This window comes from Streptomyces sp. NPDC043738 (assembly GCF_056436545.1).
Genome location: NZ_JBWKCJ010000001.1, coordinates 57,062 through 113,675, shown reverse-complemented (window position 1 = coordinate 113,675; position 56,614 = coordinate 57,062). Strand labels below are relative to the sequence as shown.

51 protein-coding genes and 1 pseudogene (2 of these 52 cut by a window edge) are annotated in these 56,614 nt (G+C 72.8%); 24 read left to right on the top strand and 28 right to left on the bottom strand.

What is annotated here, in order from left to right; genetic code table 11:
• From AC0680_RS00510 to AC0680_RS00485, 6 genes are all read right to left on the bottom strand, one after another.
• Positions 1-926: the 5' portion of an AlkA N-terminal domain-containing protein gene (locus AC0680_RS00510; protein ID WP_478623550.1), read on the bottom strand. It extends 547 nt beyond the left edge of the window; 926 of the gene's 1,473 nt are visible here — the first part of the coding sequence; its start codon is at positions 924-926; its stop codon lies off the left edge, out of view.
• A 79-nt stretch (positions 927-1,005) separates the two neighbouring features.
• On the bottom strand, positions 1,006-2,022 hold the full coding sequence (gene pip, locus AC0680_RS00505) for a prolyl aminopeptidase (RefSeq protein WP_478623548.1): 1,017 nt from the start codon (positions 2,020-2,022) through the stop codon (positions 1,006-1,008).
• 138 nt (positions 2,023-2,160) lie between these two features.
• Positions 2,161-2,700 (bottom strand): O-acetyl-ADP-ribose deacetylase, encoded by a 540-nt coding sequence (locus AC0680_RS00500; protein WP_478623546.1) that lies wholly within the window; start codon positions 2,698-2,700, stop codon positions 2,161-2,163.
• 87 nt (positions 2,701-2,787) lie between these two features.
• Positions 2,788-4,200, bottom strand: coding sequence for a phytoene desaturase family protein (locus tag AC0680_RS00495; protein WP_478623544.1), 1,413 nt, complete (start codon positions 4,198-4,200; stop codon positions 2,788-2,790).
• Between the two features lie 49 nt (positions 4,201-4,249).
• Positions 4,250-5,161, bottom strand: coding sequence for an inositol monophosphatase family protein (locus AC0680_RS00490; protein WP_478623542.1), 912 nt, complete (start codon positions 5,159-5,161; stop codon positions 4,250-4,252).
• Between the two features lie 138 nt (positions 5,162-5,299).
• Positions 5,300-7,153, bottom strand: coding sequence for a gamma-glutamyltransferase family protein (locus AC0680_RS00485; protein WP_478623540.1), 1,854 nt, complete (start codon positions 7,151-7,153; stop codon positions 5,300-5,302).
• A gap of 179 nt (positions 7,154-7,332) precedes the next feature.
• Between AC0680_RS00485 and AC0680_RS00480 the strand changes: the two genes are divergently transcribed.
• Positions 7,333-8,106 carry an SIR2 family NAD-dependent protein deacylase gene (locus AC0680_RS00480; protein WP_478623538.1) on the top strand — a complete coding sequence of 258 codons (774 nt, stop codon included), beginning with the start codon at positions 7,333-7,335 and terminating at the stop codon, positions 8,104-8,106.
• A 136-nt stretch (positions 8,107-8,242) separates the two neighbouring features.
• Here the strand turns inward: AC0680_RS00480 and lpdA are convergent, their stop codons facing one another.
• From lpdA to AC0680_RS00435, 9 genes are all read right to left on the bottom strand, one after another.
• On the bottom strand, positions 8,243-9,646 hold the full coding sequence (lpdA, locus tag AC0680_RS00475) for a dihydrolipoyl dehydrogenase (RefSeq protein WP_478623536.1): 1,404 nt from the start codon (positions 9,644-9,646) through the stop codon (positions 8,243-8,245).
• A 58-nt stretch (positions 9,647-9,704) separates the two neighbouring features.
• Positions 9,705-10,937, bottom strand: coding sequence for an MFS transporter (locus tag AC0680_RS00470; RefSeq protein ID WP_478623534.1), 1,233 nt, complete (start codon positions 10,935-10,937; stop codon positions 9,705-9,707).
• A gap of 42 nt (positions 10,938-10,979) precedes the next feature.
• On the bottom strand, positions 10,980-12,260 hold the full coding sequence (locus tag AC0680_RS00465) for an MFS transporter (protein WP_478623532.1): 1,281 nt from the start codon (positions 12,258-12,260) through the stop codon (positions 10,980-10,982).
• A 4-nt stretch (positions 12,261-12,264) separates the two neighbouring features.
• Positions 12,265-13,104 carry a hypothetical protein gene (locus AC0680_RS00460; protein ID WP_478623530.1) on the bottom strand — a complete coding sequence of 280 codons (840 nt, stop codon included), beginning with the start codon at positions 13,102-13,104 and terminating at the stop codon, positions 12,265-12,267.
• Positions 13,104-13,355 (bottom strand): acyl carrier protein, encoded by a 252-nt coding sequence (locus AC0680_RS00455; protein ID WP_384436271.1) that lies wholly within the window; start codon positions 13,353-13,355, stop codon positions 13,104-13,106. Before AC0680_RS00455 ends, AC0680_RS00460 begins: the two co-directional genes overlap by 1 nt.
• Before the next feature lie 77 nt (positions 13,356-13,432).
• Positions 13,433-14,704 (bottom strand): type III PLP-dependent enzyme, encoded by a 1,272-nt coding sequence (locus tag AC0680_RS00450; RefSeq protein WP_478623527.1) that lies wholly within the window; start codon positions 14,702-14,704, stop codon positions 13,433-13,435.
• A gap of 3 nt (positions 14,705-14,707) precedes the next feature.
• Positions 14,708-15,661 carry a 3-oxoacyl-ACP synthase III family protein gene (locus AC0680_RS00445; protein ID WP_478623525.1) on the bottom strand — a complete coding sequence of 318 codons (954 nt, stop codon included), beginning with the start codon at positions 15,659-15,661 and terminating at the stop codon, positions 14,708-14,710.
• Between the two features lie 14 nt (positions 15,662-15,675).
• On the bottom strand, positions 15,676-16,689 hold the full coding sequence (locus tag AC0680_RS00440) for an NAD-dependent epimerase/dehydratase family protein (protein ID WP_478623523.1): 1,014 nt from the start codon (positions 16,687-16,689) through the stop codon (positions 15,676-15,678).
• A gap of 31 nt (positions 16,690-16,720) precedes the next feature.
• Positions 16,721-17,923 (bottom strand): macrolide family glycosyltransferase, encoded by a 1,203-nt coding sequence (locus tag AC0680_RS00435; protein ID WP_478623521.1) that lies wholly within the window; start codon positions 17,921-17,923, stop codon positions 16,721-16,723.
• A gap of 619 nt (positions 17,924-18,542) precedes the next feature.
• Here AC0680_RS00435 and AC0680_RS00430 point away from each other — a divergent pair.
• From AC0680_RS00430 to AC0680_RS00405, 6 genes are all read left to right on the top strand, one after another.
• Positions 18,543-19,418 (top strand): alpha/beta fold hydrolase, encoded by an 876-nt coding sequence (locus AC0680_RS00430; protein WP_478623519.1) that lies wholly within the window; start codon positions 18,543-18,545, stop codon positions 19,416-19,418.
• Positions 19,415-20,662 (top strand): NAD(P)/FAD-dependent oxidoreductase, encoded by a 1,248-nt coding sequence (locus AC0680_RS00425; protein WP_478623517.1) that lies wholly within the window; start codon positions 19,415-19,417, stop codon positions 20,660-20,662. The genes AC0680_RS00430 and AC0680_RS00425 overlap by 4 nt, the downstream gene beginning before the upstream one ends.
• Positions 20,663-20,696: 34 nt before the next feature.
• On the top strand, positions 20,697-20,969 hold the full coding sequence (locus AC0680_RS00420; protein ID WP_478623515.1) for an acyl carrier protein: 273 nt from the start codon (positions 20,697-20,699) through the stop codon (positions 20,967-20,969).
• The gene (locus tag AC0680_RS00415; protein ID WP_478623513.1) at positions 20,966-22,198 is read left to right on the top strand and encodes a beta-ketoacyl-[acyl-carrier-protein] synthase family protein; all 1,233 of its coding nucleotides are present in this window, start codon (positions 20,966-20,968) and stop codon (positions 22,196-22,198) included. The genes AC0680_RS00420 and AC0680_RS00415 overlap by 4 nt, the downstream gene beginning before the upstream one ends.
• Complete coding sequence (locus AC0680_RS00410; RefSeq protein ID WP_478623511.1) at positions 22,195-23,373, top strand: beta-ketoacyl synthase N-terminal-like domain-containing protein; 1,179 nt, start codon at positions 22,195-22,197, stop codon at positions 23,371-23,373. Before AC0680_RS00415 ends, AC0680_RS00410 begins: the two co-directional genes overlap by 4 nt.
• Before the next feature lie 83 nt (positions 23,374-23,456).
• A complete protein-coding gene (locus tag AC0680_RS00405) occupies positions 23,457-24,056 on the top strand; it encodes an RNA polymerase sigma factor (protein ID WP_478623509.1) in 600 nt (199 codons plus the stop codon).
• Positions 24,057-24,360: 304 nt separating this feature from the next.
• On the opposite strand, the gene fabG is transcribed toward AC0680_RS00405, so the two are convergent.
• From fabG to AC0680_RS00390, 3 genes are read right to left on the bottom strand one after another with little or no spacing between them, the layout of a single operon-like run.
• The gene (fabG, locus tag AC0680_RS00400; protein WP_478623507.1) at positions 24,361-25,101 is read right to left on the bottom strand and encodes a 3-oxoacyl-[acyl-carrier-protein] reductase; all 741 of its coding nucleotides are present in this window, start codon (positions 25,099-25,101) and stop codon (positions 24,361-24,363) included.
• A 47-nt stretch (positions 25,102-25,148) separates the two neighbouring features.
• The gene (locus AC0680_RS00395; protein ID WP_478623505.1) at positions 25,149-25,631 is read right to left on the bottom strand and encodes a hypothetical protein; all 483 of its coding nucleotides are present in this window, start codon (positions 25,629-25,631) and stop codon (positions 25,149-25,151) included.
• Positions 25,628-26,065 (bottom strand): nuclear transport factor 2 family protein, encoded by a 438-nt coding sequence (locus AC0680_RS00390; RefSeq protein ID WP_478623503.1) that lies wholly within the window; start codon positions 26,063-26,065, stop codon positions 25,628-25,630. Before AC0680_RS00390 ends, AC0680_RS00395 begins: the two co-directional genes overlap by 4 nt.
• A 276-nt stretch (positions 26,066-26,341) precedes the next feature.
• Here AC0680_RS00390 and AC0680_RS00385 point away from each other — a divergent pair, with 276 nt between their 5' ends.
• The 13 genes from AC0680_RS00385 (at position 26,342) to AC0680_RS00325 (ending at position 39,780) form a co-directional block, all read left to right on the top strand.
• Positions 26,342-27,409, top strand: a complete 1,068-nt coding sequence (locus AC0680_RS00385; RefSeq protein WP_478623501.1) for a ketoacyl-ACP synthase III family protein — start codon at positions 26,342-26,344, stop codon at positions 27,407-27,409.
• On the top strand, positions 27,403-28,254 hold the full coding sequence (locus AC0680_RS00380) for a holo-ACP synthase (protein ID WP_478623499.1): 852 nt from the start codon (positions 27,403-27,405) through the stop codon (positions 28,252-28,254). Before AC0680_RS00385 ends, AC0680_RS00380 begins: the two co-directional genes overlap by 7 nt.
• The gene (locus AC0680_RS00375; RefSeq protein ID WP_478623497.1) at positions 28,251-29,747 is read left to right on the top strand and encodes a class I adenylate-forming enzyme family protein; all 1,497 of its coding nucleotides are present in this window, start codon (positions 28,251-28,253) and stop codon (positions 29,745-29,747) included. Before AC0680_RS00380 ends, AC0680_RS00375 begins: the two co-directional genes overlap by 4 nt.
• Before the next feature lie 6 nt (positions 29,748-29,753).
• Positions 29,754-30,383: a hypothetical protein gene (locus AC0680_RS00370; protein WP_478623495.1), complete on the top strand. Its 630-nt coding sequence runs from the start codon at positions 29,754-29,756 to the stop codon at positions 30,381-30,383.
• Positions 30,380-32,077: a GH3 family acyl-acid amido synthetase gene (locus AC0680_RS00365; RefSeq protein WP_478623494.1), complete on the top strand. Its 1,698-nt coding sequence runs from the start codon at positions 30,380-30,382 to the stop codon at positions 32,075-32,077. The genes AC0680_RS00370 and AC0680_RS00365 overlap by 4 nt, the downstream gene beginning before the upstream one ends.
• Positions 32,074-32,931 (top strand): class I SAM-dependent methyltransferase, encoded by an 858-nt coding sequence (locus AC0680_RS00360; RefSeq protein ID WP_478623492.1) that lies wholly within the window; start codon positions 32,074-32,076, stop codon positions 32,929-32,931. Before AC0680_RS00365 ends, AC0680_RS00360 begins: the two co-directional genes overlap by 4 nt.
• Positions 32,928-34,385: an FAD-dependent oxidoreductase gene (locus AC0680_RS00355; protein ID WP_478623490.1), complete on the top strand. Its 1,458-nt coding sequence runs from the start codon at positions 32,928-32,930 to the stop codon at positions 34,383-34,385. Before AC0680_RS00360 ends, AC0680_RS00355 begins: the two co-directional genes overlap by 4 nt.
• Positions 34,382-35,509: a hypothetical protein gene (locus AC0680_RS00350; protein ID WP_478623488.1), complete on the top strand. Its 1,128-nt coding sequence runs from the start codon at positions 34,382-34,384 to the stop codon at positions 35,507-35,509. The genes AC0680_RS00355 and AC0680_RS00350 overlap by 4 nt, the downstream gene beginning before the upstream one ends.
• Before the next feature lie 318 nt (positions 35,510-35,827).
• Positions 35,828-36,586, top strand: coding sequence for a DUF6182 family protein (locus AC0680_RS00345; RefSeq protein ID WP_478623486.1), 759 nt, complete (start codon positions 35,828-35,830; stop codon positions 36,584-36,586).
• Complete coding sequence (locus tag AC0680_RS00340) at positions 36,570-37,208, top strand: LysR substrate-binding domain-containing protein (RefSeq protein ID WP_478623485.1); 639 nt, start codon at positions 36,570-36,572, stop codon at positions 37,206-37,208. The genes AC0680_RS00345 and AC0680_RS00340 overlap by 17 nt, the downstream gene beginning before the upstream one ends.
• Positions 37,205-37,996: an alpha/beta fold hydrolase gene (locus AC0680_RS00335; RefSeq protein ID WP_478623483.1), complete on the top strand. Its 792-nt coding sequence runs from the start codon at positions 37,205-37,207 to the stop codon at positions 37,994-37,996. Before AC0680_RS00340 ends, AC0680_RS00335 begins: the two co-directional genes overlap by 4 nt.
• The gene (locus tag AC0680_RS00330) at positions 37,990-38,853 is read left to right on the top strand and encodes a class I SAM-dependent methyltransferase (RefSeq protein WP_478623481.1); all 864 of its coding nucleotides are present in this window, start codon (positions 37,990-37,992) and stop codon (positions 38,851-38,853) included. Before AC0680_RS00335 ends, AC0680_RS00330 begins: the two co-directional genes overlap by 7 nt.
• A 180-nt stretch (positions 38,854-39,033) precedes the next feature.
• A complete protein-coding gene (locus AC0680_RS00325) occupies positions 39,034-39,780 on the top strand; it encodes a hypothetical protein (protein WP_478623479.1) in 747 nt (248 codons plus the stop codon).
• A gap of 547 nt (positions 39,781-40,327) precedes the next feature.
• On the opposite strand, the pseudogene AC0680_RS00320 reads toward AC0680_RS00325, so the two are convergent.
• The 6 genes and pseudogenes from AC0680_RS00320 to hydA form a co-directional block, all read right to left on the bottom strand.
• Positions 40,328-41,504: pseudogene (locus AC0680_RS00320) on the bottom strand (cytochrome P450 family protein).
• A gap of 208 nt (positions 41,505-41,712) precedes the next feature.
• Positions 41,713-42,789 (bottom strand): pentapeptide repeat-containing protein, encoded by a 1,077-nt coding sequence (locus AC0680_RS00315; protein ID WP_478623478.1) that lies wholly within the window; start codon positions 42,787-42,789, stop codon positions 41,713-41,715.
• 441 nt (positions 42,790-43,230) lie between these two features.
• Positions 43,231-43,920: a DUF429 domain-containing protein gene (locus AC0680_RS00310; protein ID WP_478623476.1), complete on the bottom strand. Its 690-nt coding sequence runs from the start codon at positions 43,918-43,920 to the stop codon at positions 43,231-43,233.
• Positions 43,921-43,943: 23 nt separating this feature from the next.
• Positions 43,944-44,669 carry a protein-L-isoaspartate O-methyltransferase family protein gene (locus tag AC0680_RS00305; RefSeq protein ID WP_478623474.1) on the bottom strand — a complete coding sequence of 242 codons (726 nt, stop codon included), beginning with the start codon at positions 44,667-44,669 and terminating at the stop codon, positions 43,944-43,946.
• 82 nt (positions 44,670-44,751) lie between these two features.
• Positions 44,752-45,753: a TIGR03842 family LLM class F420-dependent oxidoreductase gene (locus tag AC0680_RS00300; RefSeq protein WP_478623472.1), complete on the bottom strand. Its 1,002-nt coding sequence runs from the start codon at positions 45,751-45,753 to the stop codon at positions 44,752-44,754.
• An 11-nt stretch (positions 45,754-45,764) separates the two neighbouring features.
• Entirely contained in the window at positions 45,765-47,174 is a 1,410-nt protein-coding gene (gene hydA, locus AC0680_RS00295) for a dihydropyrimidinase (protein WP_478623470.1), read from the bottom strand.
• A 299-nt stretch (positions 47,175-47,473) separates the two neighbouring features.
• On the opposite strand from hydA, the gene AC0680_RS00290 reads away from it, so the two are divergent.
• Complete coding sequence (locus AC0680_RS00290; RefSeq protein ID WP_478623468.1) at positions 47,474-48,358, top strand: ABC transporter substrate-binding protein; 885 nt, start codon at positions 47,474-47,476, stop codon at positions 48,356-48,358.
• 230 nt (positions 48,359-48,588) lie between these two features.
• Here AC0680_RS00290 and AC0680_RS00285 read toward each other — a convergent pair whose 3' ends face one another.
• Together AC0680_RS00285 and AC0680_RS00280 are read right to left on the bottom strand one after the other, a co-directional pair.
• Positions 48,589-49,911, bottom strand: coding sequence for an aspartate aminotransferase family protein (locus AC0680_RS00285; RefSeq protein WP_478623466.1), 1,323 nt, complete (start codon positions 49,909-49,911; stop codon positions 48,589-48,591).
• The gene (locus AC0680_RS00280; protein ID WP_384436185.1) at positions 49,908-50,750 is read right to left on the bottom strand and encodes a nitrilase-related carbon-nitrogen hydrolase; all 843 of its coding nucleotides are present in this window, start codon (positions 50,748-50,750) and stop codon (positions 49,908-49,910) included. The genes AC0680_RS00285 and AC0680_RS00280 overlap by 4 nt, the downstream gene beginning before the upstream one ends.
• Positions 50,751-50,934: 184 nt before the next feature.
• Here AC0680_RS00280 and AC0680_RS00275 point away from each other — a divergent pair, with 184 nt between their 5' ends.
• From AC0680_RS00275 to AC0680_RS00265, 3 genes are all read left to right on the top strand, one after another.
• Positions 50,935-51,366: a MarR family winged helix-turn-helix transcriptional regulator gene (locus AC0680_RS00275; protein WP_478623464.1), complete on the top strand. Its 432-nt coding sequence runs from the start codon at positions 50,935-50,937 to the stop codon at positions 51,364-51,366.
• Positions 51,363-52,862, top strand: coding sequence for an MFS transporter (locus AC0680_RS00270; protein WP_478623462.1), 1,500 nt, complete (start codon positions 51,363-51,365; stop codon positions 52,860-52,862). The genes AC0680_RS00275 and AC0680_RS00270 overlap by 4 nt, the downstream gene beginning before the upstream one ends.
• A 114-nt stretch (positions 52,863-52,976) precedes the next feature.
• Positions 52,977-53,531 carry an isochorismatase family protein gene (locus AC0680_RS00265; RefSeq protein ID WP_478623460.1) on the top strand — a complete coding sequence of 185 codons (555 nt, stop codon included), beginning with the start codon at positions 52,977-52,979 and terminating at the stop codon, positions 53,529-53,531.
• Between the two features lie 15 nt (positions 53,532-53,546).
• Here AC0680_RS00265 and AC0680_RS00260 read toward each other — a convergent pair whose 3' ends face one another.
• Positions 53,547-55,028, bottom strand: coding sequence for an amidase (locus AC0680_RS00260; RefSeq protein WP_478623458.1), 1,482 nt, complete (start codon positions 55,026-55,028; stop codon positions 53,547-53,549).
• Between the two features lie 173 nt (positions 55,029-55,201).
• Positions 55,202-56,614: the 3' portion of a gamma-glutamyltransferase gene (ggt, locus tag AC0680_RS00255; RefSeq protein ID WP_478623456.1), read on the bottom strand. 420 nt of this gene lie beyond the right edge of the window; only the last 1,413 of its 1,833 coding nucleotides appear in the window; its start codon lies beyond the right edge, outside the window; it ends in the stop codon at positions 55,202-55,204.

Sequence of the window (56,614 nt, the reverse complement as noted above, 5' to 3'; positions counted from 1 at the left end):
ACCCGCCGGCCGGGCGCCTTGGCCACCAGCGGCGCCAGCTGCGGGTCCTCCCGCAGCAGCCCGTCGACGGCTTCCGGGTCCGCGTCGAGGTCGAGCAGCCGGCGGCAGCGGGCGATGGCGCCGGCCAGATCGCGCAGGTCGGTCAGGGCTAGCCGGCAGTCGATGTGGTCCGGCCGGGGTGCGAGCGCGACGATGCCGTGCCCGTAGGGGAGACGCAGGGTGCGGCGATAGGCGCCGTTGCGCCACTCCTCGACGCCGGGGACGGCGGTGGCCGCGAGATGCCCGAAGAGGTTGTCGGGGTTCAGCGGCTGCCGGAAGGGCAGTCGCAGCGCGAGCGTGCCGGGGACCGCCGCGCGCGGGCCGGGCCGGGCACGCTGGCGCAGTTCGGTCGGGGAGAGCGCGAAGACCTCCCGCACCGTCTCGTTGAAGGTGCGGATGCTGGCGAAGCCGGCGGCGAAGGCGACCTCGGCCATCGGCAGCGCGGTGGTCTCCACCAGGAGCCGGGCGGTCTGTGCGCGCTGGGCGCGGGCCAGGGCGAGCGGCCCGGCGCCCAGCTCGGCCAGCAGCTGCCGCTCGATCTGCCGGGTGCTGTAACCGAGCCGGGCCGCGAGGCCGGGCACGCCCTCGCGGTCGACGATGCCGTCGGCGATCAGCCGCATGGCGCGGGCGGTGAGATCGGCCCGCTCGTCCCACTGCGGTGACCCGGGGCTGGCGTCCGGGCGGCAGCGTTTGCAGGCCCGGAACCCGGCCTGCTGGGCGGCGGCGGCACTCGGGTAGAAGCGCATGTTCTCGGGCTTGGGCGGCACCACGGGGCAGCTGGGACGGCAGTAGATACGGGTGGTGAGCACCGCCGTGTAGAACCAGCCGTCGAAGCGGGCGTCCTTGGACTGCACGGCGCGCAGACAGCGCTCGGTGTCGGTGTGCATGCCCCCAGGATTGCCCAGGGGGCGGGCCACGGCTGGCGGAAATCCGACATCAAGGTCGGGTGACCAGGACCGGCCCGGGTCACCCGGCCTCAGGTGTTCCGTTCGCCGCGAAGCGGTCCAGCGCCCCGATCACCTCGTGCCGCATCGTCCCGCTCCCCTTGTGCCCCGCGTCGTGGACCACGATCAGCCGGGCGGTGGGCCAGGCGCGGGCCAGTTCCCAGGCGGTGTGCAGGGGCGTGCCCAGGTCCTGGCGGCCGTGGACGAGCACGCCGGGGATGCCCGCCAGCCGCCCGGCGTCGCGCAGCAGGGCGCCCTCCTCCAGCCAGGCTCCGTGCGAGAAGTAGTGCGAGCAGATCCGCACCAGGCCGAGCCGCGCCTTCGACGGCCGGTCGCGGTAGGGGTTGGCCGGGCCGGACGGCTCCAGGGAGAGCACCGCGTCCTCCCACGCGCACCAGTCGGCGGTGGCCCGCTCCCGGACCGCCGGGTCGGGGTCCGCCATCAGGCGCGCGTACGCACCGACGACGTCACCGTCCCGGTCCGTCCCGGGCGCACCGGCGAGAAAGCGTTCCCACTGCTCGGGGAAGAACCGGCCGACACCCCGGTAGAGCCAGTCGATCTCCGAGCGCCGGGTCGTGGTGACGCTGGGGATGACGATCTCCGACACCCGCTCGGGGTGGCGTTGCGCGTACGCCAGGATCAGCGTCGAGCCCCAGGAGCCGCCGAACAGCAGCCAGCGGTCGATGCGCAGGTGGTGGCGCAGCCGCTCCATGTCGGCGAGCAGATGGTCCGTCGTGTTGTGCCGCAGGTCCGTGGCCGGATCGCTCGCGTGCGGGGTGCTGCGCCCGCAGCCGCGCTGGTCGAAGAGGACGATCCGGTAGCGGTCCGGATCGAAGTACCGGCGCGCCCCGGTGGTGCACCCCGACCCCGGCCCGCCGTGGACGACCAGGGCGGGCTTGCCCTCCGGGTTGCCGCAGACCTCCCAGTACACGAGGTTGCCGTCGCCGGCGTCGAGCATGCCGGTGTCGTAGGGCTCCAGTGGCGGATACAGCTCACGGAGCGTCTCTTCAGAGGGCGTTGACACCTGCGCGTCGACCATGCCGACAGGGTGTCATGCCGTCGGTACGGGCCGGTGGCGGACCACGGCGGCGGGAGGCCGTGGCGGCAGGCGACCATGGCGCCGGGAGAGCTGTACCGCCTGACGCGGCTCCGTCCCCTTGCCGGAGGTGAGTGGCCGTCAGGACTCGGCCAGGGCCGCCTCGTAGGCCTCGCGGGCGCGGTCGTCGAAGACGACGAAGCGGATCTCGTCGAAGGCGTCCGGGGACGCGGCGACCGCGGCGCGGACGGTGGCGACGGCGGTCCGGGCGGCGTCGGCGACCGGCCAGCGGTAGACGCCGGTGGAGACGGCGGGGAAGGCGACGGTACGGGCGCCGAGCTCCGCGGCCACCTGGAGCGACTGGGTGTAGCAGGAGGCGAGCAGGTCGGTGCGGTCCTCGCTGTCGGAGTGCACCGGGCCGACGGTGTGGACCACCCAGCGCGCCGGCAGCCGCCCGGCGGTGGTCGCGACGGCCTGGCCGGTGGGCAGGCCGCGCCCGTACCGCGCGGCACGCAGCGCACGGCACTCGGCCAGGATCTCCGGGCCGCCGCGCCGGTGGATCGCGCCGTCCACTCCCCCGCCGCCGAGGAGCGAGGAGTTGGCGGCGTTGACCACGGCGTCGACGGCCTGTTCGGTGATGTCGCCCTGGATGAGGGTGAGGGAGGTGCTCTTGGCGCTCATGGGATCCGAGCGTAGGGCTTCGGCCGTCGCTGTCCGTGGACTGACGACGGGCCGCGCACAACCGGCGCCCCCACGCGCCGCCGCGCCCTAACGACGGGCCGCGCGCAACCGGCGCCATACGGTCTTGGCCGCGTAATGGCCCGACATCCCATGGACACCCGGGCCGGGTGGGGTGGCCTGGGAGCAGAGGAAGACGGCGGGGTGGGCGGTTTCGTAGGGCACCCGGGTGAGCTTCGGGCGGATCAGCAGACGCAGACCGGCCGCGGAGCCGGTGGCGGTGTCGCCGCCGACGTAGTTGGCGTTGCGGGCGGCGAGTTGCGGCGGTCCGGCGACCGCTCGGGCCAGCACGAGGTCGCGGAAGCCGGGGGCGAAGCGCTCGATCTGCCGCTCGACGACCTCGGTCGCGTCGCCCTCCCAGCCGTTGGGGACGTGCCCGTAGGCCCAGAAGACATGCTTGCCCTCGGGAGCGCGGGTGGGGTCGATCAGGCTGGGCTGAGCGGTGATCAGGAAGGGTACGGACGGGTCCTGGCCACGGCTTGCGGCGTCCAGCGCGGCGGAGATCTCGCCGCTGGTGGGGCCGATGTGGACGGTGCCGGCACGGCGGGCGGCCTTGGCCGTCCACGGCACCGGGCCGGACAGCGCGTAGTCGATTTTGAAGACGCTGGGCCCGTAGGTGACGTCGCGGTAGGCGTTGCCCAGGCCGGCGATGCGGGCCAGCGCGGTCGGGGAGGTGTCGAAGACATACGCACGGGCCGGCGGGAGGTCGTCCAGGCGCTTGACCTCGAAGTCGGTGTGCACCGCTCCTCCGTGGGCGCGCAGCAGCCCGGCGAGCGCGTCGGAGATGGCCTGCGAGCCGCCGCGCGCCACCGGCCAGCCCTTGGCGTGCGCGGCGAGCGCGAACATCAGGGCGATGCCGGAGGTGCCGACGCCGCCGAGCGGGGCGATGGCGTGCGCCGCGAGGCCGGCCATCAGCCCGCGGGCCTTCTCGTCCTGGAAGCGGCGGTTGAGGAGGGTGACCGGCTGCGCCGCGACCAGGCCGAAGCGGGCGTAGGTCAGCGGCTCGGAGGGCAGGCCGAGCCACTGGGTGCGCAGGAAGTCATGGGCCATGGCCTCCCACTTGCCGATGAACGGCGCGACGAGCCTGCGGTAGGTGCCGGCGTCGCGCGGGCCGAAGGACATCGCGGTCTCGCCGACGGAGTGGGCGAGCACGGCGGCCGTACCGTCCGGGAACGGATGCGCCATCGGGAGGTCCGGGTGCAGCCATTCGAGGCCGTAGCGCTCCAGCGGCATCCTGGCGAAGGCGGGTGAGCCCACGCCGGTCGGATGGACGGCGGAGCAGGGGTCGTGGCGGAAACCGGGGAGGGTCAGCTCCTCGGTACGGGCGCCGCCGCCGATGGTGTCGCGGGCCTCGAAGACCTCAACGGACATGCCACGGCGGGCCAGTTCGACGGCCGCCGTCAGGCCGTTGGGTCCCGCCCCGATCACCACGGCATCGAGCATCCTCGGCACCTGCGCCACTCCCCTCGTGTCCGACCCTCGTCGGTGAGGATCAGTTGGCGGCCGCCAGCAGTCCGAGGATACGCCGCGCGGTTTCGGCGTCACGTGCCGCCGTGAAGGGCAGCGCATTGCCGCCCTCGATGCGGAACGGCTGCCCGGCGACCGTGCCGCTGGCACCACCCGCCTCATGGACCAGCAGCAGCCCGGCCGCGTGGTCCCAGGCGTTCTCCCAGCTGAAGGCCGTGGCGTCGAGCTCGCCGCGGGCTATGTGCAGATACTCCAGGCCCGCCGAACCGCAGGGCCGCGGGGCGATGCCCCCGGTCTCCAGCACGGCCAGCACCCGCTTCTGGTCGTCGTCGGTGAAGTCGAAGTGGGAGATGGCGACATCGATGACCGCGTCCGGGGACGGGCTGCCGGCACGCAGCAGTACGCCGTTGAGCCGGGCACCGGCGCCGCGGAGGGCGACCGCCATCAGACCGAGAGCGGGGGCGTACGTCCAGGAGGCCAGCACCTCGCCCCGGTGGGCGAGCGCGACGAGCGTGGCGAAGCCGGGGTCGCCGTGCACGAACTGGCGGGTGCCGTCGACCGGGTCGACTATCCAGACGGGGTCGTCACCGCGCAGCGCCTCGAGCACGGCCGGGTCGGCGTGCACCGCCTCCTCCCCGACCACCCGGGAGCCGGGCAGCAGGGTCGTCAGGGCGACGGTGAGGTGCTCCTCGGCGAGCCGGTCGGCGACCGTGACGAGGTCGTGCGGCCCGTTCTTCTCGACGATGTCCTCGGCGGCGAGCTGGCGGAAGCGCGGCATTATCTCGTCGGCCGCGGCACGGCGGACGGCGGCCTCGACGGCGGCCAGGTCCAGCCCGGTCAGGTCCAGCCCGGTCAGGTCCGGCGAGAAGGGCATCGCGGTGGCATCGGTGACGTTCGTGGTGTCTCCCGACTCTTGGGTACGAAGTGCTTCGATCATGTGTCCATGGAAACATGAGCCACTGACACGGCAGCTGGATCGCAGGTGAACTCCCGGTGTTGCGGAGGGCACGGCGAGGGTGCGCGGGCGGCGGCCGAGCAGCCGGTGGCGCGACCGCGGTGCCCGCGCCGCACCGCCTCAGCGACCGACCGCGTACCCCTGCATCCCCCGGGGATTGGCCGCCGCGAACAGCACCCCGCTCTCCGGGTCGCGGGCCACCGCGCACAGCCGGCCCTCGGACCAGGCGTCACCCACCGTGACCAGATGCCCACGCCGCCGCAGCCCGGCGATGACCTCGTCACCGATCCGGGACTCCACCGTCACGCTCCCCGGCCGCATCCCGCGCGGGAAGAACGAGCCGGGGAAGGAGTCCTGGTGCCAGTTCGGTGCGTCGATGGCGCCCTGGAGGTCGAGCCCGCCGCGGACCCGGCCGCGCAGCGCCACGGCCAGGAAGAAGTGCACCTGCCACTGGTCCTGCTGATCACCGCCCGGCGTGCCGAAGGCCATCACCGGGACCCCGTCGCGCAGCGCGAGGGACGGCGAGAGGGTGGTGCGGGGGCGCCGGCCCGGGGTGAGGGAGTTGGGCAGGCCCTCCTCCAGCCAGGCCATCTGCAGCCGGGTGCCGAGCGGGAAGCCGAGGGCCGGGACCACGGGGCTGGACTGCAGCCAGCCGCCGGAGGGGGTGGCGGAGACCAGGTTGCCCCAGCGGTCGACGATGTCGATATGGCAGGTGTCGCCCCGGGTGGCACCGCTGCGGTCGATCTCGGGCGCGGTCTGTGCGGGGGCGCCCGCCGGGCGGCTCGCGCGGGCGACGGTGGGCTCGCCCGCGCCGCTCGCGGCGCCGGCCCGCGCGTCGCCCCCGTCCGCGCCGGACGCGACCGCCGCCGCATGCCCGCCCAGCCGCGGAGCGCGCCCGTCGGGGCTGCCGGGGCGCAGCGCGAACGAGGCGTGCTCGCCGATCAGCGTCCGCCGCGCGGCGTTGTACCCGTCGCCGAGCAGGGCGTCGAGCGGCACCTGCGCGGCGTCCCCGTACCAGGCCTCCCGGTCCGCCATCGCCAGCTTGCCGCCCTCGATGAGCAGATGCACGTATGCGGGGCTGCCGTACGGGGGCAACTCCTCTGGCAGCAGGGCGAGTTGCTGCAGGAATACCGGCCCCTGCGACCAGCCGCCCGCCTTGGCGACGGTCCATCCGTTCCAGTCGTAGGTGGCGGGCGCCTCGTAGGTGGCGGAGTAGGCCGCCAGGTCGTCTCCGGTGAGCGTGCCGGCGTGCCGTTCACCGGAGGTGTCCATGGCCGGGCGGGCCGCGAACGCGGCGAGCGCCTCGCCGATGAAGCCCTCGCGCCAGATGCGGCGGGCGGCGTCGATCTGCGCCTCCCGGCCGGCCGCGGCGGCCTCGGCCTCCGTGGTCAGCCGGCGCCAGGTGGCCGCCAGCGGCCGGTTCCTGAGCAGCCCGCCCGGGGCGACGGAGGTGCCGCCCGGGAGGTAGAGCTCGGCGGAGGACGTCCATTCCGTCTCGAAGAGCTCCCGCACCGTCTCGACGGTCTCGCCGATCCGCTCGACGGCGGGGTGGCCGTGCTCGGCGTATCCGATGGCGTACCGGAGCACCTCGGCGAGGGTCTTGGTGCCGTGATCGCGCAGCAGCAGCATCCAGGCGTCGAAGGCCCCGGGGACCGCGGCGGCGAGCGGCCCCGTGCCGGGCACCAGGTCGAGTCCGAGCGAGGTGTAGTGCGCCACGCTCGCCCCGGCCGGCGCCGGTCCCTGGCCGCACAGCACCTGTACCGGGCCGTCCGCGGGGGCCAGGATGATCGGCACCTCTCCGGCGGGCCCGTTCAGATGCGGCTCCACCACGTGCAGGACGAACCCGGCCGCCACGGCCGCGTCATAGGCGTTGCCGCCGTCCTCCAGCACGGCCATCGCGGACTGGGACGCCAGCCAGTGCGTGGTGGCGGCCATCCCGAAGGTGCCTTGCAGGGTGGGGCGGGTGGTGAACACGGGCGGCTCCTGTTCCGAGTGGGGTGGCACCTGGGGCCCCGGTGGCGCGCGGGGTGGCCCGACGGTCCGCGGAGGGCTACACCTCCCCTGATCCCCACCTGCCCATTCCCCCGTGCGCGGCCGCCCACCGGGCAGATATTGACGGGACGGCGGGGCGGCGGGCTGCGTACGCTCGCTGCATGACCGGCACCGATGCGTCGCACGACCACCCCGTCCCGGCGTCCCGACGCCCCCTCGTCGCGATCCTGAGCGGCGCCGGGATCTCCACGGACTCCGGGATTCCGGACTACCGCGGGCCGAACGGGCTGTGGCGGCGCGACCCGGAGGCCGAGAAGCTGGTCACCTACGACGCGTACATGAACGACCCGGAGATCCGGCGGCGGTCGTGGCGGATGCGGCAGGAGAGCCCGGCTTTCCGGGCGAGGCCGAACGCCGCGCATGAGGCGGTGGTCCGCCTGGAGCGGTCCGGGACGCCGGTGCGGGTGATCACACAGAACGTCGACGGGCTGCATCAGCTCGCGGGAATGCCCGAGCGCAAGGTGCTCGAACTGCACGGCACCGTGCGGGCGGTCGTCTGCACCCGCTGCCACGCCCGGTCGTCGATGACCCGGGCACTGGAGCGGGTGGCCGCCGGCGAGCCCGATCCGCCGTGCCTGGTGTGCGGCGGGATCCTGAAGTCGGCGACGGTGATGTTCGGCGAGCGGCTCGATCCGCAGGTGCTCGGTACGGCGCTGGGCGTGGCCAAGGCCGCCGAACTCTTCCTCGCGGTCGGCACCACGCTCCAGGTGCAGCCGGCCGCCTCGCTCGCCGGGGTGGCCGCCGAGCACGGCGCGCGGCTGATCATCGTCAACGCCGAACCGACGCCGTACGACGAGCTGGCCGCCGAGGTGATCCGCGAGCCGATCGGCAGCGCGCTGCCCCGGCTGCTGGCGGGGCTGGCGGAGCCCGCCTGAGGCAGGCCCGCGGCGCGGCGGAGGCCGGGGGCGGGCGGCGCTCCCGCCCGCCCCCGGCGCCCGCCGTGTGCCGTCGCCGGCCGTCCGGTTCTCCTGCGGCCCTGATCCACCGGGCCGACGCCGGGGCGGAGGCGCCCTAGAAGTTGATCATGTGTCCGGCCAGGCCGTGCACCGCTTCCTTGACCGCTTCGGACAGCGTGGGGTGGGCGTGGACGTTGCGGGCGACCTCGTGCACGGTGAGGTCCCACTGCTGAGCCAGGGTCAACTCCGGTAGCAGCTCGGTGACGTCGGGACCCACCATGTGCGCGCCGAGGAGTTCGCCGTGCTCGGCGTCGCTGAGGATCTTCACGAAGCCCGTGGTGTCGCCCAGACCATGGGCCTTCCCGTTGGCGGCGAAGGGGAACTTCGCGACCCGCACGTCGAAGCCCTTCTCCCGGGCCTGCGCCTCCGTCCAGCCGAAGCTGGCGATCTGCGGCTGGCAGTAGGTGGCGCGGGGAATCATGGGGAAGTCCAGTTCCATGGTCTCGGCACCGGCGATGGTCTCCGCGGCCACCACCCCCATCGCCTCCGCCGCGTGCGCGAGCATGAGCTTGGCGGTGACATCGCCGATGGCGTAGATGCCCGGTACGGAGGTGCGGCACCGTTCGTCCACCGCGACGGCACCGCCGTCGGTGAGCCGGACCCCGGTGTTCTCCAGGCCGTAGCCCGTGACGTTCGGCTGGAAGCCGATGGCCACCAGCACCTTGCCGGCCTCCAGGGTCTGCTGTGCGCCGTCCTTCGTACGGACGTGCACCTGGACGCGGGGCCCGGAGTCGTCGATGGATTCGACGCGGGTGGCGGCCATGACCCCGATGCCGAGCTTGCGGTACTGGCGGGCCAGTTCCGCCGAGACCTCCTCGTCCTCCAGGGGGGCGATGCGGTCGAGGAACTCCACGAGGGTGACCCGCACGCCGTAGTTGTGCAGGACGTAGGCGAACTCGACGCCGATCGCACCGGCGCCGACGATCACGATGCTCTCCGGCAGCGTCCCGTCGAGGATCTGCTCCTGGTAGGAGACCACCCGGTCGGTGCGGCCGGTGCCGGGCAGCATACGAGGGGTGGCGCCGGTGGCGATGATGCAGTGGTCGAAGCCGACGGTGCTGGTGGTCCCGTCGGCATGGGCCACCCGGAGGCTGGTGGCGTCCACGAAGGTGCCGCGGCCGTCGTATTCGGTGATCTTGTTCTTCTTCATGAGGTAGTGCACGCCCTTGACGCGGCCGTCGGCCACCCGGCGGCTGCGCCGGAAGGCCTCGCCGTAGTCGAAGCGCACCTCGCCGTCGGCCTTGATCCCGAACGTGCCGGCCTCGTGGGTGAAGATGTGGGCCAACTCGGCGTTGCGCAGCAGGGCCTTGGTGGGGATGCACCCGACGTTGAGGCAGACGCCTCCCCAGTACTTCTCCTCGACGACGGCGACGCGCAGTCCCAGCTGGGCCGCCCGGACGGCCGCGACATAGCCCCCGGGACCGGCGCCCAGCACGACGACGTCATAGTGGTCAACCATCGACAACTCCTTGTTTCCCACCCGGGCCGGGGCGCCGGAGTGCTGACCTGAGGACCTCTCAGGCATTCTGGCTCCTCGCCGCCCTGTCCCCATAGATCGACCACGACAGGATCAGGACGGATACTGCTCCCACCGCGCCGGCGGCCGCGAGCACCGCGACCGGCCCGAGACCGGCCAGGACCAGTCCGCCCAGCCCGCCGCTGAGCGAGATGCCCAGGAACAGGCAGCTGCTGTTGAGCGCCACCACCTCGTTGCCGGCGTCGCCCGCGAGCGACAGCAGTCGGGTCTGCAGGGGCGGGTTGAGCGCGCCGCCGAAGATGCCCCAGCCGGCCAGCAGCAGGGCCACCGCGACGACGGAGACGCCGCCCGGCCAGGCCCAGCCGAGGACCGCGAGCAGCAGGGTCGAGGAGACCTGGAGGGACAGGGCGAGCACGATGGTGCGGCCGGCTCCCCAGGAGTCGGCGGCGCGCCCGCCGATCAGGGCGCCGCAGGCGCTGGCGATGCCCATGAGGGAGACCAGGAAGGCCAGTTGGCCGGGGCCGGAGTGACCGAGGTCGTCGGTGATGACCGCGATGTAGCTGAAGGTCATGAAGTTACCGGTGGCGCCGACGACGGTGCCCACCAGGCCCAGCAGCACCGGGCGGTGTCCCAGCGGGGCCAGTCGGCGGCGCAGCGGGATGGCCGGAACGCCGGGCAGCGCGGGCAGGAAGGCCGCCACTCCGGCGATCACCACCAGCGCCAGGGCGCCCACGAAGATCATTGTGGCGCGCCAGCCGAAGGCGCCGGCGATCGCCGTGCCGACCGGGACGCCGACGACCAGGGCCACGGACTGCCCGAAGGTGACGGAACCCAGATAGCGGCCCACGGCCCCCTTGGGCGCCAGTGCGGCGGCGGTGGAGAACGCCGCGGGCATGATCGACGCGCCGGCCAGGGCGGTGAGGATCCGGAAGACCACCAGCACGCCGTAGGTGGGGGCGAGGGCGGCTCCCACGTTCGCCGCCGCGAAGACCACCAGCGCCGTGATCAGCACCCGCCGCCGTGGGTAGCGCGCGGTCCGCAGGGCCACGAAGGGCGCCGATAAGGCGTAGGTGAGCGAGAAGACGGTGATCAGCTGCCCCGCCACGGCCTCCGAGACGGAAAGGCCCCGGGCGATGTCCTTCAGCACACCGGCGATGACGAAGTTGTCGGTACCGGCGGTGAAGGACGCCACGCACAGGCACACCAGCCACAGGGGAAAGCGCCTCGCGTCGGTGGGTGCCCCTTGCGCCGTGGTGGGGGGAGAGGTTGTCACGTGTACTCCTTGGGATCAGGTGCGACCCGCGCGGCGGACCCTTCACCGGACCGCCCGCACGGGCTGAAGTGCTGCCGCTCCCGCCACCGCGCACAGGGCGGCGAGCAGGAACAGCAGGGCATAGTTCTCGCCGCCGCCGACGGCCAGGACGGCGGGCGCGAGCGTGGGGGCCAGGGACTGCGGCAGCGCGGTGGCGATGTTGAAGACGCCGAGGTCCCGGCCGGCCGTGGCGCGGCTCGGCAGGACGTCGGTGACCAGCGCGAGGTCGACGGAGAGGTAGGTTCCGAAGCCGATGCCGGTGATGGCCATGCCCAGGAGGAACAGCGCGAAGGAGTCGGCCAGTGAGATCACCAGCAGACCGAGCCCGTAGAGCACCGCCGCCCCCGCCACGAAGGGCTTGCGCCGCTTGTGCCGGTCGGAGAGCCAGCCGCTGAGCTGGCTGCTGACCACGGTGACGGCGGTCTGGGTGAGCAGGGCCCAGAACACCAGCCGCGGCACCTGCGCGGCGGGGTATCCCAGATGGTCGGAGAGGTAGAACGTCTTGTAGGCGCTGAGCACGGACGTCCCCATGAACATCAGGCAGCGGCTCAGCCAGGCCCACCCGAAGTCGGGGTGGCGCCGGGGGTTCACCCAGTAGCTCCGCGCCAGCTCCCGCACGCCGAAGGGCGGGCGCTCGGTGAGGCGGCGGTCGCGCAGTACGGCGACCAGGGCGAGCACCGTCAGCGCGCCCACCCCGGCCGGCACCATGAACATCAGCACCACCGACGAGGAGACCGCCTGCGCCAGGAAGCTGCCGACCACCAGGGCGACCGACAGGCACAGTCCCAGGACACCGGAGACCGCGCCCCGCCGGCGTTCGGGTATCTGGTCGGGCAGTACGGCGATCAGCGCCGCGAGCACCGCGTTGAACCCGAGCTGGGTCAGGCACCAGCCGGCCACCAGGGTGGCGACGTCCCGGGTCGTCGCGCAGACGAGCAGGCCCGCCAGCCCGGCGGCGAGCCCGCCCACCAGCCAGGGCCGGCGCATCCCGAACCGCGAGGTGGTCCGGTCGCTCAGCCTGCCGAACAGCGGATTGCCCAGGATCGCCAGCACGGACCCGGTCCCCAGGGCCAGCGAGAGCACCGCCTGTTTGTCGTGCGGCGCGATCTGCTGGGCCTTGACCGCGAGAGTGACGGTCACGGGCGTCACCAGCGCGATGTACACGCCGCAGTAGGCCGCGGCGAAGAGTCCGACGAGCAGGGGACCGGCCGTGCGCTCCGGGAGGCGGGCGTCCGGGGCGGACGGGGTCTGCGGCGGTGCGCTCGCGGCTTCCCCAGCGGTCACTCCCTCAACCCCCCGATGCATCGGGATCACCGTATAGGACGGCCATGCACCCCTGATCCGTGGTGAGTTCGAGATCACACAGCGCGATGCGGCGGTAACGGGCCTGCCAGTCAAGCCAGTTGTCGGCGAGCGCCACCCAGACGCCGGTGGCGTGGGTGCCGGGCGCCGCCTCGTGGCGGTGCCGCCCGCGCAGGGCCGGACCGAGGCGCCCGGCCGCCGAGCGGCCCAGCACCACCAGCGTCCCCTGGGGGTCCTGGTCGACCAGGTCGTTGAGCCGGGCCGTCAGCTCCTCGCGGGTCAGCTCCAGGCGGACGTCCTCGGCGTCCCGCAGTCCCAGGCGCCCTTCGCCGCCGAAGGCCAGCAGGGCGCCGGAGTCCACGAGGGGGCGCTCGCCGTGCACGGCGGGGTCGCGCACCGGAAGCGTGGTCTGCTCCAGTACCAGCAGGACGGGCCGCCGGGTGCGCCCGCTGCGCCAGAAGCCGGACAGGATGCGCAGCGCGGTGAAGGGTGCGGCCGGCCCCTGCTCGGAGACCGCGAACCCGTGGGAGTCGTCGCCGAAGAGCAGTCCGGCGTAGGAGGCGGTGACCCCGTAGGGCTGGGAGTCGGGCAGCGCGTGCGCGACGACGACGAGGTCCGCCGAGCGCCCGCGCAGCGACGGGTGGCCGGCCAGCAGGTCGGTCAGGTGCCGGTGGGTGTTCTGCGGTCCGGCGGCGAACTGGTCCAGGTCGGCGGTCTGGTCGAACGCGGCGTACAGATCGCGGTAGAACGCCTGGCTGTGCGGGTTCTCCTCGTGCTGCCGGGCCGGCGGGTCGAGGACGGCCGCGGCTCCTTCCAGGCCGGGCATCACGTGGTCTGCACCCTTTCCAGGTAGTCGATGAAGGTCGCCACGGAGACGAAGTCGTCCATGTCGATCTCCTCGGGGTCGACGGTGAAGCCGACCTCCTCCTCAAGGGCCATCAGCAACTCCAGGATCGACGTGGAGTCCAGATGGAGGTCGTCGAAGAACCTCGTCTCCTCCGACACTCCGGGCACGTCACGCTCCAGGACGCCGCTGAGGGCGGACTGAATGGTGCCGACCATCTGCTGGCGGTCCATCACATCTCCTGCGTTCTCGGTGGTGGGCGGGGTTTCTCGGCCGGCCGGGCGGCTCGGGCCGGCCCGGCGGGCCGGGGTCACACGGGGATCAGCCGTTGCCGGCTCAGCAGGTCCTCCACCGTGTCGCGGACCCGCACCAGATGGGCGCGGCCGGCACGGACCATGACCTCGGCGGGGAATCCGTGGCTGAGGAACAGCCCGGGGGAGGCGGTGGGGCCGTAGGCCCCGGACCGCTCGACCCCGATCAGGTCGCCGGGTTCGAGCGGGGGAAGGAGGACGTTCTTGCCGAGCACGTCGTTCGGTGTGCACAGCGGACCGGTGACCGTGTAGGGCTGCTCGCCGCTCCCGGCGGGCCGGGTCAGGGCGCGCAGGGGGAAGTTGCGTCTGACGAAGCTGCCCACGCCGACGGCGGCCATGTGGTGGTGGGTGCCGCCGTCGGTGACGGCGAAGCGGGTGCCCATCGACTCCTTGACGTCCAGGACCCGGCTGACGTAAGTGCCGCACCGCGCGGTGAGGTAGCGGCCGAGTTCGCAGATCACCCGGGAGCCGGGGTGTGCCTGGAGGAAGCCGTCGATGACGTCGTCGGTGCCGGCTGCGAGGGCCGGCAGGTCCAGGTCCGTCTCGTTGTCGAAGTAGGCCACCCCGAACCCGCCGCCGATGTCGACGATCTCGCAGGGCAGGTCCAGTTCGGCGGCGAGCTCCGCCGCCAGCCGCAGGATCTCCCGGGTGTTGTGGACGATGTCCTCGTGCCGCAGGAAGCGGGTCCCCATATAGGCGTGGAAGCCGCGTATCCGCAGGTGCCGCAGGTCCCGCAGCAGGTTCCGCTGCCCTCGCAGCCCGGCGGCGTCCATGCCGAACTGGCGGGGCTTGCCGCCCATCGACAGCCCCGAACCCTTGGTGGTGAAGTCCGGGTTGAGGCGCAGCAGCACCGGCACGTCGGTGCGGCCCGCGTCCCGTGCCGCCCGTTCCAGCCGCTCCAGTTCCGCCGGCGACTCGCAGACGACGGCACGCAGATCGGTGCGTACACAGGCCTCGATCTCGCGCGGGGACTTGCCGGGCCCCAGGAAGATCACGTCCCGCGGCGCGATGCCGGCCCACAGCGCGGTCCTGAGTTCCGCCAGCGAGGAGACCTCGGCGCCGGAGCCCAGCGCGCCGAGCACGGCGCACACGCTGACGTTCGGGTTGGCCTTGAGGGAGAAGAACAGGTCCACGCCGGGGTGGAGCAGCCGGCGGACCTGGAGATAGTCGCGTTCGAGGACGTCGGCGTCGTAGAGGAAGAAGGGGGTGCCGAACTCCTCGGCCAGGTCCGTGACGGCGATGCCCTGCACCGTCGCTGGTGTGTCCGGCATCCGTCAGCTCCCCCGGTGGGTGAAGACCATGGCGGCGAAGGTGGTGCCGACACCGACGGAGGCCATCAGGTAGTGCCCGCCGGGCACCAGGCGCCCCTCGGCCTTGAGGGTGGTGTAGTTCAGCAGTACGTCGGAGGCGAAGCAGTGGCTGAACCGGGGGATGTTGTCGAGGTAGGTCCGCTCCCGGGGGAAGCCCATCGCCTTGATGGTCTGGCGCCACGACATCATGTTGACGTTGTGCGGGATCAGCAGGTCGATGTCGTCGAGCGTCAGGCCCGCGTCGGCGACGGCCTTGCGCATCACGTCCGCGAACCGGTCGGGGTAGATCTGCCCCAGCTCGGCGGCCTTCTCCTTGCCGAGGCGGACACCGTTGGCGTACGCGCCCAGAGTGCGCGTCACATACGAGCGCACGGGGTCGCCGGGGCCGTCGACGGCCACCAGGCAGGCCGCCGCGGCCTCCCCCATCAGCGCGGTGTCCGGGACGAGTTGGACACCGGGCGTGAAGGACTTCTCGCCGGTGACCACCAGGGCCCTGGCGTCCGGGTCGCCGTCCGACCGGAGCAGCTCTCCGGCGATGTCGATGGCGGCCATGCCGCTCGCGCAGTTCTGCTGGGTGACGGCGAAGGCGACGGCGTGGTCCAGCCCGAGCTCCTTGCGCAGGACCCGCGCGGGGCAGATGCCGTGCGGGGCGATCTGCTGGGTGGCGTGGCCGAAGAGCAGGTACTTCACCCGTTCCTTCGACGGCAGGGCGTCGAGGACCCGGCGGGCCGCGGGCAGCACCAGTTGGAAGAGGCCTGCCGCGGGGTCCTGGCGCAGCTCCTTGAGTCCCTGCATGGTGGTGAACAGGCGCACCTTCGACGGGTTGAGCCCGAGGGGTTCCGCCAGGTCCTGCACCGTCACCGTGCGCTCCGGTGTGTGCGCGGCGATGTCTTCCAGTGTGACGAGGGAGTTCGTCATGTGTGGTGTCCTCGTCAGTTGGCCCAGAACGGGAAGGCGTGGTCGAGGAGGAAGTCCGGGCCGCCGCGGTCGGCGCGCACCTGGGCCTCGAAGGGCGCCCACCACGCGCGGTTGTCGCGGTACCAGTCCGTCGTCAGGCCCACCCCGTCCCACAGGTCCGTGGTGGGCTTCCACCCGGTGGCCTCGGTCAGGTGGGCGGAGGTGGCCACCAGGGAGCTGCCGCGGCCGTCGTCCTGGGGCACGTCCCGGGTCACGAACGAGCCGCGGCCCGCCGTGCCGATCACCGCCTCCGCCGCCTCCTCCAGCGGGGTGTGGCGGCCGGCGGCGAGGTTGAAGGTCTCGCCCCAGGGCCCGTCCTCGGCGAGGTCGAGCAGCACGCCCACGGCGTCCTGGACGGCGAGGAAGTCCCGCAGGCGGCCGGTGACGGCCTCCGACTCGATGCCGAGCAGCGCCTGGGCGGTGATGCGGGGGATGATGCGGTCCGGTGCCTGCCACGGTCCGTAGAGGTTGGTCAGCCGCACGGTCGTCGACACGGTGTCGTAGACGTGCTGGTAGGACTCGGTGAGGCTCTCGCAGGCGATCTTCGATGCGGCGTAGGGGGACAGCGGCCGCAGTGCGCTGGACTCGGTCAGCAGGTCGCCGTCGTTGCCTCCGTACACCTCGATGGAGGAGGCGAAGAGCAGCGGGATCCGGCGCAGCCGGGCCGCTTCCAGGACGGCGGACATGATGCCGATGTTGTTGGTGAAGGTCCGCTCCGGGTGGTGGAGCGAGAAGTCCACCTGCGGCAGGGCCGCGAGGCTGATCATGACGTCGCAGTCGGGTATCCGGGCGCCCGGCTGCGACAGGTCCAGGAAGTGGCAGTCGGCGCGGTCCAGGAGGCCGGAGGCGTCCAGGCGCCCCAGGCGGTCGCTGACGTCGACGAGAGTGAGGCGGTGTCCGCGCTGTTCGGCGGCGAGTGCGAGGTTCGTGCCGACGAATCCCGCGGCACCGATGATCGCGATGTTGAGTGTCACGTCTTCCCCGTTCATCAGGAGAGTGGCCAGGTGTGGCCGGGCGAGGTCAGGTCTGCGGGTGCTGCGGCCCCCGGCGCAGGCGCCGCTCGACGAGGTCGGCCGCGGCCGGCGCGCCGCCGGAGGCGCGGATCTCCTCGCGCAGCCGGTGCAGCCGGGTGGTGAGCCCGGGGCGGGCGAGCAGCTCCTCCAGTGCCGTACGGACGGTGCCCCCGGTCAGCTCGTCCTCGTGCAGGCGCCTGGCGACGCCGAGTTCGACGAGCCGGTCGGAGATGAAGAACTGGTCGGCGCCCTGCGGGAGGGTGAGCATCGGCACCCCGTGGCTGAGCGCTTCGACGGTGCCGCCCATCCCGGCGTGGGTGATGAAGGCGTCGGTGTGGGCGAGGACGTCGAGCTGGGGCAGCCACTCGTGGACTTCCACGTTGTCCGGGATCGGGCCGAGCGCCTCGGCGGCGACGAACTTGCCGGTCTGGAGCACGACATGCCAGTCGGAGCCGGCGAACGCGGCCACCAGCCGCCTGTAGATGTCCGGCCGGTTGGTGAACGTCGAGCCGAGGGAGACGAGCACGGTGCGCCGGGCGGCGGGCGGGGTCCAGGCCGCGGTGTCGCCGCGCGGCCCGAAGCACGGTCCGACGAAGGAGAAGCGGGAGGCGTCGACCTTGTCGGCGTGCGGTTGCAGGGTCCGGGTGATCGAGGCGATGCCCTGCTCGGGAACGAGCCCGAAGTCCGCCACCGTCAGGTCGACGCCGTTGCCGGCCAGCCACCGGGAGAAGCGGTCCCGCAGGCGGTGGGCGGCCGGGTCGTCGAGCAGGCCGCGGTACACCGCCGCGATGCCGTTGTCCTTGCCCTGGTAGGGGACGGCGAACGGCCAGAAGTTGAGGGTGGGGATGCCCCAGCGCAGGCCGAGGACGCGCGCGCCGTAGGCGAAGACGTCGTAGACGATCGCGTCCGGGCGGTCGGCGTCGAAGGCCCCGGCGAGCTGGGGCAGCGCGGACTCGGCCTCGTCCAGCATGGCCGAGACGATCGCGGTGAAACCGGTCAGCGACTTCGTCGCGTCGTCGTCGGCGCGCCAGGCCGAGCGGTAGGGGACCGGGCGGGCTCCCGTCGCCTCGACCAGGGGGGCGAACCGCTCCGGCACCGCGTAGCTCACCCGGTGGCCCCGGGAGACGAGTTCACGGGCGACGGGCAGCGTCGGGAGCACATGGCCGTGCAATCCGATATTCGTGAAGGCGATGTGCGACTTCGAAGTCAATTGCGGGCTCCTCGCGAACTCGTCGTTACTGCGCGGTAGGTCGTAGTGAATCGTGGAGAACAGTGGATGCCACGGCCTCCCTTTGCCGCCCAGAGCGCTTCGCGGAAAAATCGGTGAGGGAAGAGCCTGCGTCCCTACAGTGCATTCACAAGCACCTTTGGATACACCCGGAGAGCCGATTCTTTCCGGCAGTCGGGGCGCCGGGGCCAGCGGTGGCAGGCCGCCCGGCGCTGCCTGCGGTGACTCTCGATCCGCCGGAAAACCCGCTGGGCCGCCGGATGGCAGCAACCTGAACTATGGGTTTCGTCACATTGACAGTGCAGCGCCGCCTTGTGAAGCTGCATTCGCCTCGGGGGATTCATTCTGCGAACTCACGGACGCGTTTTTCAGCTATCCACATGCGCTCGCCTCCCCCGCGGCGCGGGGCCCCGGTTATTCGGGTCGACCGCATACGGGGAAGGGTTTTGTGGGGGATTATGTATTCCAGAAGCAGAATGCTTTGCCAAATTCCTTCGGAAAGCGCGCGGCAGGCTGTGCGTAGTCCATTACGCCGTGCCTCGACGGCCACCTCGAAGAGAACCGGCGGTGCGTCCCCCCGGGCCGCGCTCCGCTCGTCGTGATGCACCGCGCGGTGACCGCCGACCGCTGGCGGCGGGAGCACACCGTCCACGCCGACGGTACGGAACTGGCGGTGTGGGGGCGGCGGGAGGACCCGGAAACCGGGGTGGCGCCGGCGCCCCATGTGGTGCTCGTCCACGGCTTCGAGGAGAGCTGGGACAGCTGGAAACCGCTGCTGGAGCACCTTCCGCGGACGGTACGGGCATCCGCGCTCTCGCTGCCCTGGCGGGCCGGCTCCGCGCACACCTGGCCCCGCCACGGGGACGCCGCCACCTGGCTGTCGCGCGCGTTCGACGCCCTGGACCGGCCCCCGGACCTCGTCGTCGCGCACTCCTTCGGCGCCTGCGCCCTGCTCCAGCTGCTCGCCCGCGACCCCGCCCACCCCTACGGCGACGTCCCGGCCGCCTTGGTGGCACCCGTATGGCGGGTCGGTGATCCGTCGCTGACCCCCGAGTTCTTCGCCGAGGCCAGGACCCGGTTCCGGCACACCATCACCGAGGGCCTGCGGGTCCAACTCCACACCCGGGGCCGCACGGTGAACGGCGAGCTGCTGGGCATCATGGCCGGCAAGGTGCTCGAGCGCGTCGAGCCGGAGGGTTTCCTGCAGTTCTATCTGGAGCTGGCCCGGCTGCCCGACCTGCCGGTCGAGAGGATCACGGCGCCCCTGCTCGTGGTCAGCGGCCTGGGTGACACCGCCGCGCCGGGCGGCGACCTCGAAGTGCTGCGCGGCCGGGCCCGCGACGTCACCGTCCACCGGGCCCCGGACCTCGGCCACTTCTGCCAGACCGAGCAGCCGGCCCAGGTGGCCGAACAGCTCGCCGACTTCCTTCCGATGCTCCGACTTCCCCACTCAGCCGAGGAGATGAGGACAGCGTGACCTCCCCACAGGTAAGGGAATACGACGTAGCCATCAGCGGTGCCAGCATCGCGGGGTGCACCGCCGCGGTCCTCCTGGCCCGGGCCGGCGCACGGGTGGCCCTGCTCGAACGGCGCTCCTCACCCGAGGCGCACAAGGTCCTGTGCACGCACTACCTCCAGCCGTGCGCCTACCAGGTGCTCGACGACCTGGGCGTCTCCCCCCTGCTGCGCGAGGCCGGCGCCATCGCCAACCAGGCGCGCTGGTACACCCGTTGGGGCTGGATCGAGCCGCGTCCCGGCCGGGACGGAGTCCCCCTGGCGCACGGCTACAACGTGCGGCGCAGCACCCTCGACCCGCTGCTGCGCTCCTACGCCGCCGACCGGCCCGGGGTCGATCTCCTCTCGGGGCACACCGTCACCGCGCTGCTGCGCGACGGATCGCGCGCCGCGGGTGTGCGTACCAGCTCCGCCGAGGGCGAGCAGGAGATCCGGGCGCGCCTCGTGGTGGGGGCGGACGGGAAGGACTCCACCGTCGCCAAGCTCGCCGGGGTGCGCGAACGGGTGCACCGGAACGACCGGTTCAGCTACTTCGCGCACTTCCGCGGGGTGCGGATGGCCCGCGAGGAGTCGCACTGCTGGTTCCTCGAACCGGACGTCGCCTATGCGATGCCGAACGACGACGGGGTCACCGTCATCGCCATCATCCCCGACAAGAAGCGGCTGCCCGCCTTCCGGGCGGACCTCGAGGGCAGCTTCCTCGACTTCGTCGGCCGGCTGCCCGAGGCCCCCGACCTGAGTGCCGCCGAACGCGTCTCGAAGATCGTCGGCACCACCAACTACCCGCTCGTCAGCCGGCAGGTGACCGCGCCGGGTCTCGCCCTGATCGGTGACGCGGCCCTGACCGGCGACCCGCTGTGGGGGGTCGGCTGCGGATGGGCGCTCCAGTCGGCGCAGTGGCTCGCCACGTCCGCCCGCGCGGCCGCCGTCTCGGGCAGCCGGGAGGCCATGGACCTGGCGCTCGACACCTACCGCCGGCGCCACCGGCGGCGCTTGCGCGGCCACCAGTTCCTCGCCGCCGACTACGCCAAGGCCCGCCCCTTCAACCCCTTCGAGCGGCTGATGTTCTCCGCCGCCGCCCGGGACGAGTCGATGGCCCGCCATATGCACCTGTTCGCGTCCCGGCTGATCGGCCCGGCGCGCTTCCTCAGTCCCACGGCCCTCGGCCGGGCCGCCGCCGTGAACCTGCGGCACCGCAGCGCGTGAACCCGCCGAATCCCCCGAACCCCGAGGAGCAACCATGACCACGCCCCACCCCGCCGTGACCGAGGAGCAGGCCCGGCAGCTGCGCGAGATCGTCCTCGACGTCCTGGAACTGGAGCCCGAGGAGCTGACCGAGACCAGCCACTTCGTCAACGACCACGAGGCCGACTCCCTGCTGGCCATCGAGATCCTCGCGCGCATCGAACAGGACCTCGACGTCGAGATCCCGCAGGACCAGCTCCCGGAGATGGTCAACCTCACCGGTGTACGGGACGTCTTCGCCCGCAACCAAAAGGGTGCGGGGCGGTGACCCGGACCGCGACCCGGCCGGGCCGGCGCGTGGTGATCACCGGGCTGGGGGCCGTGAGCAGTGCCGGTATCGGCGCCGACGACTTCACCGCGGCCATCCGGGCCGGCCGGTGCACCACCGGCCCGATCACCGGTTTCGACGCCGGAGGCTTCCCCCACCGCAACGCCGGCGAGGTCAGCGGCTTCCGTCCGCGGGAGTGGCTGTCGCGGGTCGATCCCGAGCGGTGGGGCCGCAGCAGCCAGTTCGCCGCCTCCGCGGCCCGGCTGGCCGCGCGCGACGCGGGCCTGGATCCCGAGGATCTGGCCCGCGCCCGGGCGGGCTCCGTCATGGGCACCACCAGTGGCGAGTCGGCCGCCGTCGAGCAACTGGTCGCCGAGTGGCGCGGCGACGGGCTGAAGTCGCTGACCCCGGCCGTGGTCCAGTCGGTTCCGGCGGGCCGGATCGCCGCCGCCGTCAACACCGAACTCGGCCTGGAGGGCGAGGCGTTGACCCTCGCCACCGCCTGCTCGGCCAGCAACTACGCCCTCGGCTACGCCTGCGACATGGTCGCGCAGGGCGAGGCCGACTACATGTTCGCCGGCGGCGCGGACTCGGTGAACCGCTGGGCGCACGCCGGGTTCTACCGGCTCGGTGCCCTCGCCGACGAGGTCTGCCGCCCCTTCGACGCCGAACGGGCCGGCATCCTCACCGCCGAGGGCGGCGTCGCCCTGCTGGTGGAGCCGTACGAACGGGCGGTCGCGCGGGGTGCCCGGATCTACGCCGAGGTCCTCGGCTACGGCCTCAACTGCGACGCCGACCACATGGTGCACCCCAACGCCGCCACCATCGCCCGCTGCATCCGCCAGGCCCACGACAACGCCGGTGTCACCCCCGGGCAGATCGACTACATCTGCGCCCACGGCACCGGCACCCGCACCAACGACGCCACCGAAGTCGCCGCGGTCCGCGAGGTGTTCGGGTCGGGCATGCCGCCGATCAGCTCGATCAAGTCGATGATCGGCCACACCATGGGGGCGGCCAGCGGCTTCGGGGCGCTGATCTGCTGCCGGGCCCTGTACGACGGCTTTCTGCCGCCGACGGCCAACGTCGCACGAGTGGACCCGGAGCTGGGTCCCGGCGTCGACCCGGTGCCGGGCACGGCCCGGCCGGCCGCACCTCGGGTGGTCCAGAACCACGGTTTCGCCTTCGGCGGCAACAACGCCATCGTCATCCTGGGGAAGGCCGCATGAGCACCGACACCGCCCGACTCCCGCTGTCCACCGCCGACCTCGTCCCGGCACCAGCCACGCTGGCCGTGACCTCCGCCGCGGCCCTCTCCCCCGCCGGATTCGGCAGCGCCGCGCTGACCGCCGTCCTCGCCGGGACCCACAGCGCCGGCACCGCGACCGCCGAGGAGGACCTGCCGGACCTCGGCGGACAGACCCTTCCGCCGCGGCCCGTGCGGGCCGTCCCCCCGCTGCCGTACGAGGAGCTGCTCGGCCGCAAGGGCCTGCGCAACCTGGACCGTACGACCCGGCTCGCCCTGGTGGCGTGCGACATGGCGCTCGCGTCGTACCCCGGGACGGTCAGCCCGGGCGCGGGCGTGGTGATGGGCACGGCGACCGGCTCGGTGCGCAGCTCCGGCGAGTACTCGCTGCGCACCCTCCAGGCCGACCGCCCCTACCTGGTCAACCCCAGCCTCTTTCCCAACACCGTGATGAACTGCGCCGCCGGCCAGGTCGCCATCCGCAACGGACTGCACGGCGTGAACGCCACCGTCGCCGGCGGGGCGCTCGCCGGCATCCAGGCGCTGCGCTACGCGCGCAACGCCATCCGGCAGGGGCAGGCCGAATGCCTCTTGGTGGCCGGTGCGGAGGAGCTCAGCGCGCAGAGCGGCTGGGGCTGGCAGCGCTCCGGCGCGCTGCGGCCGGACTTCCCGCTGGGGGAGGGCGCCGCCGCCCTGGTCGTCGAGCCGGAGGAGCGGGCCCGCGCCGAGGGCCGGCCGGTCCTGGCCCGGGTGCTCGCCGCCGAAGTGGGCTTCGCGCCCCGTGGGCGCCGCACCGCGGCCCTGGCCGGGTGCATCGGCAGGGCACTGGAGCGCAGCGGGGTCGCGCCGGCCGACGTACGGTCCGTGGCGCCGGGGGCGACGGGGCAGGTCGGCGTCGACCGCCTCGAACTGCGCGCCCTGCGCCAGGCGCTGGGGACCTCCGGCCTCCCGTCGGCCCTGGACGTCCGGCGGGCGGTGGGCGAGACCTTCAGCGCGACGGTGCCGCTCCAGCTCGCCGCGCTGGTGGAGACCTGGCGGCAGCCGGGTGCCCAGCCCGGCGAGGCGGCGCTGATCACCGCGCTGGGCCACGACGGCTCGGTCGGCTGCCTCGTGGTGCGCGCTCCCGCGGCCGCCGCGGTCCGCACCGATCCCAGGTGAGACGACGTCCCGACGAAGCACGGCACTTCGGGCGGCGGCTGCGCTCCCCCAGCGATCCACCACCTCTTGTGAAAGGACATTCCATGTCACCGTCGCTGACGGAGCGGTCCGATGCCACCACCCTCGCCACCGCCGACCTCATCGAGGCCTGCCGTGAGGGGAGTCAGGCGGCCTGGGGGGCGCTGGTGCGACGCTTCTCGCCTCTGGTGTGGGCGGTCGCCCGCTCGCACCGGGTGAGCAGGACGGACTGCGAGGAGGTCTTCCAGCAGACCTGGTTGCGCGCCTACCAGGGGCTGCACACCCTGCAGTCGCCCGAGCGCTTCGCCGCCTGGCTCACCACCTGCGCCAAGCGCGAGAGTCTCAAGCAGCGCGAACGCGCGCTGCGTTATGTGCCCGTGGGCGGGCCGGAGGTCTTCGACCGGCCCACCGCCCCGGACTCCGGCCCGGAGAACGCGGTGCTCTCCAGCGAGCGCAGAGACGAGGTCCTCGACGCCCTCGGCCGGCTCTCGGCCCGGGACCAGGCGCTGCTGGGCATGCTCAGCGCCGACGAGGAGTGCAGCTACGACGAGGTGAGCCGCCGGCTGGGGGTGGCGCGCGGGTCGGTCGGCCCGCTGCGGGCCCGGGCGCTGCAGCGGCTGACCAAGCAACTGGCCGCCGCGTCCGCGGAGTCCGCCGTGCGGTGAACCGGCGCCGCCTCGGGCGCGGGAGCACCGAGAGCCGTCAGGGCGGCCACCGGGCCGCGCCTTCGGCCACCCACCGCGGTGTGCACGCAGGTGGCCGAAGGCGCGGCCCGCTCTCGTGGTGCCGGGGAGACGGGCGGAGGTGCAGGTCGAGGACCCGGCGTCGGCTACCGGTCGGATATCGGCCAGTTCGCGACGCACTCGACCAGGTACTGAGGCACCTCGTCCGCCGGCTCGCACGCTTCGTCTTCGCATCCGTAGGCGTCCCTGTCGTCGGACTCCTCCGGCGCGCCCGGATCCGGTGTCTTCACAAACTTATGCCGCCGTCGATCTGGAGGACCTGCCCCGTGATGTAGGCGGCCCGGTCCGACACCAGAAACGCGGTCAGGTCGGCGACCTCCTCGGTCGTTCCGAATCGCGCCATCGGAATGCCGGCCAGTGCGCGCTCTTTCGCCTGCTCGGTGAGTTCGTCCGTCATATCGCTCTCGATGAATCCGGGCGCCACGGCATTGACCCGGACGCCGTACCGGGCCAGTTCCTTGGCGAGCGAACGACTGAGGGCGTTGACGCCGCCTTTCGATGCCGCGTAATTGGCCTGCCCGGCGTGGCCGTGCACACCGGCCACCGACGACATATTGACGATCGCCCCCGTGCGGCGCCGCACCATCTGAAATCCCACCGCCCGGCAGAAATGGAATGTGCCGGTCAGGTTCGTGTCGATGACCTCGGTCCAGTCCTCGAACGGCATCATGACCAGGTTCCGGTCCCGGACGACGCCGGCCGAGTTCACCAGCACGTCGATCGGGCCGAACTCCCGCGCGACCCGCTTCACGAAGCGTCCGACCTCGTCGCCGTCCGCCACGTCGCACGCCTGGTAGAAGTGGGCGGCACCCTGCTCGGTCAGCAACTCGCCGGCCTCGCCGGCGGATTCGCCGCGCCCGCAGAAGGCGATGTCGTACCCGTCCGCGGCGAGCCGGCGGGCGACGGCCCGGCCGATGCCGCGCGTACCACCGGTGACCAGGGCGACGGGGCGCCGGTTGTCCGGCATGGTTCCCTCCTCAGCACATGTGCGGTTGTCCTTCGCGGCCGGCTTCCTCACTCGGCCGGCGCCGTCCGGTGCGCCGGCAGCGGTGCCCCGAGCTGCACATAGACGTCCAGCAGATCGTCGGAGAGCCAGTACTCGGCGATCCGTCCCGCCGCGTCGAGGCGCAGGATGTCGACGCCCTGCTGCTCCACGGGGGTGCCGGGCGCGGCCTTCGCGCCCTCGGGCCGCCCCGACCGCCAGTCGCCGGTGAACCGCCAGCGGCCGATGAGGTGGCCGTCGTCGGCGAACGGCCCCAGCACGGTGCGGAACCGGGCCCGCTCGTACGAGGACCGGAAGGCGTCGATCCAGGCGACCAGCCGCTCACGGTCGGTGATGCCGGCCGGGTCCGGCATTCCGTAACGGGGCAGGTGCAGCGTCACCTTGTCGGCGACGATGCGCGCGGCGTTGTCGTAGTGGCCGTTCCAGATGCCCAGCCACTGCTCCCAGAGCTCTGCGGCGGGCCGCGACGGTCGTGCGGTGTCGCGTGCGTTCACCGCTGCTCCCGGTGCGCGGAGGTGCCGGGCACCTCGTCGGTCTCCACGCCCTGCGTCCAGGCCTCGGTGACCTGGCCGTCGACGATCCGCAGGATGTCCACCCCCGACCAGTGGATGGTCCCGCCGGGCACGTCGGAGGGCCAGCCCGTGCGGCCGAGGCACTCGGCGGTTCCGTACCAGCGCCAGACGGCCAGTTCGCCGTCCTGTACGGGCCCGAAGTCCGTCTCGTAGCGCAGGCTCGCGAACTTGGACCGGAATCCGGCCACCCATTCGGCCAACGCCGCTCCGTCACGAATACCGGAGGTGTCGAAGACCGCCGCTTTGGAGGGCAGATGGACGCGGAAGTCGTCGCCCACAATCTTGAGTGCCGCCTTTGGGTCCTCGTTCCACATTTCCAGCCAGATCTTCCACACTTCGGCAGCTGTGCGCGCCATTCGATGGTCCTTTCCCTTGATTGCGACGGGCCGAAAGAGCCCGCCGAGCGGCTTTCTCTGACACAGAGCCGTCGGGCGGTCACCCGGATACATCCAGAAACCACCGCGGGAGAAAAGGCGAACCGCGGGCCCGAAGTCACCGCATGCACCGGAACGTACGGCCCGGGGTGTATCCACCGATGGGCCTGCCGGGTCTGTAGTGGCGTAAGTGACACAGCGAATCCCCGAATGGCGAAGCCACCCTCCGCGGAACGACCGGAGCACAGGAGCCCACTCATGCGGTTCGGCGAGAACGTGACGATCGACGCGGCCGTCTGCTGGCTGCCCACCACCCGGCAGTCCGCCGCGTCCCAGGTGTCCGACGGCGTGCTGACCCCGGCGGAGTCGGCGCAGTCCGGTGTGGTGGAGGTGCCGGTCGCCGTCGCGCACGCGGCACCCGAGATGGCCGTACTGGCCGGACGGCGGGCCCTGCGGCAGGCCGGGGTGGAACCCGCGGACGTCGATGTGCTGTTCCACAGCTGGACCTACCACCAAGGGCACGACTTCTGGTCACCGGCCCACTACGTGGCCGACGGGGTGGGCGCGGTCAACGCGGTACCGGTCGGCATCGCGCAGATGTGTCACGGCGGGGCCATGGCCCTGCACGAAGCCGCCCTGCACCTGTGCGCCGACCCGTCGGCCAGGGCCGCGCTGGTGACCACCGGCGACCGCTTCCAGCGGCCCGGCTTCGACCGCTGGACCAGCGACTCGCACGTCGCCTACGGGGACGGCGCCACGGCCGCCGTGCTCTGCCGTTCCGGCCGCGGCCTGCGGCTGCTGGCCCAGACCGTCCGCGCCGCCCCCGACATGGAGAGCATGTACCGCGGGGAGGACCCCTTCAGCCCGGCGCCCATGGAGCACAGCCGCCCGGTCGACGTCCGGCGCACGAAGAAGGCGTTCGCCGCGGCGGGCGGCATGGCCCGGTTCGCCGAACTGGCGCCGGTCGCCATCGGCGACCTGATCGCCGCCGCCCTCGCCCAGGCGGGCCTGGCGCCCGGCGACCGCCGCGTGCGGCATGTGCTGCTCCCCCGGCTCGGCCCGGCGACCCTGGAACGCACCTATCTGCCCGCCCTGGAGCGGCAGTTGCCGCACGCCACCGTGCACCGGCCGGGCGCCCGCACCGGGCACCTGGGCAGCGGCGACATCCTCGCCAACCTCTCGGTGGTGCAGCACGAGGCCCTCGTCGCCGACGGGGAGGTGGCGCTGCTGCTGTCCGGCGGGGGCGGATTCACCTGGTCGTGCACCGTGGTGGGCCGCGGCACCGGACCGGACGGCTTTGCCGGGGACGGAGCGGCACCGTGCTGACCGGCGTCGATGTGCTGCGGATCGGGGAACTCGACCGGCTGCTGCGACGCCCCTGGTTCCGGGCCTACGCCTTCGCAGCGGAAGAGCTCGACCATGCGGCGGCCTGCGGCCCCACCCGGGCCCGGGAGTTCCTCGCCGGCCGGTTCGCGGCCAAGGAAGCGGTGGTGAAGGCCCTGGGTGTCGGCTTCGGCTCCGGAGTGCGCCCCCACCACGTCACCGTACGGCGCTCCACCGACGGGGCGCCCTCGGCCCACCTCTCCGGCGCGGCCGCGCGGATCGCCGCCCGGCTCCGCCTCCAGGAAATGAGGGTCTCCATCGCCCACAAGGACGAACTCGTCGTGGCCACCGCCGTGGCGACCCAGCACCCGCAAAAGGAAGAGGGCATGTCACCGCAGTCCACGACACCCGAGGGCCCACCGGCCCCGACGTCCACCGAAGAGGCTCCCGTCACCGCGTCCCTGCGGGTGCGCATGGCGCAGCACGACGCCCACTACGGCGGCGGCCTGGTCGACGGCGCCCGGATCATGCAGCTCTTCGGAGATCTGCTCACCGAGATCACCGTGCGGACGGACGGCGACGAAGGGCTGCTGTCGCAGTACTCCGACGTCCGCTTCACCGCCCCCGTCCACCCGGGCGACTACCTGGAGGCGACCGCGCGCCTGGTCCGGCGGACCCGGCTGCGCCGCGTCGTCGCCCTGGAGGCGCACCGGGTGATCGCCGCCGGCGGAGCCGACCGGGTCAGCGCCGCCCGGCTGCTCGCCACACCCGAACTCGTCTGCCGGGCGACCGCCACGACCGTCGTGCCGATGGGCGCGGCCTCGTCCCGGAAGGAGCAGCAGCGATGACACCGGCACCGACCCCCACACCGGTCCTCCTCCACGACATCCTCGACGCCGCCGCCCTCGACCGCCCCGACGCGCCCGCCGTCGTCCGGCAGGAGACCACCCTCACCTACCGGGAACTCGCCGCGGCCAGCATCTCGGCCGCGAGCGTCCTGCGCGCCCACGGCGTGCGGCGGGGCTCGCGGGTCCTGGTCTCCGCCGAGGACGGGCATGCGGTGGCCGCCGCGGTGTACGCCGCCTCCCGCCTGGGCGCGGTCTTCAGCGTGCTCCACGAGGACGTACGCGGCGCGCCGCTCGTCCACGTCCTCGACGACGCCGAGGCCACTCTCCTGGTCACCGACGACGAGGCGGCGCGTCGGACCGCGCACGAGCGGGACGTGCCGAGCCTGCGCGCGACGGAGCTGCGGTCCGGCGACGCCCCCGGCGAGATACCGGACCCGGGCACCCTCACCACCGACCCGGCCTGCCTGATCTACACGTCCGGTACCACCTCGCTGCCCAAGGCCGTGGTCGGCACGCACCAGCAGATGCTGTTCGCCATGCGGGCCATCCAGGCCGAACTGAACCTGCGCTCCGACGACATCGTCTACTGCCCGCTGCCGCTGTCCTTCGACTACGGCCTCTACCAGCTCTTCCTGGCCGCCCTCAGCGGCGCGGCGCTGCGGCTGGCGACCACCGCCGAGGCCGGCCCGCCGCTGCTGCGCGGCCTCCAGCGCAGCGGCGCCACGGTGCTGGCGGGCGTCCCGTCCGTCTCCGGCACCCTCGCCTGGCTGGCCAAACGCGCCCCGGGTACGCCACTGCCCAGGCTGCGGCTGCTGACGAACACCGGCGCGGAGCTGCCCGCCCGCACCATGGCCGAGCTGCGCGAGCGCCTGCCCGCGCTGCGCATCCAGGTCATGTACGGGCTGACCGAGTGCAAACGTGCGGCGATCATGGAGCCGGACGGCGATCTGAAGCGGCCCGGCTCCTGCGGCCGGGCGCTGCGCGGCACGGAGATCGTCATCCTCGACGACCAGGGCGCGGAACTCCCGCCGGGCGACATCGGGCAGATCGCCGTGCGCGGCCCGCACGTCATGGCCGGCTACTGGCGCCGCCCGGAACTGACCGCCCAGCGCTTCTGGCGGCGCGAGGGACTCTTCCCCGAACTGCGCACCGGGGACTACGGGCACCTCGACGCGGACGGCTACCTCTACTTCTCCGGCCGTCGCGACGACCTCTACAAGGAGCGGGGGTTCCGCGTCAGCTGCACCGAGGTGGAGGCCGCCGCCCTGCGCATCCCGGAGGTCACGGCCGCCGCCGTACTGCCACCGGCGGACGGCACCCCCTCCGTGCTCGTCGCCGTCACCGACCTGTCCCAGGAGGAGGTGCTGGAGCGGATGCGGCAGCAGATCGAACCGTTCAAGGTCCCGCGCCGCTGCCTGCTGCTGCCGAAGCTGCCGCTCAACGGCAACGGCAAGGTCGACCGCACACGCCTCAGGGCCCTGGCGGAGAGGTAGGCCGCCATGACGGACCACCAGTTCTTCGTTCTGCTGGGGCCGGACGGCGCCGGGAAGTCGTCGGTCCTGGCGGAGGTCGCCAAGCGGGCGCCGGCGTGGCGGACCCTGTCCACGGACCAGGAGCTCACCGCCGAGAAGTACGCGCTGATCACGCAGTTGCGCCGCAATGTGGTCGAGGACGTGCTGCCCGAACTGGGCGGCGCGTACTCGGCGGACTTCCTGGCGAGTCTGCTGCAGACCGCCGTGGTTCATCTGCGGGACCAGATGGCGGCCCAGGACCCCGGCACCCCGCTGCTGATGGACTCCTACTACTACAAGATCCTGGCGAAGTGCCGGCTGGCCGGTGTGCGGGCCGGTCCGCTGTTCTCGTGGTGGCGGTCCTTCCCACAGCCGCGCGGAGTCCTCTACCTCGATGTCGCGCCGGAGTCCGCGTGGCGGCGCAGCGCGAACGGGGCGCGGCTCAATCCCCTGGAGTACTTCGGAACGCGCCCCGTGTGGGGCGGCTTCGAGAGCTACCAGAAGCAGCTCCGGAAACTGATGCTGGAAGAGGTGCGGCAGTTGCCGGTGGAGATGCTCGACGAGCAGGACAGCGTGGCGGGTACCGCGGAGAAGGTGCTGGAGGTGCTGTCCCGGTGAACACGGCCGGATCATGGGACACCCCGGGCCACACCGAACGGTACCGGGCGCGGGTGTTCGCGGAACGGGACCGTCTGACGGCGTCGCTCGCCGACCTGCGGCAGGAGCAGCAGCGGGTCCTTGCGGACCTGTTGGACTTCAACGCCGGAACGGAGTTCGGCAGGCGCCACGGATTCGCCGGCATACGGACGATCGACGAGTACCGCAGGGCCGTTCCCCTCCAGGACTACGCCGCGCACGCCCCCTACATCGACCGCATGGCGGCGGGCGAGACCGATGTGCTGTCGGCGGACCCGGCCGTCGTGTACTTCACCAGCAGCGGCAGCACCGGAGCGCACAAGAAGATCCCGGTCACCCGGCGCTTCATGCGCACCACCTTCTTCCCGTTCTACTACGCGGCCTGGGCACCGCTGCTGGAGCACTTCCCGGAGGTGCTGAGCCGGCCGGACGCCGTGCTCAACCTCAAGCACGACCCGCTGACGGCCCCGCCCACCACGGCGGACGGGCGGCCCCATGTGGGCGCCAGCCAGGTGGACTTCGGCGAGATGTTCGGCGAACCGCTCTCGGCCGAACCCGGCACCGGAGCGCCCTGGGCGGCCCTGCCGGTCGACGTCGCTCCCGACGACCACCTCCAGAAGATGTATCTGCGGCTCCGGCTCGCGGTCCAGAGCGATGTGCGCTGCCTGATCGGCATCAACCCGGCGATGATCGCCGCCGTCCCGTACCAGCTGAACCTGTGGTGGCCCAGGATCGTGCGGGAGGTGCGCGACGGCACCCTGGGCGGGGTGGCCCACCGGGCTCCCGACCCGGAACGCGCCCGCGAACTGGAGCGGCTGGCGGAGTACTTCGGGGTGGTCCGCCCGGCCCATGTGTGGCCGCGGCTGCGTGCCCTGTTCTGCTGGACGACCGGAGTGGCGTCGCTCTACATGCCCGCGCTGCGGGAGGAGTTCGGGACCGGCGTCACCGCGCTGCCGGCGCCGGTGGCCGCGTCGGAGGGGCCGTCGGGTGTGGCGCTGGACCGGCACGGCTCGGCGGGGAGCCTGGTGGTGTCCGCGTCGGTCTACGAGTTCGTGCCCGCCGACGACGACCTGCTGCCCGGCACACCGACCCTGCTGCCGCACGAACTCGAAGCGGGCCGTGACTACCACGTGGTCTTCAGCCACGTCGGCGGTCTGTACCGCTACGCGGGCGGTGATGTGGTGCGCGTCGTCGACCGGGTGCGCGGGGTGCCGCGGCTGGAGTACGCCGGCCGCAACACCCGCTCCGACGCGGCCGGGGAGCGGCTGCGCGACGCCCAGGTCGTGCGGGCGCTGCACCGCGCGCTGGGAGCCACCGGCCTGCAACTGCGCAATGTCGCCTGCCGTGTGGAGGCGTCGGCCGGCGCGGCGGTGCGCTACACCTTCGCCCTGGCCGCCACCACGCCCTGGAGCGCGGCGGAGAACGCACGCTTCGCCGCGCTGCTCGACCAGGGCCTCACCGCGGAGTCCGCGGACTACGGGCGGGCGCGGGCCGACGGCCGGCTCGACGCACCCGTCCTGCGCCACCTCGACCGCGACGCCTTCCACCGCGACTGGCACACGGCCGTGGCCGGCGGCATCCGCCCGACCCAGGTCAAGGACCGGATGTTCCGGCAGGACGACGCACTCTGGCAGCGCCTGACCCACACCACGACGGACGGGGAAGAACCGGCATGACCGACCTGCTGAACGCCGTGGAGCGCACGGCTCTGCTCACCGCGGCCCTGCGCGCCGCGGAGACCCGCCGCGCGGACCGGCTGTACGAGGACCCCTACGCCGCCCGGCTCGTGGGCGAGGCGGGTGAAGGACTGCTCGCCGAGGTCCGTGCCGCGACCTTCCCACCCGACCGGCCGCGCACCCTTCCCAGCACCCCCGACTACAACGCGATCCGCACCCGGTTCTTCGACGACTTCCTCCAGAAGGCCGCGCAGGAAGCGGAGACGACCCAGATCGTGCTGGCCCCGGCCGGTATGGACTCCCGGGCCTACCGGCTGCCGTGGCCCGACCGCATCCGCTACTTCGAGGTCGACCGGCCGGCCGTGCTGGCGTTCAAGGAGCAACGGCTGCGGGGCGTCGCGCCACGGGTCGCCCACCGCACCGTCGCCGTCGACCTCACCGCCGAGGACTGGGAGAGCCGCCTGGTCGCGGCCGGCTACGACCCGGCCCTGCCGTCCACCTGGCTGCTGGAGGGGCTGCTCTACTACATCCCCGAGCCGGACGCGCACCGCATGCTGGAGCGGGTCGCCGCCCTCACCGCGCCCGGCAGCCGCATCGCCGCCGACATCGTCAACGCGGCGGCCCTCACCCTGCCCCACATGCAGGGGCTGCTGAACGTCTTCGCCGGGTGGGGCTGCCCCTGGCTGTTCGGCAGCGACGAGCCCGAGGCGCTCTTCGACCGCTACGGGTACGAGGTCCGCGCGGTACAGCCCGGGGAGCCGGAGGCGGACTTCGGCCGGTGGCCGGACCCGGTGCCCGAGCGGGACGTCAGGGACGTCCGCCGGGTGTTCTTCGTCCACGGGCGGCGGCGTTGACCACGCCCGCCGTGCTCATAGCGGGGGCCGGTATCGCCGGCCTCGCCACGGCACTGGCACTGCGCGAGCACGGCTACCGCGTGCGGATCCTGGAGCGGTCCGGCCCGCCGCCGGAGGGGCCGGCCGCCAAGGCCGCCGAGGTGTGGCGGCGGCCCACCGTGCCGCAGAGCGCCCACGCCCACGTCCTGACCTCCCTGGGCATGCGGGTGCTGGCCGAGCGGCTGCCGGGCCTGCTCGACGCCTTGCGGGAGGAGGGCGGCCACACGCTCGACCTCACGGCCGCCGCGCCCCGCACGGCACCGGACCGCGTCCGGGAGCCGGCCGACGACCAACTGGTCGCGCTCGCCATGCGCCGCCCCGTGCTGGAACTGGTGCTGCACCGCGCGGTGCGCGCCACCGCCGGCATCGAGATCGGTTACGGAACCACGGTCCGCGGTCTGCTGCTGGCTCCGTCCGGGCGCGCGGTCGCCGGCGTGGTCACCGACCGGGGAGAGCACCTCCCCGCCCGGGTGGTCGTCGACGCCTCCGGCCGCAAGGCCGCGTCCCGGTCCTGGCTCGACGCCGCCGGCATCCCCCTTGCCGAGGACCTGACCAGCCCGACGGCGGTGCGCGTCGTCACGCGCTTCTACCGGTTGACCGGCCCCGGACGGCCCGGACCGCTCAACCGGGGCAACGCGGCCGGCGGGATCCACGGCCACTACGCCGCCGTGCTGCACCCCGCCGACGGCGACGTGTTCGCCGTGTCGCTGGGACTGCTCGCCAAAGATCCGGCGACGCGGGGGCTCCCCTCGTCCGACGCCTTCACCGCCGCCGCCCGGCTGTCCCCGTACCTGGGGCCCTGGCTGGCCGACGGGGTCGCCGTACCGCTCACCCCCGTGCGCGCGATCACCGTCGCGCCGAACATCCTGCGCGGCACCGCCACCGCCCGGCAGCAGCCGGTGGCCGGGCTGTTCCCGGTCGCGGACGCCGCCTGTGTCACCGACCCGCTCTACGGACGCGGTGTGTCCCTCGCCTTCGCCCACGCCTTCGCCCTGGCGGACCTGCTGGACTCCCGGCCGGCCGTCGGCACGGCACAGAGCGAACGGGCCGCCCACCTCGCCGAGGAGCTGTTCGGCCCCTGGTACGCGCAGGCTGCCCAAGACGGCCTGGCGCGTATCGCCCTGTGGCGGGCGGCGGCCGACGGGACCCCACCGCCTGCGCAGGCCACCGCCGACACCACCGGCCGGCCGTCCATGGCGGCGATCGCGACCGCCGCCGCCTCAGACCCCACCGTGTGGCGCGGTCTCACCCGCATGCTGATGACCCTCTCCACCCCCGCCGAGGTCTTCGACGACCCCGGCTTCCGGGCGCGGGTGCACCGGGCCCGCCCCGTCGCCGGACCGGCCGGGCCGCTGCCGCCGACCCGGGAGGAACTGCTGGACGCCATGGCCACCGGGCGAGGAGCGCAGCGGTGACCCGCCGCCCGACCGTGCTCCTGGCGCCGATCACCGTCACCCCCGCCAAGCCGCTCACCCCCAGCCACCTCAAAGGGCTGCTGTGGACCGACGTGATGTTCCGGGCCACCGCGCAACTGGCCGACGTGACCTACCGCTACAGCCACACCACCTATCACCCCACCGAACAGACCCTGGGCTTCTGGGAGTTCCTGGACCGCACGGGCGGCGACACCGACTACTCCACGCTGACCGAGGAGGAGATCGGGGAGCTCTACGTCCGCTACCGGGCCGAGGCCGGCCGTCCCCCGGCCGAGGACCTGCGCCCCTATGAGGAGGCCGTCGAGAGCGGCGGCTGGGTGCACCCCGCCAGTGCGCGCGTGCTGCGCCTGTGGGCCGGCCACTACGCCCGGCTCGGGCTGCACGACCCGGGGCTGGAGCGGCACCAGCCGCCCGGCCTCGGGCTCGAGGAGATGATCGGCCGGCTGGTCTCCGCGGGCGCGGGGTTGGACCAGCGGGACTGCGGCGGCCCCGTCTACCTCGACGCGACGCGGTTCGGCCTGCCGCTGCGCCAGATCGTCTCCCCCGACGGGCGCCCCAACTACCTGGCCTGCGCGCTGCGCGAGCTGCTGCCGCTGGTCCCCCACCACGACGAGGTCGTGTTGCTCTACGACCGCGAACTCGACCCCGACTACCAGCTGTTGCAGCGGGTGCTCGCCGGGCCGGGCCGGACCGTCCACCGGGTGCCGGTCGGCCGGGTACCCCTCGACGGGAAGATCACCTCGGCCCGGCACGGCGGCTGGCACGCCTACACGGTGGACGCACTGCTGCGGGCCGTGGGCGACGACCACGAACCCGCGGTACGGCGCCTGGGCATACGGCTGTACTTCATCGCGACCCTGGGGCCGGGGCAGGCGCAGTCGTTCCGGCACGACCTCCTGCGGCAGTGCCTGCTGCGTGCCGAGCGGCTGCTCGACCGGTCGCAGCCGGCCGCGCGGGGCGACGGCCCGCCCGACGTGCCGGCCGCCCTGGCCCGCCACCGCCGCGACCACACCTATGTCGACCCCTACCGGCTGACCTCGTCCCTGCTCGGCAAGAAGGGCCCCGCCCCCGACCGCGCACTCCTGTCCACGGTGTTCCTTTGACTCCCCCGCTCGTAAGCGAGGGGGATTCCCAGCTCACGTCGCCTGCGACCCGCAGGCGGTACGTGCAGCGGGCATGCCCCGCATCCTCCGCCGTGATCGCTTCCGCCGTCATGCATCCGAACCCACCTGGGAGGACTGACAGTTGAGAGCACCCGATCACGGTGGACCCGCTCTCCCCGTCGCGGGCGAACGCCGGATCGCCCGGCGGCGGCCGGCTATCTATGCCCTGCTCCGCAGGAGCTTCGTTCCTCCCCCGCAAGCGGCAGGTACCCCCACCCGCCCTCGGCTGAAGCCGCGGGTATCCACGAAGGAGACCCGATGCCCCTCTCCCCCGAACTCCTGCTCGGCGTGGCCGCGCAGCGCCTGCGCACGGCCCGGCCCGAGCTCTCCGGGCACCTGGACCTGTCCAGCCCACGGGCCCTGCGCGCGGCGAAGGGCCGGATCGCCGCCCTGGACGGACCGGACGGTTCCGACGGGGCCCTGGTCGTCTGCGTCGTCGGCCGCTTCGACCTGCGGAACTGGGTGCGCGAGACCTGCCGCTTCGCGCTCGGCCTGCCGGCGGACGAGAGCGCGGCCTGGCGACGCTCGTTCACCCGCACCGTCTACCTGTCCGGCCGGCCCGACAACCTCCGGGAACGCTTCGCCTTCGGCCACATCGGCGACGACGGCGCGGTCGCCTGGACCCGTCCCGCCCCGGACGGCGCCACGGCCACCCTCCGCAGGCTGCTCAAGGCGTTCAGCGGCCCGCAGCCGCTGAACGCCTGGCGGCCGATGACCGTCGACGTCCCCGCCGCGGTCCCGGGCGGGCGGGCGCCGGTCCACCGCGACGTGTACGTCGCCACGGCCGGGGCCACCGTCGCCACGGTGCTCGTCCAGCTCAACCATCTGCTCGCCGAGGCGGTCATGGACGGGCTGATCGCCGGCGGGGACCGGCTGACCGTGCGGGCGGTGCCGCGGCTGGCCGGGGTCGGCAAGCCGTTCGCGGCCCTGCGGATCGACACCGACACCCACCGTCCGGACGCGCTCCAGGCGTACGCCGGACTGACCGAGGAGACCCGCGTTGCCCTCTCCCCATGACACCGGCGCCGCGCGCCGCCCCGTCCGCCTCGGCGTGCACGGCTCACCGCGGCCGGCCGCCGAGCTGGTCGCCGCCGCGGGCCGCGACCAGCGGGACGTGGAGTTCGTCCCCTACGACGTGGCCGACCCGTTCGGGCCGCTGCGCGCCGACGAGATGGACGTACTGCTCGTCAAATACGCGCTGCGGGAACCGGACCTCGCCTTCAGCGACCCCGTGTCCTTCGACGACCGGGCCCTGATCCTCGGCGCGCACCACCCCCTGGCGACCCGCGCGACCGTGTCGGTCGAGGAGGCCGCCGACTACGACACCTTCAGCTGCCCCGGCGACTTCCCCCCGTACGTCTGGGACCAGGTCGTGCCGCCGCGCACCCCCGGCGGCCGCCCGGTCCGCCGGGTCCGTCCCATGACCACGGTGGAGGAGATGGTGGACCTCCTCGCCCGCTCCGCCGCCGTGCACCTGTCCTTCCGGTCCCTCGAGGACGTCCTTCCCCCGCACATCCGGGCCGTCCCGCTCCACGACCTGCCACCGGCCCCGGTCTCCCTCGCCTGGCGCCGCGACGCACAACTCCCCACCGCTGTAAGTCAGTTCATCACCGACGCCGAACGGAGTGCCCGACGATGACCCCGGCGAACAGACCCCCTGTCGTCCTGCTCCACGCCCTCCCGCTCGACTCCTCGATGTGGGACGCACAGGCGCGCCGGCTCCGCGCGCGCGGGCACCCGGTGCTCACCTTCGACCAGCGCGGCTTCGGTGGCACACCCCTGGGCGCGGATCCGCCCTCGCTCGACCTGGTGGCCGATGACCTCGCCCGCCGGATGGACCAGCGGGGAACGGCCCGCGCCATCGTGGTCGGCAGCTCCATGGGCGGCTATGTGGCGATGGCCTTCCTGCGCCGCCACCGCGCCCGCGTCCTCGGCCTGGGCCTGCTGTCCACCAGGGGGACCGCGGACACCGCGCAGGGCGCCGCCCAGCGGAGAGGGTTCGCCGAACTGATCCTCGACGATGCCCAGCGGGACCGGCTCGTCGCCCGCACCACTCCGATGCTGCTCGGGGCCACCACCCGCTCCGCATCGCCGGACACGGTCGCCCGGGTGGTGTCCCTGGCCGCGGCCGCGGCCCCGGAAGCCGTCGCCTGGGCGCAGCGCGCCATCGCGGCCCGTCCGGGCGCCGTGGACGACCTGCGGACGGCCCACGTGCCCGCCCTGGTCGTCGCCGGCGAGGAGGACGAGCTGGTCTCCCTCGACGAGGCACGGCAGCTGGCCTCGACGCTGCCACAGGGACGACTCGTCACCGTCCCCCGAGCCGGCCACCTGCCGCCGGTGGAGGCACCGCAGCGCACCACGGACGCCCTCGTGGAGCTGCTCGACACCGTCGGTGCGGCGGAGCGGAACGGAGCGGACGCATGCTGAGCGACGACCACGAGTCCTGGGGCTACGCCTCCTCCACCGGCCTGGGATTCACCCGCAACGACATCGTCGAGGCGCACTTCGCGGCCTGCGCTCCGTACTACCGCCAGGCCCTGGACGAGGCGGGCATCGAGGCGGGCTGGCATGTGCTGGACGCGGGCTGCGGCAGCGGGTCCTTCCTCCCCCTGCTGGCCGACCGGGTCGGGGCCGCCGGCCGCGTGTCGGCGATCGACCTGGCCGAGGAGAACGCCGCGCGGGCCGCCGAGCGGACACGGGACGGCTCCTTCGCCCCTCCGGCCGACGTCCGGCAGGGCGACATCCTCGACCTTCCCTACGAGGACGGGACGTTCGACGCCGTCTGGTGCGCGAACACCACCCAGTACCTGAACGACGGCGAACTGCTCAGCGCACTGCGGGAGTTCCGCCGCGTCGTCCGCCCGGGCGGGGTCGTCGCCGTCAAGGACCTCGACGCTAGCCTGATCACGGCACGCCCCGGGGCCGACCCCTTCCTCTTCACCGACTTCTTCCGCGCGGCCGCACGGACCCCCGGTTACGCCCGCCAACTCCTGCGGGCGCGCGACCTCTACCGATGGCTGGCCGAGGCGGGACTGCAAGGGGTACGGCAGCGCACCGTCGTGATGGAGCACTACGCCCCCATGGACCCGGCCGTGCGGCGGTTCTACGGCCTCGCGTGCGCCCGCATCGCCCGGCAGGCCGCCGACGCCGGCCTCGGCGGCGACTGGCAGGCGTTCCTGGTCCCCGACGGCGCGGCCAACCCGCTCCAGGACCCGTCCGGCTACATCAGCGAGGGCAACGTCATCGCCGTCGGCACCGTACCGACGACCACCGGCACCCTCTGACCGGACGCGGCGGCGCCCCGACGGCCTCGGCGCCCGTACGGGGTCCGGACCGCCATCGACGCTCGTACGCACTACCCACCTTCGGGTGGATTGGATGACACATGCCATTCCCGGCACACCGCTCCGTGCTCTGCTTTTCCCTGCTCCTTACCGGAAGGAGCTTTGGAGAGGGGGAACACCGTGCGTCGGAAAGGTCGCTTCAAGCCGTGGCTGGCTGCCCTCGCAGCCACGCTCAGCACCGCAGCCCTGCTGCTCGCGCCGGGCACGGCCCACGCCCGTGGACCCGGGCAGGTCGCCGCCAGGTACCTCAACCTGCACCAGTGCATGTACTACTCGCCCTCGGCCACCAACCACTTCACCACGGTGGTGCCGAGCAGCGACGGACGCTTCCTGGCCGGGAGCAATGCGTCCGCCACCGCGGACAGCCGGCCGAACTGCGGCGCCGGGGACGGCAACTACGGGCTCGTGCCGATCCTGTCCGGGGTCAGGCCGCTCGACCTGCGAGCCGGGCGCTACCTGAACGTGCACCAGTGCATGTACTACTCGGCCTCGGCCACCAACCACTTCTCGACGGTGGTGGCAAGCAGCGACGGACGCTTCCTGGCGGGAACGAACGTCTCCGCCACCGCGGACAGCCGGCCGAACTGCGGCGCCGGGGACGGCAACTACCAACTCGTCCCCATCCTGTCGGGAGTCAAGACGCTCGACCTGACCACGGGGCGCTACGTGAACCTGCACCAGTGCATGTACTACTGGGACGGAGCCGCCAACCACTTCTCGACGGTGGTGCCGAGCAGCGACGGACGCTTCCTGGCCGGAACGAACATCGCCACCACCGCGGACAGCCGACCGAACTGCGGTACGGGAGACGGCCGTTACGCACTCATTCCGCTGCTGTCGGGCGTGAAGGCGTTCGACCTGGCCTAGGGCGTGCCCGATGGGTCAGGGCCGGGCCCTGGTCGCGTGAAAGACGACTGATCGCTCCAGCGGCGTTCTTCCGCCGCGGCAAGCCGGGCTCCCAAGGAGCCCGGCTTGCGTGCGAAGAAGCGTCCGGGCCACCGGCGATGTGGAGTGGCCGCGGTCGTAGTGGTGCTTCCTGGTCACAGCCGCCATCCGCCGCAGTTCGGGATCCGTCAGCTGCGCCCAGAAGAAGACGGGGCGGCAGGCTCCGCACCCACGCCCGTTCAGTCGGCGAACGCGGGGATGATGTCCGCCCCGTAGGCGTCGATGGTGGATTCCCTGGCGTCGTGGCTGCTGCGAGGCCCAGTGGCTCGGCCCGTGTACGAGGTTGGCGACGGTCGACCAGCGGGGATTTCAAGCGGTGAATCTTGACGCACAAGCCTTCGGGGTGCAGTTGAGGAAGGGCCTCCCCGGACAATGACGCCCCGAAGCACAGCCACGCCAGTTCAGACCGATGAAGGCCCTCAGGGGGTGATCCAGAGCCACCGTTCACGCGGTGCCGACGTGGGCCCGGCTACAGGGTGACCGGTAGGGCTTTGAGGCCGCGCAGCAGGCGCGTTTGCCGCCATTCCAGATCCTCGGTATGGGCGGCGAGGCGGATGCCGGGGAAGCGTTCGATGATCGCTCGGAGTGCGATCTCCGCCTCGGCTCGGGCGAGCGGCGCCCCCAGGCACCGGTGGATGCCGTGGCCGAAGGCCAGGTGGGCGTTGGCGTCGCGGCCGAGGTCGAGTTCATCGGGGTCGGTGAAGCGCAGGGTCACGGTTGGCGGCCCCCAGGGCGATGAGTACAGGCACGCCGGCGGGGATCTTGGTACCGCCCAGGGTGAGCGGTTCGGTGCTGTAGCGGAAGGTGGCGATGTTCAGAGGTGAGTCGAAGCGCAGCAGTTCGTCGAGCGCGGTGCTCATCAGCCCCGGGTCGACGCGCAGTTGTGCGAGCGAGGCCGGGTGCTGAAGAAGCGCCAAGGCGGCGTTACCGATGAGGTTGGTCGTAGTCTCGTGGCCGGCCACCACCAGGAGCACAGCCAGCGAGACGACTTCGTCCTGGGTGAGGGGGCCGTCGTCACCACTGTGCCTGATGAGGTCGTGCAGGAGGCTGTCGTCGGGACTCTTCTGCTTCGACACGACGAGTTCGGTCATGTAGGTGGCGAGGGCGTGGGAAGCGGCGTCGATCCGTTGGTGCTGTCCGGCGGTGAACAGCTCGTTCGACCACTGGGACACCGGCGTGCGGTCGTCCTCGGGCACGCCCAGCATCTGGCAGATCACCGTGACGGGCAGAGGGACGGCGACGTCAGCCACCAGATCTGCCTCCCCGCCCGGCTCCCATGCGTCGAGCAGGTCGCCCACCACTTTGGTGATGTACGGACGGAGACGTTCGACGACCCCCTTGGGGAACGCCCTCGCCGCCACCCGCCGCAGCCTCGTGTGCCGCGGCGGGTCGGTGGCCAGCATGTTCTGGGCAACCGCGGGGTGCAGGTTGCGCCCCGACGGCCGAGCAGCGAAGAAACGCGCGGTGTCCTTCGACAGCCGGGGATCGGCGAACGCCTCCCGAGCCTCCGCGTAGCCGGTGATCAGGTAGCTGCAGCGCCCCTCGGATCCGGTGGGCACCTCGTGCACGGGAGCCGTGCCGCGCAACCGGGCGTAGGTGGGGTAGGGGTCGGTGAAGAACTGCGGGTCGGTCAATGGGTCGTTCACGATTCTGCCAATGGGTCGGTGACAGCGCGGCTCACTGTCTCGCTACGTTGTACCCGAGGGTCGGTCCTCGAACTCGCCCCCGAGGTCCTGGCCGACCCAGCGACGCCAACGCGCCAACATCCGCATCCGCATCCGCAGTGAGAAAGGCATTCGCTGGGGCGGACGCCCCCTCGGAGCAGCCGCCTGACGGACCCCGCCGATCGGAGCATCAAGCCGAACGCAGGGGCGGGACGTTCCTCGCGATCGCGGCGGCCGGCAGCAGGATGCTCGGCTCGGCCCCGGGATCCTCGACCATGACGACGCCTGCCGCCTGAATGTCGAAGTCCGCCGGCCAGACGGTGACGTCGCTCGCCAGTGCACCTTCCAGCTTCGCCCGTGTCAGGTCGGCACCAGTGAGGTCGGTTCCTCGGAGATCAGCCAGTCTCAGATCCGCGCCGGTGAACTTGGTGCCATGGCCCCGCGCCTTGCGCAGATTCGCCTCCCGCAGGTCGGCGTCGGAGAAGTCGGCGTCGCTGAGGTCGGCCCTGACCATGCGAGCGCCGCGCAGGTCGGCTTCGATGCAGCGGCTCTGGTGGAGAATCGACGTCCCGAGCTCCGCGTGCCGCATATTGGCCGCGATCAGCGATGCCTTGGTCAGGTTGACCTGGTAAATGCTCGCCGCTTCCAGGCAGGCCCCGTCGAAGTTGATGTGGTGCAGCCACAGTCCGTCGCAGTCGGCCCGACGCAGGTCGGTGTAACTGACGTTGAGCCAGTCGGGGTGGCGTTCCTGGCACAGGACCCCGAGGCCGGTGAGTGCCACCTGGGCATCCGGGGCACGGGTCTCCAGCGGAGGCACGGAGTTGATGGAGGCTTCCGCCGCCGGGGAGTCCTGCCCTTGCGGAGACCATGGCAGGTGAGACCGGAGAAACGCGGCCATGATCGAGATGACCGCCTCACGGTCGTGAGCCGAATGGTCCGCGATCCGCCACAGTGCGTAGAGGCCGCCGATCCGCACGTCCGTGTTCTCGCTGCCGAGCTGGTCGACCGCCCGGCTGAAGCGGTCGGTGATGTGCCCCTCTCGGGTGGCGTTCAATCCCTCCTGACTAACCCTCAACTGCCGCCAGGTGGCGTACGCGCCGAAGAGGACGACAGCGCCACCGGCCGCCTGCACGAGCGTCGTGCGTACGTCGTTCACAGCTCCGAGCCGTTCGGCGGCCGAGATCCTGGCCCCGCCGAGATCGCGCTCGACCACCAGTCCCGGGAGCACCACGACCACTACGGCCAACGCGACGAGCACGGCCAGCACCGCCGCCACCGTGAGGAGAGCGGAACTGACCCGACGCCGCCGAGAGACCATCGGCATGCGGCGGCCATGAGTTGATCCCCCCGTGTCCATGCACACATGATCGCAGGGCGGCACGGAAGCCGGTGTACCTATCCGGCCAGAGCAGGATGCCCACCAGCCCCACAAGGGCGCGGGCCGCCTCGGCGTGCCGCGGTGCACCGTCGCCGGATGCGGCCGCCCCTACGGGCCGGGATCCGTGACGCTCGCGTTGATCGACCGGAAGGTGCACCGTCTCCCTGACGTCCCGACCCTGCCGATGGCCGGCGCCACTGTGCTGCTCCTGGGCGTCGCTGCCCAGTTGCCGGGCCCCCACGGCTCCTGGATGGCCGCTGGGGCCGGGGCGCTGACGCCCGCGGGCTTCACCGACGAGATGCACGCCAGGAAGGTCAGCGAAGGTCGGTGTCAATACCAGATGGCGACCTGGCGCCCGTCGGCATCGCGCTCGGGCGGATCCGGGAGGGGGTGCGCGCGGCCGAGGGCCATCCGGTGGGCCGTCCACGCGGCGGCGGCCGCGTCCAGTACGTCGTCCGGCGGGGTGCGTCCCGCGTCCCCCAGGTCGTCCGGGAGGACGATCCCGGCTGCGGCGAGGAGCGAGCGCCGCGCCATCTGTCCCGCCCAGCTCTTCTTGCGGGCAAGCAGCGCCGTCCCGCCCGCCAGGGCCCGGAACGACACTTCCGGGTGGACTTCGAAGAGCCGGTCGGCCCCGGGTGCCGCCAAGCAGGCGTTCGCCTCACGGAGTTTGGGCGCCAGCCCCCAGCTCTGGCGGCTCAGCCCGGCCCCGGTGAGTTCGCGGCAGCGGCGCTGCGCCTCGTCGTACGTCTCCTCCTGCCACACCGCGCGCGGCGGCACCCGGAAGACACTGCCCCTGCGCGGTCCCAGAAGGGCCGCCGCCTCGGTGTCCGCGCGCCGCCACCCGGTTTCGAGGAGCCCCAGCGGCATGTCCACGGCCACGGCCTCGACGCCGCCGGCCGCGGCATCGGGCGGGAGGGAGCGTAGGGCGGTGACGACCCGTGCCTGGGCGAAGCGGCCGTCGCGGAGCTCGACCGCCAGCCAACCGCCCGGGCATGCGTCGACGCCGAGAACGGTCACCACGCCATCACCATGTCACCACCGCGTCAGTCAGTGTCCTCGAACGGGGGCCTCGGGGACGGGCTCGTCGGTGATCGTTCCGTCGGGGAGTACCCGTACTCCCCGAAGAGCCGGACGAAGTGAGCCAGAACGACGGTCCGGCGGCGCACGAGCCCCTCTCCCAGGTGCGTCCGCTCGTACAGCTCCACCCACTCCTGGCCGCCGGGCCCGATCGGCTGTACCAGGCGACCACCGGCCCGCAGCTGTGCGATCAACGGCGGCGGCACCTCCGGGAAGGCGGCAGACACCACGATCGCATCGAATGGAGCCCGGTCCGGTGCGCCCAGGGTGCCGTCGCCGACGACGATCTCGGCGTTGCGTATGCCCTGCCGGGCGAGGTTGGCCCGAGCCCCCTCGGCCAGGTCCGCCCACCGCTCGACGCCGACGACGTACGCCGCGAGGCGGGCCAGCAGCGCCGTCTGGAAGCCGAGACCGCTGCCGACCTCCAACACGTGCTCCTCCTCTGTCAGGCCGAGTGCGTCGACCATCATCGCCACCAGGGAGGGCTGGGTCGTCACCTGGTCATGAGCGAGCGGAATCGGCACGTCCGCGTACGCCGACGCCTTACCGGTGGCCGGGACGAAGGCTACGCGCGGGATCGCGCCGAGGGCGCGCAGCAGGCGCTCGTCCGTCACGCCAGCGGCTCGGGCGGCTTCGACCAGGTTCTCGGGGCCCGGGTTCTGGGGGTCCCGGTCGTCGTGGGGATGAGGCATCGCGACCGCCTCCCGTCCAGGCTATCCCGGACGGGAGGCGGGATCCCAGTGGTCGGTGTGTTACGTCGGGGCGGCGTCGGTCTCACTGCCGCAGAGCGGGGATGACGTCCGCCCCGTAGGCGTCGATGGTGGATTCCCTGGCGTCGTGCATGGCGTAGACCGCGAACTGGTCGACGCCCAGTTCCCGGAGCGCCCGCAGCTTGTCGATGTGGGCGGCGGCCGGGCCCAGCAGGCAGAAGCGGTCGACGATGGCGTCCGGCACGAAGGCGGTGTCGGGGTTGTCCGCCCGGCCGTGGTGGGAGTAGTCGTAGCCCTTGCGGGCCTTGATGTAGTCGGTGAGCTCCTCGGGGACCATGCCGGAGTGCTCGCCGTAGCGGGCGACGAGGTCGGCGACGTGGTTGCCGACCATGCCGCCGAACCAGCGGCACTGCTCCCGGGCGTGGACGAGGTCGTCGCCCACGTAGGCGGGGGCGGCGACACAGATCGTGATGGCGGCCGGGTCGCGGCCCGCGTCCACCGCGGCCTGCCGTACGGCTTTGATCATCCACTCGGTGAGGAAGGGATCGGCGAGCTGGAGGATGAAACCGTCGGCCAGCCGGCCCGCCATGGCGAGCGCCTTGGGGCCGTATGCGGCCATCCAGACCGGGAGCCGGCCGCCCTTGATCCAGGGGATCTTGACGCGGTGGCCGCCGACCTCCGCCTCCCGGCCCTCGGCCAGGTCGCGGATGACGCCGATCGCCTCACCCAGCCGGGCGAGGGTGTTGGGCGGCCGGCCGGCCACCCGCATTGCGGAGTCGCCGCGGCCGATCCCGCAGACCGTGCGGTTGCCGTACATCTCGTTGAGGGTGGCGAAGGTGGAGGCGGTGACTTCGAGGGTGCGGGTGGAGGGGTTGGTGACCATCGGGCCGACGATCAGCCGCTCGGTGTGCTCCAGCACCCGGCTGTAGATGACGAACGGTTCCTGCCACAGCACGGCCGAGTCGAAGGTCCAGCCATAGCGGAAGCCGTTGCGCTCGGCGCGGCGCATCAGGGCCACGACGGCGGAGGCGGGCGGGTCGGCCTGCAGGACAACTCCGAAGTCCACGACGGCGCTCCTTAGACGAGGTACTGGCAGGTGCCACGCGGGATGTACTGGCCGTGTCCGGCACGTCCGGTGAACTCCCGCTGGTCGATGACGAGTTCGCCCCGCGAGAGCACCGTCTCCACCCGCCCGGTGAGCCGTTTGCCCTCGTACGCCGAGTAGTCGACGTTCATGTGGTGGGTCTCGGCGGAGACGGTCTGCTCGGCGGTGGGGTCGTAGAGGACGAGGTCGGCGTCGGCGCCGGGGGCGATCGTGCCCTTCTTCGGGTACAGGCCGAACATCCGGGCCGGGGCGGCGCAGGCGATGTCGATCCAGCGCCGGCGGCTGATCCGGCCCTCCACGACGCCCTGGTGCAGCAGGTCCATCCGGTTCTCGATACCGGGCATCCCGTTGGGGATCTTGGAGAAGTCGCCGCGACCGAGCTCCTTCTGCCCGCGGAAGCAGAACGGGCAGTGGTCGGTGGAGACGACCTGGAGGTCGTCGGTGCGCAGCCCGCGCCACAGCGCCGCCTGGTGCTCGCGGGGCCGCAGCGGCGTGGAGCAGACGTACTTGGCGCCCTCGAAGTCCGGCTCGGCGAGGTTGTCGGTGGACAGGAACAGATACTGCGGACAGGTCTCGCCGAAGACGTTGAGCCCCTTGTCGCGGGCCTGGGCGATCTCGGCGACGGCCTCCTGCGCGGAGACGTGGACGACGTACAGCGGGGCGCCGGCGACCCGGGCGAGCTGGATGGTGCGGTGGGTGGCCTCGGCCTCCAGCAGGACGTGGCGGACCTCGCCGTGGTAGCGCGGATCGGTCCGACCCTCGGCCAGCGCCTGCTCGACCAGTACGTCGATGGCCAGGCCGTTCTCGGCGTGCATCATCACCAACCCGCCGTTGCCGGCGGAGCGTTGCATCGCGCGCAGGATCTGTCCGTCGTCGCTGTAGAAGACACCGGGGTAGGCGGTGAACAGCTTGAAGGACGTGACGCCCTCCGCCACCAGGAGGTCCATCTCCTTGAGGGTGTGCTCGTTGACGTCCGAGAGGATCATGTGGAACGCGTAGTCGACGGCGCACTGGGCGTCGGACTTGGCGTGCCAGGTGTCCAAACCGGCGCGCAGCGACATGCCGCGGGACTGCACCGCGAAGTCGATCAGGGTGGTGGTGCCGCCCCAGGCGGCCGCGCGGGAGCCGGTCTCGAAGTTGTCGGCGGAGAACGTCCCGCCGAAGGGGAAGTCCAGGTGGGTGTGGGCGTCGACGCCGCCCGGGATGACGTACTTGCCGGTGGCGTCGAGGACGCGGTCCGCGGACTGGCGCCAGCCGTCGGCTGACGGGCTGCCGTGGGCGGCGAGCGCGGCGACCCGGCCGTCCTCCACCAGAACATCGGCGTGCATCTCGTCGGCGGCGGTGATCACCAGTCCGCCCTGTACGACCGTACGGCTCACCATCTCAGCTCCCTACCTGACGCCACGTCACAGCTGGTCTACACCCGTAGATTCCGGTCGAGAAGGAGACACCGTAGAAGCATGTCACCCACCGTGGCAATACCGTGACCGCAGATCGCCGAGGACGTTCGTGTTGCGCCGACGATCAATCGGCCGGTTCGACTCGGGGGCCGCACCGGAGGGGTGCGGGGGTGGCCTGATGGGCAGGTATCCGCCGACGCCGGCGGGCAATCCTCGCGAGCGCCACTTCATCAGGACGGACGACAGGACGACTCAGGAACGATACAGAAAGGCAGCAGGTCATGGAGCGGAACACGCCGTGGGAGTTCTCCGACGACCGGGGGCGCCTGGTGGTGGCCGGGAGCCGGCCGTCACGGATCGTCGCGTACATACAGGCGGGGGCCACGATGTGGGACCACGGCATACGCCCGGTGGGACTCTTCGGGTCCCAGCACGACGGCGCCGCCCCCGACCCCGCCAAGAGCGGCGAGCTGCCGCTGTCGGAGATCCCGTACCTCGGCTCGGGAGGCGCGCTGCACCCCGACTCCCTGCTGGAGGCGGAGCCGGACCTCGTGGTGGCGGTGACCTACGACGGAGAGCAGGTCTACGGGCTGGAGCAGAAGACCGCGCTGGAGCTGGAGGCGCATGTCCCGCTCGCCACGGTCGCGGTCGGCCCGGGCCGGAGCCTGGCCGAGGTGCGCGAGCGGTTCGCGGCGCTGGCCGGGTCGCTGGGACGTGGCGAACCCCTCGGCGCAGCACGGGAGTTGGACGCCGCGGAGGACGCGCTGCGGCAGGCGACCGGGGGCGCGGTACGGCCCCGGGTGCTGGCGCTGTCGCCCGCGGGGCCGGAGCGGGTGCACCTGGCCCGGCCCAGCTCCTGGCCGGATCTGCGGGCGCTGACCGAGCACGGCGTCGGCCTGCTGGAGCCGGCGGCGGGCGCCGGCGTGAACTGGTCCACGGTCGGCTGGGCGGAGGCCGCGGCGCTGGCCCCGGACATCGTGCTCATGGACGTACGGGCGAACGCCGCCCGGCCCGAGGAGCTGCGGGCCGACGAGCACTGGCGGGCGATCGAGGCCGGGGCGCGGCTGCTGCCGTGGAACCCGGAGGCCCCGTGCAGCCGCCGGGCGCACACCCGGTTCTTCACGCTGGTCGCCGACACGGTGCGGGAGGCCGTGGCGCGCGGCTGATGGCGGGAGGCCTCGACGCCCGTGTCGGCGACGGTGATTGACAGCACGTCATGCACGTTCCGTCAACGGTCCCATCGGCCCTCGACGCCATCCGCATCATGCGCATCCGAACACCCGCTTCGACGCCACCCCCCACCTCGGATTTCCGCCACGAAGCGCCCCTCCCCCGGGCGCACACCGGCCAGGCGGAGCGGCGACGACCGCCCCGCCCGCGCATTCCGAGCCGCCGGCTACGCCCCGGCGAGCGTCGCCTGCGCCGTCCGCAGCGCCTCCGCGAGCAGCTCGGCGCCCTCTTCCGCCTCCGCGACGGTCAGCGTCATCGGGGGCGCGATCCGCAGCGAGGCCCCGCCCTGGCCGCCCTTGCCGAGCAGCAGACCACGCTCGCGGGCGGCCTCCACGACCAGCGACGCGGCCTCCGGCGAGCGCTCGTCGGTGCCCGGACGGATCAGTTCGACGCCGATCATCAGGCCGCGGCCGCGTACCTCGCGTACGACGTCGAGACCGGCCGTGACCGCCCGCAGCCGCTCGATGAGCAGCCCGCCGACCCGCCGGGCGTTGCCCTGGAGGTCGTGTTCGAGGAGGTAGTTGAGGTTGGCGAGGCCGGCGGCCATGGTGACGGGACTGCCGCCGAAGGTGGAGATGGAGTTCGCGGTGAGCGAGTTCATCACCTCGGCCCGGCCCACCACTCCGCCGATGGACATGCCGTTGCCGATGCCCTTGGCGAAGGTGAGCAGGTCCGGCGGCCCGCTCGCGTCGTGCGCCTGCCAGCCCCAGAAGTGGTCGCCGGTGCGGCCCCAGCCGGTCTGCACCTCGTCGCTGATCCAGAGGATGCCGTGCCGTGCGAGCACCTCCCGGAAGGCGGCGTAGAGGCCGTCCGGCGGCAGGGTGAAGCCGCCGATGCCCTGGATCGGTTCGGCGATCAGCGCGGCGACGCCGCCCGCGGTCTGCTGGAGCATGTCCTCCAGGTCGGCGACGCAGGCCGCGATGTAGGCGGCGTCGCCGAGCTCCGCGTACGGGCCGCGGCTGCGCACCCCGCCGTGTACGTAGAGCGTCTGGAGCGGTGAGAGGCTGGTCGGCGACCAGCTGGTGTTGCCGGTGATGCCGACGGCCGAGAAGGAGCGGCCGTGGTAGCTGTTGCGCATCGCCAGGACCTGGTTGGAGCGGCGGTGCGTGGTGGCCAGCAGCAGTGCCGTGTCGTTGGCCTCCGTCCCGGAGGTGGTGAAGAAGACCCGGGCGTCGGGGATGCCGGAGAGCGCGGCGATCCGCTCCGCCAGCTCGACCATGGGGCGGGAGAGGTAGAGCGTCGAGGTGTGGATGATGCGGCCGGCCTGTTCGCTGACGGCCTTGGTCACCTCGGGCAGCGCGTGCGCCGTCATGGTGGTGAGGATGCCGCCGAAGAAGTCGAGGTAGCGGTTGCCCTCGGCGTCCCAGACGTACCGGCCCTCGCCGTGGGTGAGTTCGATGGGCCGCTCGTAGTAGAGGCTGAGCCAGGAGGGCAGGACGGCCTGGTGGCGGGCGTGCAGGCTCGCGGTGTCCTGGGGGGTCCGGGTCATGGCCGCACCAGCCCGTCGTAGGCGTCGGGGCGGCGGTCGCGGTAGAACGCCCACTGCTGGCGGACCTCGTCGATCAGCGTGAAGTCGAGGTCGCGGACGAGGAGTTCCTCCTTGGTGTCGCTGGCGACCTCGCCGACGAACTGGCCGCGCGGGTCGACGAAGTAGCTGGTGCCGTAGAAGTCGTTGTCGCCGTACTCCTCGACGCCGACCCGGTTGATCGCGGCGATGAAGTACTCGTTGGCGACGGCGGCCGCCGGCTGCTCCAGCTTCCACAGGTAGGCCGACAGGCCGCGGTGGGTGGCGGAGGGGTTGTAGACCAGCTGGGCGCCGTTGAGGCCCAACTGCCGCCAGCCCTCCGGGAAGTGCCGGTCGTAGCAGATATAGACGCCGATCTTTCCCACGGCGGTGTCGAAGACCGGCCAGCCGAGGTTCCCCGGTTTGAAGTAGTACTTCTCCCAGAAGCCCTTGACCTGCGGGATGTGGTGCTTGCGGTAGCTGCCCAGGACGGTGCCGTCGGCGTCGATGACGGCCGCGGTGTTGTAGTAGAAGCCGGGCTGCTCGATCTCGAAGACCGGTACGACGACGACCATGCCGGTCTCCCGGGCGAGGTCCTGCATCCGGCGTACGGTCGGGCCGTCGGGCACCGGCTCGGCCCAGCGGTAGTGCTCCGGGTCCTGGACCTGGCAGAAGTACGGAGCGTTGAAGACCTCCTGGAACCCGATCACCTGCGCGCCCTGCGCGGCCGCCGCTCTGGCGTACTCCTCGTGCTTCGCGATCATCGATTCGGTGTCGCCGGTCCAGGTCGCCTGAACCAGTGCGGCACGCACAACATCGGCCATGAGCTGCTCCTTTGTCGATGCGTCTGCCTGCAGCCCACGCGGGAGGGATCTACGCGTGTGGAGGTGACCGTAAGCCTCGTCACGCACCGTGGCAAGACCATCTCCCCCGTGGCGCGCCCAGGACTCCACCGCGATCACGACAGGAAAACTTGCAAGTTTGCCTGCCGTTATTTACGGTGGAGATATGCCGGAAAAGGACCAGGAACGCCTGGCGACGGATCTGGGCGCGACCGTCGCACAGCTGATGCGCCATCTGCGCGCCGCCTCGTCGCAGGGTGAACTGACACCGACCCAGCGCTCGGTGATCTCCCGGATCGACACCGGCGGACCGGCCACCATCGCGGCGCTGGCCCGCGCCGAGCTGGTGCGTCCGCAGTCCATGCGGCTGACCGTCGGCGCGCTGGAGGAGCGCGGGATGCTCGCCCGCAGCCCGCATCCGACCGACGGCCGCCAAGTGGTCTTCGCGCTCACCGACGAGGGCCGCCGGATGCTCGCCGCCGTACGGCAGGCCAAGCAGAACTGGCTCGCGGTGGCCATCGCCGAGCGGCTGAGCCCCGAGGAGCAGCGGACCCTGACGGCGGCGACCGTGCTGATCCGGCGGCTGATGCCGGAATGAGCGACCCGGCTGCCGCGGCAGCGGCCACACCCCGGACGGCCCCTGCCGCGCCGGAGGGCCCGGCCGGACCGGGCCGGCCCGCCGCTCCCGGCCGCGCCTTCGGCGCCCGCCTGATGACGCCGCTGCTGCTCGGCTCGCTGCTGAACCCCGTCAACTCGACGATGATCGCCACCGCCCTGGTGGCCATCGGGCGGGACTTCCACGTCGGCGCCGCCGACACCGCCTGGCTGATCTCGGCGATGTACCTCGCCAGCGCGGTGGGCCAGCCGGCGATGGGGCGGCTCGCCGACCGCGCCGGGCCGCGCCGGGTCTTCGTCGCCGGCGCGTCGGCCGTCTGCGCCGCGGGCCTCATCGGCGCCCTCGCGTCCGGCTTCGCGCTGCTGATCGTCTCCCGGGTCGTCCTCGGCATCGGCACCGCGGCCGCCTACCCCGCGGCGCTGGCGATCCTGCGCGCCGAGTCGCGCCGGACGGGGCGGCCGACCCCCCGGCCCGTCCTCGGACGGCTCTCGCTCGCCGCGCTGGGCAGCGCCGCCATCGGGCCCACGCTCGGCGGGCTGCTGGCGGCGACCGCGGGCTGGCGGGCGGTCTTCGCGGTCAACGTCCCGCTGGCGCTGCTCGCGCTCGCCGGCGCGCTCGCCTGGCTCCCGCCCGACCGGGGAACCGGGCGCGACGAGGCCGACGCCGGGCGCGACGAGAAGGGCACCAGGCGCGGCGAACCCTCCCCCGCCGGCCGCGCCGGCGCGCTCGACCCGCTGGGCATCGCCCTCTTCGCCGGCGCGCTGACCTGCGCGATGTTCTTCCTGCTGCGGCTGGACGAGCCACCGTGGCCGCTGCTGGCGCCCGCCGGCGTACTCGGCGCCGTCCTGGTGTGGTGGCAGCTGCGCCACCCGGAGCCCTTCATCGACCTGCGGATGCTCGCCCGCAACGGCGCGCTGGTCCGCACCTACCTGCGGCAGGGCCTGACGTATCTGGTCGTCTACTGCGTGCTCTACGGCTTCGGTCAGTGGCTGGAGCAGGCGCACGGCTACTCGCCGTTCCACGCCGGCCTGGTCATGCTGCCGATGTCCGTAGCGGCCGCGTGCTGCGCGCTGGCCGGCGCCCGGACGAAGGGGATCCGCGCCCCCCTGGCCGTCGCCGCGGGGTGTCTCGCCGCCGGCAGCGCGGTCTTCCTGCTGCTTGCGGGCTCCAGTCCGCTGATCGCGCTGCTGTGTGCCGGGGCGCTCTTCGGCATCCCCCAGGGCCTGGCGTCCACCGGCAACCAGGCCGCCGTCTACGCCCAGGCGCCGGCCGACGGCGTGGGCGCGGCCGCCGGGCTGCAGCGCACCGCCCAGTACCTCGGCGCGATCACCGCCGCCGGTCTGATCGGGCTGCTGTACGGGCAGCGCGCCTCGGACTCCGGTCTGCACGAGATCGCCCTGATCGGCATCGCACTGGCGCTGCCGCTGCTCGCCCTGACCCTCGCCGACCGCGCCCTGCGCCCCGGCCGCCGGCCATAGGTCCGCGCACCCCGGACCGCTCACGCTCCCCGCACACGCCTCTCCTCCGCACTCGGCACCACGTATCCACTCATCACCACGTATCCGCACTCATCACCACGACAGGGAGCACCCATGTCCGCCACCGCCCTCGATGCCCGCACCGCCCTGGTCCTGATCGACCTTCAAAAGGGCATCGCCGGGCTGCCCACCGCTCCGCTGCCCTCCGCCGAGGTCATCGAGCGCGGCGCGCGGCTGGCCGCCGCGTTCCGCGCCCGCGCGCTGCCCGTCGTCCTGGTGAACGTCACGGGCGGCGCACCGGGCCGTACGGAGTCCGCGCCGCGCGGCGGCACTCCGCCCGCCGACTGGGCCGAGCTGGTGCCCGAGCTCGGCCGCCAGCCCGGCGACATCACCGTCACCAAGCAGCAGTGGGGTGCCTTCCACGGCACGAACCTGGATCTGGAGCTGCGCCGGCGGGGCGTGACCCAGATCGTCCTCGCCGGCATCGCCACCAGCATCGGCGTGGAGTCCAGCGCCCGCGCCGCGCACGAGCACGGCTACCACGTCACGATCGCCACCGACGCGGTGACGGACCTGGACGAGGCGGCGCACCGCCACAGCCTGGAGAAGATCTTCCCTCGGCTCGGCGAGACCGACACGACCGAGACGATCATCGAGCTCCTCGGCTGAGGCGATGCGCCCGCCTCAGCGCCGGGCGCCGTCGAGCGGCCCCGGGTGTCCGGCCGGGCGCCGCTCGTGCCAGCGCAGATCGTCCTGGAGCTGGGCGGCCAGCGAGATCAGCCGTGGCTCCCCGTGGGCCGGGCCCAGGAGTTGGGCGCCCAGGGGAAGGCCGTCGGCGCTGAAGCCGGCGGGCACGCTCACGCCCGGCCAGCCGAGGACGTTCCACGGCCAGGCGTACGGGCAGGCGGCGATCATGGCCTGATCGGTACGCCAGCCGTTGAGCTTGGCCAGTGTGCCGATCCGCGGCGGCGGGGTGGCGGTGGTCGGCGTCAGCAGCACGTCGTAGGGGCCGAACAGGGCGCCGATGCGCCGCTGTTGGCGCTTCTCCACCAAACGGGCCCGACGCAGCACCGGCCCGCCGAGCAGCCGGCCCATCCGCGCCGCGCCCCGCGTACGGCGGTCCAGCAGGCTGCGGTCGGGCACCCGGGCCGCCCACTCCCCCAGTCCCGCGGTGGCGCGCGGGACGAAGGCCAGCCCGACCAGCCCGTAGTCGGGCTCCGCCTCCTCCACGAAGTGGCCGAGGCGGGCCAGGGTGCGGGCCACGCCGGTCACCGCGGCGCGTACGTCGGGGTGCAGCGGCTTGGCCGTGAACGTCGTGGCCGGCTTCCAGGACAGCGCGATCCGCAGCCGCCCCGGGTCGCGGCCGGCCGCCTGTCGCGCCGCGATGGCGGGCGGCCGGTGCAGATCCCCGGCGTGGTTGCCGCTGGCCACGTCCAGCAGCAGCGCCGCGTCCTCGACCGTGCGGGCCAGCGGGCCGATGCCGGTGATCCCCTGGAAGGACTCGGCGTCCGGCCAGGTGGAGATGCGGCCGCGCTGGGGCTTGATGCCGACGAGATGGGACCAGGCGGCGGGGATCCGGACCGAGCCGGCGCCGTCGGTGCCGAGCGCGGCGGGCACCAGCCCCGCCGCGACCGCGGCCGCCGAGCCGCCGGACGAGCCGCCCGGAGTGTGGGCGAGGTTCCACGGGTTGCGGGTGTCGCCGAAGGCCGGGCCCTCGGTGAACGGCCACTGCCCCAGCTCGCAGGCGTTGGTCTTGCCGACGATGATGGCGCCGGCCGCGCGCAGCCGCCGGACGACCTCGGCGTCGCGCTCCTTGACCGGGAACGCGCCGGCGCAGCCGAACGCGGTGGGCTCGCCCGCCACATCGGTGTCGTCCTTGACCGCGACGGGCACCCCGAGCAGCGGCAGCCGCTCCCCCGCCGCCAGCCGGCGGTCCGCCTCCGCGGCCTCCGCCATCGCCGCCTCGGCCCGTACCCGCTTGAAGGCGTTGACGGTGTCCTGCGTGGCCGCGATGCGCTCCAGCGACCGCCGCACCAACATGGTCGAGGTGACCCGGCCTTGGGCCAGCGCCCGCGCCTGCTCGGCCAGGCCCTCCCACTCGCCGGCTGCGACGTCCCGTGCCGGGGCCGGCCCGGTCTCCCTGTCCTGGCTCTCGTCAACGCTCACGCTGCGTGCCCTCCATGGGACCGCTCATTCGAACGAACGGTCCCATCAAGGCTAATCGTCGCCGCCGTGGCCATCAACGGCGCCGCGCGGCGCGGCACATCGACGACACACGGACGGCACACATCGGCCGGTCGGGTGCCGGTGCGTGGCCTCCGGCACCCGTTCCGGGAGCGTTACGACCGGTGTACGACCATCGCCGAGCCGCCGCCGCGGCGCACCTTCTCGGCCGCGGCCAGCCAGCGTCCGTCCGGCAGCCGCTGGACACCGGTCGCCGCGCCGATCTCCGGATTCTGCTTGAACGCGTGTCCGACCGCCTCGAGTTGCCGGCGGAGCGGGCTGTTCCACAGGGCGGGTTCGAGCTCGGTGGCCGCCGCGTTGCGCTGGCTGGCGCGGGGCGCGGCGATCGCGTCGACCAGCGGCATACCGCGGTCCAGGTGGTTCAGCAGCGTCTGCAGCACGGTGGTGATGATGGTCGAGCCGCCGGGCGAGCCGAGCGCCAGCACCGGCCGGCCGTGCTGGAGCACGATCGTCGGCGACATCGACGAGCGCGGCCGCTTGCCCGGACCCGGCAGATTGGGGTCGTGGACCGCGGGGTCGGCGGGCGCGAACGAGAAGTCCGTCAGCTCGTTGTTGAGCAGGAAGCCCCGGCCGGGGACCACGATGCCGCTGCCGCCGGTCTGCTCGATCGTCAGGGTGTAGGCGACGACGTTGCCCCACTTGTCGGCGACGGTCAGATGGGTGGTGTTCGGACCCTCGTACGTCGTCGGGGCGGCCTTGCCGGTGGCGCCGCAGCGCTGGGGGTGACGCGGGTCGCCGGGTGCGAGCGGGCTGGTCAGCGCCTTGTCGTCGGTGATCAGGCAGGCGCGGGAATCGGCGAACCGCTGCGAGGTCAGGCCCTTGGTGGGGACGTCCTCGTGGGCCGGGTCGCCGACCCAGCGGCCGCGGTCGGCGAAGGCGATCCGGCTGGCCTCGATGTAGCGGTGCAGATACTGCTTCTCGCTCAGCCGGGAGAGATCGGTCCGCTCCAGGATGTTCAGCGCCTCGGCGACGCTGGTGCCGCCGGAGGACGAGGGGGCCATGCCGTAGACGTCGAGGCCGCGGTAGGCCGTGCGGGTGGGCGCCTGGCTGAGCACCTCGTAGGTCCGCAGGTCGTTCGTGGTGAGGTCGCCGGGCCGCACCTTGCGGGTGGCGCCGGAGCGCACCGGTGGCTTGCGGACCGTGCGGACGATGTCCCGGGCCAGCTCGCCCTTGTAGAGCGCGCCCACTCCGCGCTCGGCCAACTCCGCGTAGGTGCGCGCGAGATCGGGGTTCTTCAGGGTCGAGCCGACCACCGGCAGCTTGCCGCCGGGCAGGAACAGGCCGGCACTGGCCGGGAAGTCCCTGAAGCGCGCCTCGTTGTCGGCGGTCTGCCGGCGGAAGGTCGCATCGACGGTGAAGCCGCGGGAGGCCAGCCGGCGGGCCGGGCGCAGTACGTCGCCGAGCGACCGGCTGCCCCACTTGTCCAGCGCGGCGTCCCAGGTGGCGGGGGTGCCGGGAGTGCCGACGCCCAGCCCGCTGGTGACGGCGTCGTCGAACGGGATCGGCTT

Bases quoted from the DNA above. Each gene is read 5' to 3' on its own strand.
- pip (WP_478623548.1), bottom strand. From the start codon at position 2,022: ATGGTCGACGCGCAGGTGTCAACGCCCTCTGAAGAGACGCTCCGTGAG.
- AC0680_RS00500 (WP_478623546.1), bottom strand. From the start codon at position 2,700: ATGAGCGCCAAGAGCACCTCCCTCACCCTCATCCAGGGCGACATCACC.
- AC0680_RS00495 (WP_478623544.1), bottom strand. From the start codon at position 4,200: ATGCTCGATGCCGTGGTGATCGGGGCGGGACCCAACGGCCTGACGGCG.
- AC0680_RS00490 (WP_478623542.1), bottom strand. From the start codon at position 5,161: ATGATCGAAGCACTTCGTACCCAAGAGTCGGGAGACACCACGAACGTC.
- AC0680_RS00480 (WP_478623538.1), top strand. From the start codon at position 7,333: ATGACCGGCACCGATGCGTCGCACGACCACCCCGTCCCGGCGTCCCGA.
- lpdA (WP_478623536.1), bottom strand. From the start codon at position 9,646: ATGGTTGACCACTATGACGTCGTCGTGCTGGGCGCCGGTCCCGGGGGC.
- AC0680_RS00460 (WP_478623530.1), bottom strand. From the start codon at position 13,104: ATGCCCGGCCTGGAAGGAGCCGCGGCCGTCCTCGACCCGCCGGCCCGG.
- AC0680_RS00455 (WP_384436271.1), bottom strand. From the start codon at position 13,355: ATGGACCGCCAGCAGATGGTCGGCACCATTCAGTCCGCCCTCAGCGGC.
- AC0680_RS00450 (WP_478623527.1), bottom strand. From the start codon at position 14,704: ATGCCGGACACACCAGCGACGGTGCAGGGCATCGCCGTCACGGACCTG.
- AC0680_RS00445 (WP_478623525.1), bottom strand. From the start codon at position 15,661: ATGACGAACTCCCTCGTCACACTGGAAGACATCGCCGCGCACACACCG.
- AC0680_RS00440 (WP_478623523.1), bottom strand. From the start codon at position 16,689: ATGAACGGGGAAGACGTGACACTCAACATCGCGATCATCGGTGCCGCG.
- AC0680_RS00430 (WP_478623519.1), top strand. From the start codon at position 18,543: ATGCACCGCGCGGTGACCGCCGACCGCTGGCGGCGGGAGCACACCGTC.
- AC0680_RS00420 (WP_478623515.1), top strand. From the start codon at position 20,697: ATGACCACGCCCCACCCCGCCGTGACCGAGGAGCAGGCCCGGCAGCTG.
- AC0680_RS00410 (WP_478623511.1), top strand. From the start codon at position 22,195: ATGAGCACCGACACCGCCCGACTCCCGCTGTCCACCGCCGACCTCGTC.
- AC0680_RS00405 (WP_478623509.1), top strand. From the start codon at position 23,457: ATGTCACCGTCGCTGACGGAGCGGTCCGATGCCACCACCCTCGCCACC.
- fabG (WP_478623507.1), bottom strand. From the start codon at position 25,101: ATGCCGGACAACCGGCGCCCCGTCGCCCTGGTCACCGGTGGTACGCGC.
- AC0680_RS00390 (WP_478623503.1), bottom strand. From the start codon at position 26,065: ATGGCGCGCACAGCTGCCGAAGTGTGGAAGATCTGGCTGGAAATGTGG.
- AC0680_RS00385 (WP_478623501.1), top strand. From the start codon at position 26,342: ATGCGGTTCGGCGAGAACGTGACGATCGACGCGGCCGTCTGCTGGCTG.
- AC0680_RS00375 (WP_478623497.1), top strand. From the start codon at position 28,251: ATGACACCGGCACCGACCCCCACACCGGTCCTCCTCCACGACATCCTC.
- AC0680_RS00370 (WP_478623495.1), top strand. From the start codon at position 29,754: ATGACGGACCACCAGTTCTTCGTTCTGCTGGGGCCGGACGGCGCCGGG.
- AC0680_RS00360 (WP_478623492.1), top strand. From the start codon at position 32,074: ATGACCGACCTGCTGAACGCCGTGGAGCGCACGGCTCTGCTCACCGCG.
- AC0680_RS00345 (WP_478623486.1), top strand. From the start codon at position 35,828: ATGCCCCTCTCCCCCGAACTCCTGCTCGGCGTGGCCGCGCAGCGCCTG.
- AC0680_RS00335 (WP_478623483.1), top strand. From the start codon at position 37,205: ATGACCCCGGCGAACAGACCCCCTGTCGTCCTGCTCCACGCCCTCCCG.
- AC0680_RS00330 (WP_478623481.1), top strand. From the start codon at position 37,990: ATGCTGAGCGACGACCACGAGTCCTGGGGCTACGCCTCCTCCACCGGC.
- AC0680_RS00305 (WP_478623474.1), bottom strand. From the start codon at position 44,669: ATGCCTCATCCCCACGACGACCGGGACCCCCAGAACCCGGGCCCCGAG.
- hydA (WP_478623470.1), bottom strand. From the start codon at position 47,174: ATGGTGAGCCGTACGGTCGTACAGGGCGGACTGGTGATCACCGCCGCC.
- AC0680_RS00290 (WP_478623468.1), top strand. From the start codon at position 47,474: ATGGAGCGGAACACGCCGTGGGAGTTCTCCGACGACCGGGGGCGCCTG.
- AC0680_RS00285 (WP_478623466.1), bottom strand. From the start codon at position 49,911: ATGACCCGGACCCCCCAGGACACCGCGAGCCTGCACGCCCGCCACCAG.
- AC0680_RS00280 (WP_384436185.1), bottom strand. From the start codon at position 50,750: ATGGCCGATGTTGTGCGTGCCGCACTGGTTCAGGCGACCTGGACCGGC.
- AC0680_RS00275 (WP_478623464.1), top strand. From the start codon at position 50,935: ATGCCGGAAAAGGACCAGGAACGCCTGGCGACGGATCTGGGCGCGACC.
- AC0680_RS00270 (WP_478623462.1), top strand. From the start codon at position 51,363: ATGAGCGACCCGGCTGCCGCGGCAGCGGCCACACCCCGGACGGCCCCT.
- AC0680_RS00265 (WP_478623460.1), top strand. From the start codon at position 52,977: ATGTCCGCCACCGCCCTCGATGCCCGCACCGCCCTGGTCCTGATCGAC.